This window comes from Nocardioides stalactiti (assembly GCF_014180715.1).
Lineage (GTDB): Bacteria > Actinomycetota > Actinomycetes > Propionibacteriales > Nocardioidaceae > Nocardioides > Nocardioides stalactiti.
Genome location: NZ_JACEFC010000021.1, coordinates 1 through 47,773, shown reverse-complemented (window position 1 = coordinate 47,773; position 47,773 = coordinate 1). Strand labels below are relative to the sequence as shown.

At 71.1% G+C, this 47,773-nt stretch carries 47 protein-coding genes and 1 tRNA gene; 21 read left to right on the top strand and 27 right to left on the bottom strand.

Features of this window, described 5'->3' with window-relative positions; all coding sequences use genetic code 11:
• Positions 1 to 1,191: alpha-(1->3)-arabinofuranosyltransferase domain-containing protein (locus tag H0487_RS06580; RefSeq protein ID WP_183093430.1), on the bottom strand; the 1,191-nt coding region annotated here is incomplete at its 3' end.
• Positions 1,192 to 1,242: 51 nt separating this feature from the next.
• Here H0487_RS06580 and H0487_RS06575 point away from each other — a divergent pair.
• Both H0487_RS06575 and H0487_RS06570 read left to right on the top strand, forming a co-directional pair.
• Positions 1,243 to 2,541: a lipopolysaccharide biosynthesis protein gene (locus H0487_RS06575; protein ID WP_312855848.1), complete on the top strand. Its 1,299-nt coding sequence runs from the start codon at positions 1,243 to 1,245 to the stop codon at positions 2,539 to 2,541.
• Positions 2,538 to 3,443, top strand: a complete 906-nt coding sequence (locus H0487_RS06570; RefSeq protein WP_183093429.1) for an alpha/beta hydrolase — start codon at positions 2,538 to 2,540, stop codon at positions 3,441 to 3,443. Before H0487_RS06575 ends, H0487_RS06570 begins: the two co-directional genes overlap by 4 nt.
• A gap of 55 nt (positions 3,444 to 3,498) precedes the next feature.
• On the opposite strand, the gene polA is transcribed toward H0487_RS06570, so the two are convergent.
• Positions 3,499 to 6,204 carry a DNA polymerase I gene (polA, locus tag H0487_RS06565; RefSeq protein ID WP_183093428.1) on the bottom strand — a complete coding sequence of 902 codons (2,706 nt, stop codon included), beginning with the start codon at positions 6,202 to 6,204 and terminating at the stop codon, positions 3,499 to 3,501.
• A 41-nt stretch (positions 6,205 to 6,245) separates the two neighbouring features.
• Between polA and H0487_RS06560 the strand changes: the two genes are divergently transcribed.
• On the top strand, positions 6,246 to 6,671 hold the full coding sequence (locus H0487_RS06560) for a PaaI family thioesterase (protein WP_183093427.1): 426 nt from the start codon (positions 6,246 to 6,248) through the stop codon (positions 6,669 to 6,671).
• Between the two features lie 9 nt (positions 6,672 to 6,680).
• On the opposite strand, the gene H0487_RS06555 is transcribed toward H0487_RS06560, so the two are convergent.
• Positions 6,681 to 7,262, bottom strand: coding sequence for a GNAT family N-acetyltransferase (locus tag H0487_RS06555; RefSeq protein WP_183093426.1), 582 nt, complete (start codon positions 7,260 to 7,262; stop codon positions 6,681 to 6,683).
• 218 nt (positions 7,263 to 7,480) lie between these two features.
• Here H0487_RS06555 and H0487_RS06550 point away from each other — a divergent pair, with 218 nt between their 5' ends.
• From H0487_RS06550 to H0487_RS06535, 4 genes are read left to right on the top strand one after another with little or no spacing between them, the layout of a single operon-like run.
• Positions 7,481 to 8,854 carry an ABC transporter permease subunit gene (locus tag H0487_RS06550; RefSeq protein WP_183093425.1) on the top strand — a complete coding sequence of 458 codons (1,374 nt, stop codon included), beginning with the start codon at positions 7,481 to 7,483 and terminating at the stop codon, positions 8,852 to 8,854.
• 10 nt (positions 8,855 to 8,864) lie between these two features.
• Positions 8,865 to 9,863 carry a branched-chain amino acid ABC transporter permease gene (locus tag H0487_RS06545; protein WP_183093424.1) on the top strand — a complete coding sequence of 333 codons (999 nt, stop codon included), beginning with the start codon at positions 8,865 to 8,867 and terminating at the stop codon, positions 9,861 to 9,863.
• On the top strand, positions 9,853 to 10,800 hold the full coding sequence (locus H0487_RS06540) for an ABC transporter ATP-binding protein (RefSeq protein ID WP_183093423.1): 948 nt from the start codon (positions 9,853 to 9,855) through the stop codon (positions 10,798 to 10,800). The genes H0487_RS06545 and H0487_RS06540 overlap by 11 nt, the downstream gene beginning before the upstream one ends.
• Complete coding sequence (locus tag H0487_RS06535; RefSeq protein ID WP_183093422.1) at positions 10,793 to 11,569, top strand: ABC transporter ATP-binding protein; 777 nt, start codon at positions 10,793 to 10,795, stop codon at positions 11,567 to 11,569. Before H0487_RS06540 ends, H0487_RS06535 begins: the two co-directional genes overlap by 8 nt.
• Before the next feature lie 84 nt (positions 11,570 to 11,653).
• Here H0487_RS06535 and H0487_RS06530 read toward each other — a convergent pair whose 3' ends face one another.
• Positions 11,654 to 12,919: an ABC transporter substrate-binding protein gene (locus tag H0487_RS06530; RefSeq protein ID WP_312855847.1), complete on the bottom strand. Its 1,266-nt coding sequence runs from the start codon at positions 12,917 to 12,919 to the stop codon at positions 11,654 to 11,656.
• A 173-nt stretch (positions 12,920 to 13,092) separates the two neighbouring features.
• Complete coding sequence (locus H0487_RS06525) at positions 13,093 to 13,695, bottom strand: ANTAR domain-containing response regulator (RefSeq protein ID WP_183093420.1); 603 nt, start codon at positions 13,693 to 13,695, stop codon at positions 13,093 to 13,095.
• Between the two features lie 108 nt (positions 13,696 to 13,803).
• On the opposite strand from H0487_RS06525, the gene H0487_RS06520 reads away from it, so the two are divergent.
• The 3 genes from H0487_RS06520 (at position 13,804) to H0487_RS06510 (ending at position 15,304) form a co-directional block, all read left to right on the top strand.
• Positions 13,804 to 13,876, top strand: a tRNA-Leu gene (locus tag H0487_RS06520).
• A 43-nt stretch (positions 13,877 to 13,919) separates the two neighbouring features.
• Entirely contained in the window at positions 13,920 to 14,519 is a 600-nt protein-coding gene (locus H0487_RS06515; protein ID WP_183093419.1) for a hypothetical protein, read from the top strand.
• Positions 14,520 to 14,536: 17 nt separating this feature from the next.
• Positions 14,537 to 15,304, top strand: coding sequence for a DUF427 domain-containing protein (locus H0487_RS06510; protein WP_183093418.1), 768 nt, complete (start codon positions 14,537 to 14,539; stop codon positions 15,302 to 15,304).
• A 111-nt stretch (positions 15,305 to 15,415) separates the two neighbouring features.
• Here the strand turns inward: H0487_RS06510 and pyk are convergent, their stop codons facing one another.
• The 8 genes from pyk to trpC all read right to left on the bottom strand — a co-directional run bounded on the left by pyk (position 15,416) and on the right by trpC (position 27,611).
• Positions 15,416 to 16,876 carry a pyruvate kinase gene (gene pyk / locus H0487_RS06505; protein WP_183093417.1) on the bottom strand — a complete coding sequence of 487 codons (1,461 nt, stop codon included), beginning with the start codon at positions 16,874 to 16,876 and terminating at the stop codon, positions 15,416 to 15,418.
• 42 nt (positions 16,877 to 16,918) lie between these two features.
• Positions 16,919 to 18,388: a glutamate synthase subunit beta gene (locus tag H0487_RS06500; RefSeq protein ID WP_183093416.1), complete on the bottom strand. Its 1,470-nt coding sequence runs from the start codon at positions 18,386 to 18,388 to the stop codon at positions 16,919 to 16,921.
• 62 nt (positions 18,389 to 18,450) lie between these two features.
• Positions 18,451 to 23,016: a glutamate synthase large subunit gene (gltB, locus tag H0487_RS06495; protein ID WP_183093415.1), complete on the bottom strand. Its 4,566-nt coding sequence runs from the start codon at positions 23,014 to 23,016 to the stop codon at positions 18,451 to 18,453.
• A gap of 135 nt (positions 23,017 to 23,151) precedes the next feature.
• A complete protein-coding gene (gene lgt, locus H0487_RS06490; protein ID WP_183093414.1) occupies positions 23,152 to 24,132 on the bottom strand; it encodes a prolipoprotein diacylglyceryl transferase in 981 nt (326 codons plus the stop codon).
• Between the two features lie 41 nt (positions 24,133 to 24,173).
• Entirely contained in the window at positions 24,174 to 24,788 is a 615-nt protein-coding gene (locus H0487_RS06485) for an SCO family protein (protein ID WP_183093413.1), read from the bottom strand.
• 2 nt (positions 24,789 to 24,790) lie between these two features.
• Positions 24,791 to 25,615: a tryptophan synthase subunit alpha gene (gene trpA, locus H0487_RS06480; RefSeq protein WP_183093412.1), complete on the bottom strand. Its 825-nt coding sequence runs from the start codon at positions 25,613 to 25,615 to the stop codon at positions 24,791 to 24,793.
• A complete protein-coding gene (trpB, locus tag H0487_RS06475; RefSeq protein WP_220793141.1) occupies positions 25,612 to 26,763 on the bottom strand; it encodes a tryptophan synthase subunit beta in 1,152 nt (383 codons plus the stop codon). Before trpB ends, trpA begins: the two co-directional genes overlap by 4 nt.
• A 65-nt stretch (positions 26,764 to 26,828) precedes the next feature.
• A complete protein-coding gene (gene trpC, locus H0487_RS06470) occupies positions 26,829 to 27,611 on the bottom strand; it encodes an indole-3-glycerol phosphate synthase TrpC (RefSeq protein ID WP_183093410.1) in 783 nt (260 codons plus the stop codon).
• A 129-nt stretch (positions 27,612 to 27,740) separates the two neighbouring features.
• On the opposite strand from trpC, the gene H0487_RS06465 reads away from it, so the two are divergent.
• Positions 27,741 to 27,989, top strand: a complete 249-nt coding sequence (locus H0487_RS06465) for a DUF4190 domain-containing protein (RefSeq protein ID WP_183093409.1) — start codon at positions 27,741 to 27,743, stop codon at positions 27,987 to 27,989.
• A 67-nt stretch (positions 27,990 to 28,056) separates the two neighbouring features.
• Positions 28,057 to 28,482 carry a DUF4190 domain-containing protein gene (locus tag H0487_RS24225; protein WP_183093408.1) on the top strand — a complete coding sequence of 142 codons (426 nt, stop codon included), beginning with the start codon at positions 28,057 to 28,059 and terminating at the stop codon, positions 28,480 to 28,482.
• Positions 28,483 to 28,534: 52 nt separating this feature from the next.
• Here the strand turns inward: H0487_RS24225 and H0487_RS06455 are convergent, their stop codons facing one another.
• Genes H0487_RS06455 through hisI form a run of 4 tightly spaced genes read right to left on the bottom strand, consistent with a single transcriptional unit; the run spans position 28,535 to position 30,244 of the window.
• Positions 28,535 to 28,990 carry a DUF2752 domain-containing protein gene (locus H0487_RS06455; protein WP_183093407.1) on the bottom strand — a complete coding sequence of 152 codons (456 nt, stop codon included), beginning with the start codon at positions 28,988 to 28,990 and terminating at the stop codon, positions 28,535 to 28,537.
• Positions 28,991 to 29,001: 11 nt separating this feature from the next.
• Positions 29,002 to 29,202, bottom strand: a complete 201-nt coding sequence (locus H0487_RS06450) for an HGxxPAAW family protein (RefSeq protein WP_183093406.1) — start codon at positions 29,200 to 29,202, stop codon at positions 29,002 to 29,004.
• Positions 29,203 to 29,237: 35 nt separating this feature from the next.
• On the bottom strand, positions 29,238 to 29,909 hold the full coding sequence (locus H0487_RS06445) for a Trp biosynthesis-associated membrane protein (RefSeq protein ID WP_183093405.1): 672 nt from the start codon (positions 29,907 to 29,909) through the stop codon (positions 29,238 to 29,240).
• The gene (gene hisI, locus H0487_RS06440; RefSeq protein ID WP_312855846.1) at positions 29,906 to 30,244 is read right to left on the bottom strand and encodes a phosphoribosyl-AMP cyclohydrolase; all 339 of its coding nucleotides are present in this window, start codon (positions 30,242 to 30,244) and stop codon (positions 29,906 to 29,908) included. The genes H0487_RS06445 and hisI overlap by 4 nt, the downstream gene beginning before the upstream one ends.
• 73 nt (positions 30,245 to 30,317) lie before the next feature.
• On the opposite strand from hisI, the gene H0487_RS06435 reads away from it, so the two are divergent.
• Positions 30,318 to 31,604, top strand: coding sequence for a hypothetical protein (locus H0487_RS06435; RefSeq protein ID WP_183093403.1), 1,287 nt, complete (start codon positions 30,318 to 30,320; stop codon positions 31,602 to 31,604).
• Positions 31,605 to 31,614: 10 nt separating this feature from the next.
• Here H0487_RS06435 and H0487_RS06430 read toward each other — a convergent pair whose 3' ends face one another.
• From H0487_RS06430 to H0487_RS06420, 3 genes are all read right to left on the bottom strand, one after another.
• A complete protein-coding gene (locus H0487_RS06430) occupies positions 31,615 to 33,426 on the bottom strand; it encodes an ABC transporter ATP-binding protein (RefSeq protein ID WP_312855845.1) in 1,812 nt (603 codons plus the stop codon).
• Positions 33,423 to 35,222 (bottom strand): ABC transporter ATP-binding protein, encoded by a 1,800-nt coding sequence (locus H0487_RS06425; protein WP_183093402.1) that lies wholly within the window; start codon positions 35,220 to 35,222, stop codon positions 33,423 to 33,425. Before H0487_RS06425 ends, H0487_RS06430 begins: the two co-directional genes overlap by 4 nt.
• 72 nt (positions 35,223 to 35,294) lie before the next feature.
• Positions 35,295 to 35,639 carry a hypothetical protein gene (locus H0487_RS06420; protein WP_183093401.1) on the bottom strand — a complete coding sequence of 115 codons (345 nt, stop codon included), beginning with the start codon at positions 35,637 to 35,639 and terminating at the stop codon, positions 35,295 to 35,297.
• 43 nt (positions 35,640 to 35,682) lie between these two features.
• Here H0487_RS06420 and H0487_RS06415 point away from each other — a divergent pair, with 43 nt between their 5' ends.
• The 3 genes from H0487_RS06415 (at position 35,683) to H0487_RS06405 (ending at position 37,058) form a co-directional block, all read left to right on the top strand.
• Positions 35,683 to 36,309 (top strand): TIGR03085 family metal-binding protein, encoded by a 627-nt coding sequence (locus H0487_RS06415; RefSeq protein WP_183093400.1) that lies wholly within the window; start codon positions 35,683 to 35,685, stop codon positions 36,307 to 36,309.
• A gap of 120 nt (positions 36,310 to 36,429) precedes the next feature.
• Positions 36,430 to 36,684 carry a hypothetical protein gene (locus H0487_RS06410; protein ID WP_183093399.1) on the top strand — a complete coding sequence of 85 codons (255 nt, stop codon included), beginning with the start codon at positions 36,430 to 36,432 and terminating at the stop codon, positions 36,682 to 36,684.
• Complete coding sequence (locus H0487_RS06405) at positions 36,681 to 37,058, top strand: PIN domain-containing protein (protein ID WP_183093398.1); 378 nt, start codon at positions 36,681 to 36,683, stop codon at positions 37,056 to 37,058. Before H0487_RS06410 ends, H0487_RS06405 begins: the two co-directional genes overlap by 4 nt.
• Positions 37,059 to 37,068: 10 nt before the next feature.
• Here H0487_RS06405 and hisF read toward each other — a convergent pair whose 3' ends face one another.
• The 7 genes from hisF to H0487_RS06370 form a co-directional block, all read right to left on the bottom strand.
• Complete coding sequence (gene hisF, locus H0487_RS06400; RefSeq protein ID WP_183093397.1) at positions 37,069 to 37,830, bottom strand: imidazole glycerol phosphate synthase subunit HisF; 762 nt, start codon at positions 37,828 to 37,830, stop codon at positions 37,069 to 37,071.
• Positions 37,831 to 37,840: 10 nt separating this feature from the next.
• Complete coding sequence (gene priA / locus H0487_RS06395; protein ID WP_183093396.1) at positions 37,841 to 38,578, bottom strand: bifunctional 1-(5-phosphoribosyl)-5-((5-phosphoribosylamino)methylideneamino)imidazole-4-carboxamide isomerase/phosphoribosylanthranilate isomerase PriA; 738 nt, start codon at positions 38,576 to 38,578, stop codon at positions 37,841 to 37,843.
• Complete coding sequence (gene hisH, locus H0487_RS06390) at positions 38,571 to 39,218, bottom strand: imidazole glycerol phosphate synthase subunit HisH (protein ID WP_183093395.1); 648 nt, start codon at positions 39,216 to 39,218, stop codon at positions 38,571 to 38,573. The genes priA and hisH overlap by 8 nt, the downstream gene beginning before the upstream one ends.
• On the bottom strand, positions 39,218 to 39,826 hold the full coding sequence (gene hisB, locus H0487_RS06385; protein ID WP_183093394.1) for an imidazoleglycerol-phosphate dehydratase HisB: 609 nt from the start codon (positions 39,824 to 39,826) through the stop codon (positions 39,218 to 39,220). The genes hisH and hisB overlap by 1 nt, the downstream gene beginning before the upstream one ends.
• Complete coding sequence (locus H0487_RS06380) at positions 39,823 to 40,923, bottom strand: histidinol-phosphate transaminase (RefSeq protein WP_183093393.1); 1,101 nt, start codon at positions 40,921 to 40,923, stop codon at positions 39,823 to 39,825. Before H0487_RS06380 ends, hisB begins: the two co-directional genes overlap by 4 nt.
• Entirely contained in the window at positions 40,920 to 42,257 is a 1,338-nt protein-coding gene (gene hisD, locus H0487_RS06375; protein ID WP_183093392.1) for a histidinol dehydrogenase, read from the bottom strand. The genes H0487_RS06380 and hisD overlap by 4 nt, the downstream gene beginning before the upstream one ends.
• A 100-nt stretch (positions 42,258 to 42,357) precedes the next feature.
• Positions 42,358 to 42,999: a hypothetical protein gene (locus tag H0487_RS06370; RefSeq protein ID WP_183093391.1), complete on the bottom strand. Its 642-nt coding sequence runs from the start codon at positions 42,997 to 42,999 to the stop codon at positions 42,358 to 42,360.
• Between the two features lie 139 nt (positions 43,000 to 43,138).
• Between H0487_RS06370 and H0487_RS23255 the strand changes: the two genes are divergently transcribed.
• The 5 genes from H0487_RS23255 to H0487_RS06345 all read left to right on the top strand — a co-directional run.
• Positions 43,139 to 45,139 carry a sensor histidine kinase gene (locus H0487_RS23255; protein ID WP_183093390.1) on the top strand — a complete coding sequence of 667 codons (2,001 nt, stop codon included), beginning with the start codon at positions 43,139 to 43,141 and terminating at the stop codon, positions 45,137 to 45,139.
• Entirely contained in the window at positions 45,127 to 45,774 is a 648-nt protein-coding gene (locus H0487_RS06360) for a response regulator transcription factor (protein ID WP_183093389.1), read from the top strand. The genes H0487_RS23255 and H0487_RS06360 overlap by 13 nt, the downstream gene beginning before the upstream one ends.
• A gap of 85 nt (positions 45,775 to 45,859) precedes the next feature.
• Positions 45,860 to 46,837 carry an alpha/beta fold hydrolase gene (locus H0487_RS06355; RefSeq protein WP_183093388.1) on the top strand — a complete coding sequence of 326 codons (978 nt, stop codon included), beginning with the start codon at positions 45,860 to 45,862 and terminating at the stop codon, positions 46,835 to 46,837.
• A 28-nt stretch (positions 46,838 to 46,865) separates the two neighbouring features.
• The gene (locus H0487_RS06350; protein ID WP_183093387.1) at positions 46,866 to 47,531 is read left to right on the top strand and encodes an LON peptidase substrate-binding domain-containing protein; all 666 of its coding nucleotides are present in this window, start codon (positions 46,866 to 46,868) and stop codon (positions 47,529 to 47,531) included.
• Between the two features lie 11 nt (positions 47,532 to 47,542).
• On the top strand, positions 47,543 to 47,773 hold a 231-nt coding region (locus H0487_RS06345), incomplete at its 3' end, for a YbaK/EbsC family protein (RefSeq protein WP_512698505.1).

Sequence of the window (47,773 nt, the reverse complement as noted above, 5' to 3'; positions counted from 1 at the left end):
CTCCGCCGTCCGCAGCCGCGGCCGTCGTACGACGAGCGCCTCGACGCCGCGCGCGACGGCGACGCCGAAGCCGACCGCCAGCGGCAGCCGGACGATCGGGTCGATCTTGTGCACGTTGCGGAAGATCTGGAGCGCGCCGTCGAGGAGTCCTCGGACCAGGTCGGCTGTGGGAGCCCCGGCGACCCCGCCGTGGGCGACCGTCAGGCAACCGAGGCCGAGGACGACCGCGAGCATCAGCGGGCGCTTCACGCCGCTGTCGAGGAGGGTGATCCCGACCAGGCCCACGCCGGCGACGACCGCGGCGACCGCGACCAGGACGGGGTCGGTGGCGAGGTGGAACGCCGCCGGCCACCAGGGCTGGTCGGCCGAGACCAGGTAGGCGATCCAGGACGAGTCACCGCGCGCGGCCTCGGACCAGCCGATGAGGGCCGTCGTGTCGCGCGCGCTCTCGACGTAGGAGTAGAACGGCGGCGCGTAGCGGGCGAGGACGAGCAGCGGCAGCGCCCACCAGAGGCAGCCGACGCCGATCGCCGCGAACCAACCCGCGGCAGCGCGGGCGGTGGTCAGGCCGTGCCGCGCCCCCCAGACGACGAGGATCATCGCCAACGGCAGGCAGGCGGCCGTCTCGACCGCGTTCACGCCGCCCATGCACACGACGGCGGCACCGCTGAGGACCGCCGTTCTTCGCGCGGAGAGCCGCCCGCGCAGGTGGAGCACCACTGCCAGCACCAACCACGGCATCACTGCGCCGGGCAGCGACTCCCCCGTCTGGACCGCCACGGTGCCGAGGAGCCTCGGCGAGAACGCGAACACGACACCGGCGAGCAGGGCGGGCAGGTCGGCCAGCCCGATCGCGCGAGCGACACGGCGAGCGCCCTCGCAGGCGACGATGAGCAGCAGTGCCGACCACAGCCGTTGGGTCACCCAGCCGGGAGCGCCGATCGCGTCCCAGAGCACGAACCAGGTGCCCTGCGGGAAGAGGTAGCCGTAGGCCTGGTTCTGGAACTCGCCGAAGTTCGACTCGGGGTGCCAGAGCGTGAAGGCGCTCGCGAGGAAGCCCCCCGGACGTTCCGTCAGCTCGGCCCGGGTGTCGTAGGTCGTCGCGCCGGGTTGCTGGAGGAGCATGAGGAGGACGACGACGGCATAGAGGGACGCAGCGAGCGCGGACCCGGTCCGTTCCGTCTCCCGCATCACACCCCCTCCTGGCCGGGCCAACCATATGCCGCCGTCTACGCTCAGACCGTGACGAGCACCGTCGACCGCACGCAGCCCGGGGGCTCCGGATCCCCGTCCGGCACCGGTCACCGCGTGCTCCGCCTGTTGCGCAGCAGCGCCGGCATCGCGATCGCGATGGCCGTGATGAACGTCGGCACCTACGCGTTCCAGATGGTCGCGGCGCGGCTCCTCGGCCCGAGCCAGTACGGCGCGGTCGCGGGCATGATGGCGCTGCTGATGGTCCTCTCCGTCGTCCAGCTCGGGATCCAGGCCACCGCGGCGCGCCGGATCGCGGCCGCCCCGGAGGACGTCGCCGCGATCGAGGACACGGTGCTGACCGCGACCTGGCGCGCCGCCCTGGTCCTCGGGGCGATCGCCGTCGCCGCGTCGCCGCTGGTGTGGTGGCTGCTGCGGCTCGACGGCCTGCTCCCGGCAGTGCTGCTGGGGCTGTGCGTCGTCCCCGTGACCGTCATGGGTGGTCAGGCCGGGGTGCTCCAGGGCGAGCGGCGCTGGCTGCCGCTCAGCCTCGTCTACCTCTCGGTCGGAGTGCCGCGGGTGCTCATCGGCGGCGCCTGCCTGGCGATCTCCGCGACCGAGGCGAGCGCCATGGCCGGCGTGCTCGTCGCGTCGTGGTTGCCGGTGCTCATCGGCACCTGGGCGCTGCGCGGTCGCCGGACCGACGCCGTCGTGACGGCGCACGACCGCGAGGTGCGCCGCGACGTGCGCCGCGAGACCGCCGGCAGCTCGTTCGCGCTGCTGGCTTTCGTCGCCCTCTCCAACCTCGACGTCGTCGTCGCCCGCAACGTCCTCGACGAGCACCAGGCGGGTCTGTACGCCGGCGGTCTCATCGTCACCAAGGCGGTGCTGTTCCTCCCCCAGTTCGCCGTCGTCATCCTGTTCCCGTCGATGTCCACGGCGGGCGAGAGCCGCGCCGCCGTCCTCCGCGGGCTCGCGTTCCTCACCGGCCTGGGCGCCGCCTGCGTGGGCGGCACCTACCTGCTGAGCTCGCTGGCACTGGTCTTCATCGGCGGCGACGAGTACGGCGAGGTGCAGGACAAGCTGTGGCTGTTCGCCGTCCTCGGCGGACTGCTGTCGGTCCTCCAGCTGCTCGTCTACGCAGGCCTGGCCAAGCGTGGCCGCTGGACCAAGTACCTCGTGAGCGTCGGCGTCCTCGCCCTCGTCGGCGGCGGCTCCCTGGCCGCGACGGTCACCGAGCTCGCCGTCACCGTCGCCGTCGTGGACGTGGTGGTCGTCGCGCTCCTGGTTGCCCTTCAGGTGTTCCGCGGACGCCGCGGCACCGAGACGGTCGCGGTCGAGGCCGCGTGAGGGACGACCGCCGTATCGGTCGCCGCGGGCTCCTGCTCGGCGGGGCGGCCGCGATCGGGTCGGCGTCGGTCGGCGGCTACGCCGTCGAGCGGGACTGGTTGCCCGGGCGCACGTGGGCCTACGAGCACCTCGGTCTCAACGGCGAGGACGGCGCCGTCCCGGACGTCGTGCCGGGCACGGTGTCGACGAGCACCTTCACCAGCCCGAACCTGCCGGGACGCGACGTGGGGTGGGCGTGCCTGCTGCCGCCCGACCTGACCGCGGACGGCTTGCCGGTGGTGATCGCACTGCACGCGTTGGGCGGGGACCACACCTCGGTGATGGACCTCGGTGTCGACCGCTTCCTCGCCGCCGCGGTCGCGGACGGCGTACCACCGTTCGCGGTGGTGAGCGTCGACGGCGGCGACGGCTACTGGCACCCGCACGACGGTGAGGACGCGGGCGCACTCGTCGTCGACGAGCTGCTCCTCGCCGTCACCGGCGACCCCACCTTCACAGGACTCGACACCGGCCGGATCGGCCTCCTCGGCTGGTCGATGGGCGGGTACGGCGCGCTGCGCCTCGGGCCGCTGCTCGGCGCCGACCGGGTGCGCGCCGTCGCCGCCGCCAGCCCCGCCGTCTGGAGCGATCCCGACGACGCGTCACCGACCGGGTTCTCCGACGCCGATGAGTACGAGGCGTACGCGGTGGTCGGACGTCAGGAGGACCTCGACGGCATCGCCGTCCGGATCGACTGCGGCCGCGGTGACCCGTTCTTCCACGACGTCGAGGACTACGTCGACGGCTTCGACGGCTCCGGCGTCGCGGTCACCGCCGAGATCGACGCCGGCGGCCACGACGACGGCTACTGGCGCCGCGTCCTGCCCGCCCAGCTCGGCTTCCTCGGGACGGCGCTGGGCTGAACGGAACGATGGTCCGGGCGGCGAGCACGGTCGGCGACGCGCTCGCGCCAGCCACCTAGTGCGCAGCCTCGTGCCAGCTGGCGCCGGTGCCGACGGAGACGTCGAGTGCGACGGTGAGGTCCGCGGCGCTGCCCATCCGGTCGCGGACCACCTGCTCGAGCGCGTCGCGCTCGCCCTCGGCGACCTCGAACACGAGCTCGTCGTGCACCTGGAGCAGCATCCTCGAGCGAAGGCCCTGGGCGTCGATCTCGCGCTGGGTCTGGAGCATCGCGACCTTGATGAGGTCGGCGGCGGAGCCCTGGATGGGCGCGTTGAGCGCCATCCGCTCGGCCATCTCGCGACGCATCCGGTTGTCGCTGGTGAGGTCCGGCAGGTAGCGGCGACGACCCATGATCGTCTCGGTGAAGCCCGTCCGACGCGCTTCGTCGACGACGGTGCCGAGGTAGTCGCGGATCCCGCCGAACGTCTCGAAGTACTCGTCCATCAGCCCGCTGGCCTCGCCCGGCGTGATGCCGAGCTGCTGGGACAGGCCGAACGCCGACAGGCCGTAGGCGAGGCCGTAGTTCATCGCCTTGATCTTTGCCCGCATCTCCGAGGTCACCTCGTCGGCGGGGACGTCGAACACGCGGGCGGCGGTGATCGAGTGGAAGTCCTGGCCCGACCGGAACGCCTCGATGAGGAGCTTGTCCTCCGAGAGGTGCGCCATGATCCTCATCTCGATCTGGCTGTAGTCCGCGGTCATCAGCGACTCGTAGCCGGCGCCGACCACGAAGCCCTCCCGGATCCGGCGGCCCTCCTCGGTCCGGACCGGGATGTTCTGGAGGTTCGGCTCGGTGCTGGAGAGCCGCCCGGTCGCCGCGATCATCTGGTTGAACGTCGTGTGGATACGGCCGTCGGGCTGGACGGTCTTGAGCAGCCCCTCGATCGTCTGGCGCAGCCGGCTCACGTCGCGGTGGCGCAGGAGGTGGAGCAGGAACGGGTGCTCGGTCTTGACGTAGAGCCCTTGGAGCGCGTCGGCGTCGGTCGTGTAGCCGGTCTTGGTGCGCTTGGTCTTGGGCATGCCGAGCTCGTCGAAGAGGACGACCTGGAGCTGCTTCGGCGAGCCGAGGTTGATCTCCTTGCCGATGACCGAGAACGCCTCCTCGGCGGCGTTGCGGACCTCGTCGGCGAAGTGCCGCTCCAGGGCGGTGAGGTGGTCGAGGTCGACCGCGATGCCGGTCTGCTCCATGTGCGCCAGCAGGTGCACCAGCGGCAGCTCGACGTCGGTGAGCAGCCGCGAGCCCCCGGCCCGCTCCAGCTCGCCCTCGAGCGCGGCCGACAGGTCGACCACGGCGCGCGCGTAGAGCATCGCCGTCGACGCGACGTCGGCGGCACCTGCACCCAGGTCCGAGTCCGTGAAGAGCGCGCCCTGGTCGGCGTCGGCCTCGCCCTTGAGCTCGCGACGGAGGTAGCGCAGCGTGAGGTCGGCGAGGTCGTAGGAGCGCTGGTCGGGGCGGGCGAGGTACGCCGTCAGGGCGGTGTCGCTGACGACCCCGCCCAACGCCCACCCGTGGGCGGACAGCGCCAGCTCGGGGCCCTTGGCGTCGTGGAGGATCTTGGGCCGCGCCGCGTCGGCGAGCCATCCGGCGAGGGCCGCCTCGTCGTCGGCCCCGAGCGCGGCGACGTCGACGTAGGCGGCCTGGCCGTCGGCCACGGCGAAGCCGATGCCGTCGACCGCACCGGACCCGGCCGCCCAGCTGCCGCGGACGTGGAGGCCGACGACCTGGTCGCCCAGGGTCTCGAGGAACTCCCCCACCTCGCCCTCGCCGAGGGTGCGGCCGGCCAGCTCGAAGCCGCCCTCCTCCATCGGCTCCTCGCCGGCGAGGGTCTCGATGGTGCGGGTGCGGAGCTCGCCGCGGAACTCGAGCTCGTCGAACAGCTCCAGCGCGGCCTGCCGGTCCCACGGCTGGAGCGCCATCTCGGAGGGCCGGACGCCGAGGTCGAGGTCCGTGACGAGCGCGTTGAGCCGGCGGTTGCGGATCACGTCGCCGAGGTGCTCGCGCAGCGCCTCACCCTTCTTGCCGGTGATCTCGTCAGCGTGGGCGATGACGTTGTCGAGCCCGTCGTAGGTGTTCAGCCACTTCGCGGCGAACCCCTGGCCGACGCCGGGGACTCCCGGCAGGTTGTCGGAGGTCTCCCCCACGATCGCCGCGAGCTCCGGATAGCGCTGCGGCGGGACGCCGTACTTCTCCTCCACGGCGGCGGGGGTCATCCGCGCCAGGTCGGACACCCCGCGCATCGGGTAGAGGACCGTCGACCGCTCCGTCACCAGCTGCAGCGAGTCGCGGTCGCCGGTGAGGATGAGGACCTCGAAGCCGTCGGGTCCCACGTCCTCGGCGGCGAGGGCCTGGGTGACCAGCGTCGCGATGATGTCGTCGGCCTCGTAGCCCTCGGCCGTGAGGTGCGGGATCGCGAACGTGTCGAGCACCCGCTGGATCAGGGGCAGCTGGCTGCTGAACTCGGTGGGCGTCTTGTTGCGCTTGGCCTTGTACTCGGAGTACTCGGCCAGCCGGAACGTCTGGCGCGAGAGGTCGAACGCGACGGCGACGTGGGTCGGCTGCTCGTCGCGGAGCACGTTGACGAGCATCGAGGTGAACCCGTAGACCGCGTTGGTGTTCTGGCCCGAGGCCGTGGAGAAGTTCTCGACCGGGAGCGCGAAGAACGCGCGGTACGCCAAGGAGTGGCCGTCGAGCAGGAGCAGGCGGGGGCGGGACTCAGGCACCCGCCGACTCTATCCATCGCCGCCGACAGCAGAATGTCCCCATGACCGACGCGAAGACCACGATCGACGAGTTCCTGGCGGTGCTGCCCGACGGCATGGGCGCCCTCAACGAGAAGCTCGGCATCGAGCTGGTCGAGATCTCGCCCGAGCGCGTGGTCGCGACGATGCCGGTCGAGGGCAACACCCAGCCGTTCCGGCTCCTCCACGGTGGCGCCTCGGTCGCGCTCGCGGAGACCCTCGGCTCGATCGGTTCGGGCCTGCACGCGGGCCAGTTCGGCAAGGTGTCGGTGGGCGTCGACATCAACGCCACCCACCACCGCTCCGCGACGAGCGGCGTCGTGACCGGTACGGCGACCGCGATCCACCTCGGCCGCACCAGCGCGGCCTACGACATCGTCATCACCGACGAGCGCGGCAAGCGGGTCTGCACCTCGCGCATCACCTGCGCTCTCGTCGACCCCCGCTGACGGGCGGGATCAGTCCGGGAACGGAACCGTCACGCGCGTCGCCCGCACCCGGCGCTGGTTGCGCCGCGCGGCGAGCACGCGGGGGGCTGCCCGTCCGGATCCCGGAGGAGCGGCCGGCGTGATCCGGCTGCGTACCAGCGAGGTCGGCGCGAGCCGGACGGTCGCGACCGGCGCGAGCGCGAGCCGGGCCATGAAGCGGTTCGACTCGCGGACCGTCGCCGGCACGGCGGTCGACACGTGCGGCACGCCGTTCTCCTCGGCGAAGACGACCGCCGCCTCCATCAGCGCACGCCCGACGCCACGGCGCCGGTACTGGTCGAAGACCCGCGGCTGGATCGACTGGACGCACGTCTCGAGGTTGAGCGGCGACACCGTCGTCAGCCGGAGGAACACGGCTCCGGCGAGCTGACCGTCGAAGTCGATGACCACGAACCGTTGTTCCGGCGAGGCGGCCGCGCCCTTGATGACGAGCTCGAGGTCGGCGACCTGCTCGGCGCGGTCGGCGCGCCGCAGCACGTCCGACCAGAGCTCGGCGAGCGCCGGGGCGTCCTCACGCCGGGCGATCCTCGGGGTCAGGCTCGATCGGCTCATGCACTCCCCCGCTCGTCGACGTTGTGGTGAGAGGACACCTTACGCCGGTCCGTGCCACGGGCGACAGGGCGTGGCATGCTGACGGGCGTCCGGACGGGCACGGAGAACTGTTCCCGTGTCGTTATCCGCAGGGGGTGCCCTCAGACCGGATCACTCATAAAGTTCGGCTGTTGGTTCCGAGAAGATCAGCTGCCGGAGCCCGGCACGACAGGAGATCCATGGCCATCGCCCTACGGAGGGGCGCCACCGCGACGACCGCGCTGGTCCTCCTCGGTGCCGTGCTCGCGGCGCTGCTCACCGTCATGGCGGGCTCGCCCGCCCACGCGGCCGAAACGAGGTGTGCTCTCGTCAAGCCGACGGACGACGACACGATCTCGATCCTGGGCCGGATCTGCGACCGCCGCGAGAAGCCGCCCGTCGCCGTCCCCGGCGTCCGGGTGACCGTCGAGGACGAGGCCGGCGAGGAACTCGGCGAAGCCACGTCCAGCGAGGACGGGACGTTCGTCATCGACCTGCCCGGCACGTCGATCGAGCACCTCGGCAAGTCCTACACGGTCGTGCTGGACGAATCGACGTTGCCGGAGGGGACCAAGCCCGAGATCACCAGCCGCACGATCGACATCAACCTGGACAACGACCAGACCGTGATCTTCCCGATCGGCGACGCGGGACCGGCCAAGCCGAGCAAGTTCACCGAGGCGCTCCAGCTGATGGTGGGCGGCCTCGTCTTCTCGGTCCTGCTGGCGATGGCAGCGCTGGGGCTCTCGATGATCTTCGGCACCACCGGCCTGACGAACTTCGCCCACGGCGAGCTGATCACCTTCGGTGCCCTCGTGGCCTTCTTCATCGACCGCTTGCCCGGTCGGATCGAGGTCGGCGGCACCGAGATCACCGTGATCGTGGGCGTCCTCGGGGCGTTCCTCGTGGGCGGTGTCTTCGGTTGGTTGAACGACACGGCGCTGTGGCGCCCCTTGCGGCGTCGCGGGACCGGACTGGTCGCGATGATGATCGTGAGCATCGGCCTGTCGCTCTTCCTCCGCAACATCTACCAGTACTTCGCGGGCGCCCAGACCCGGAACTACTCGCAGTACGGCGCCGTGGAGCCGTGGGAGATCGGCGACATCCTGCTGACGCCCAAGGAGCTGACGGTGATCCTGCTCGGCGTCGCCGTCCTGGTCCTCACCACCAGCCTGTTGCAGTTCACCCGGCTCGGGAAGGCCACCCGGGCTGTCGCCGACAACCCCGGCCTGGCTTCCGCGACCGGCATCAACGTCGAACGAGTGATCGGCACCGTGTGGATCGGGGGCGCCGCTCTCGCGGCGCTCGCCGGTGCGTTGCTCGGCGTCACCCAGGGCTTCGACTTCCAGCTGGGTTTCCGCATCCTGCTGCTGGTCTTCGCCGCGACCGTCCTCGGCGGCCTGGGCACGATCTGGGGCGCCATCGTCGGCGCGTTCGTGATCGGGCTGTTCACCGAGCTGTCGACGCTCTTCGTCGATCCCGAGTTCAAGTTCGTGGGCGCACTGCTCCTGCTCATCGTCATCCTGCTGATCAGGCCGCAAGGCCTGTTGGGCAAAGCGCAGAGAATCGGCTGAGGAGACCACCATGGACTTCAACGAGTTGCTCACCGGTTCGCTCCAGCAGGCGCTGGGTCCGACCGCCGTGGTGTACTGCCTGGCCGCGATCGGCCTCAACATCCACTTCGGCTACACCGGCCTGCTGAACTTCGGGCAGGCCGGGTTCATGATGGTGGCCGGTTACGCGATGGTCACCATGTCGACGATCTGGGGGCAGAGCCTGTGGCTCGGTGTCCTGGTCGGCGTGATCCTCACCGTCATCCTGGCGTTGATGCTCGGCGTCCCGACCCTGAGGCTCCGCGCCGACTACCTGGCGATCGTGACGATCGCCGCGGCGGAGATCATCCGCCAGGTCATCAGCGCCGCGAAGTTCTCCGACGACCTCGGCGGCCAGGACGGACTCACCGGCTTCATCAAGCCCTTCCGCAAGATGAACCCGTTCGACGAGCCCGTCGGCATCGACGGGGTGGTGATGTGGAGCCCCAACGACTTCTGGGTCATGACGGTGGGCTGGCTGCTGGTCGTCGCCGCCTGCCTGATCACCTGGCTGCTCATGCGCAGCCCCTGGGGCCGGGTGCTCAAGTCGATCCGTGAGGACGAGGACGCCGTGCGTTCGCTCGGCAAGAACGTCTACGCCTACAAGATGCAGTCGCTCATCATCGGCGGCCTCTTCGGAGCGCTGGCCGGGTTCGTGGTGGCGCTGCGCTCAGCCACCGTCGGGCCATCGTTCTTCGCCACGGACGTGACGTTCTTCGCCTACACGGTGCTGCTCATCGGCGGCGCGGCACGTGTGCTCGGCCCGGTGGCAGGGGCCGTCATCTTCTGGTTCCTGATCACCGTGCTCGACATCGCGTTCGGTCAGATGACGGCCGGCGCGGACCCGATCATCCCGGCCTCGATCATGGACAGCACCCAGGCGAGCCTGATGCGTCTGATCTTCATGGGGCTCGGCCTGATGCTGTTGATGATCTATCGACCACAAGGGATCTTCGGCGACCGAAGGGAGCTGGCAATCGATGGACGCTGAGCAGGAAGTCACGGGCCGGACGCCGGGCGTCGACGTCGAGGCGTCCCGACGCGCTCTGGCGGGCATCGAACCGACGCCCGGGGTCGCCAAGCCCGACCCGATCCTCGTCGCCGACAGCGTCACCCGCACCTTCGGCGGGCTGACCGCCGTCGACGTCGCCCACCTCGAGGTGCAGCGGGGGGTGATCACCGCCCTGATCGGGCCGAACGGCGCCGGCAAGACGACACTGTTCAACCTCCTCACGGGCTTCGACCGCCCGGACACCGGCACCTGGTCCTTCAATGGCACGTCCTTGGGTCGCAAGCCTGCCTACAAGGTCGCCCGGATGGGCATGGTCCGCACCTTCCAGCTGACCAAGGTCCTCTCGAAGCTGACGGTGATCGAGAACATGCGCGTCGGTGCCACCGCGCAGCGGGGCGAGAGCCTGCTCGCCGCGATGGTGGCGCCGTTGTGGCGGAGCCAGGAGAAGGCCAACACCGACCGGGCCGACAACCTGCTCGAACGGTTCCTGCTCGCCGAGAAGCGGGAGGACTTCGCTGGTTCCCTGTCCGGCGGCCAGCGCAAGCTCCTCGAGATGGCGCGGTCGTTGATGACCGACCCCGAGCTGGTGATGCTCGACGAGCCGATGGCGGGCGTGAACCCCGCCCTCAAGCAGTCACTGCTGGGCCACGTGAAGTCGCTGCGCGACGAGGGCCGGACGGTGCTGTTCGTCGAGCACGACATGGACATGGTGCGCGACATCTCCGACTGGGTGGTGGTGATGGCGCAGGGCAAGGTCGTCGCCGAAGGTCCGCCGGACACGGTGATGGCCGACCCGGCCGTGGTCGACGCCTACCTCGGTGCCCACCACGACGCTGAGCTCACCTTCGAGGAGGAGGAGAAGATCCTCGCGGAGGCCGAGGCAGAGATCCAGAAGGAGGCCCAGGGCCATGAATGACGGAGCCACCCTCACCCCCGAGCGGGAGGCACACCTCGCCGCGGCCGACGGCGCGGTGCTCCGCGCCGACGGTCTGATCGCCGGCTACCTGCCCGGCGTCAACATCCTCAACGGGGCCGACCTGTACTGCCAGGAGGGCGAGCTGGTCGGCATCATCGGGCCCAACGGTGCCGGCAAGTCCACCCTGCTCAAGGCACTCTTCGGCCTGGTCAAGATCAACGAGGGCACGGTGCAGCTGAAGGGTGAGGACATCACCAACCAGCGCGCCGACAAGCTGGTGACGGCCGGCATCGGTTTCGTGCCCCAGACCAACAACGTGTTCCCGTCGCTGACCATCCAGGAGAACCTGGAGATGGGTTGCTACCAGCGTCCCACCAGCTTCCGGAAGCGCTTCGAGTTCGTCGGTGAGCTGTTCCCGGCCCTCCTGGACCGGCGCAGTCAGCGTGCAGGATCACTGTCCGGCGGCGAGCGGCAGATGGTGGCCATGGGGCGCGCCCTCATGATGGAGCCATCAGTGCTCCTCCTGGACGAGCCGTCCGCAGGCCTCTCCCCCGTCCTGCAGGACGAGGTCTTCGTGCAGACCCGCCGGATCAACCGGGCCGGCGTCTCGGTCGTGATGGTGGAGCAGAACGCCCGGCGCTGCCTGCAGATCTGCGACCGCGGCTACGTTCTCGACCACGGCCGCAACGCCTACACCGGCACCGGCAAGGACCTCTCCAAGGACCCCAAGGTCATCGAGCTCTACCTCGGGACGCTCGGCGGTCACTGACCGTCCCCGAGCAGCAGTCGCAGGACAGATAAGCGAAAGGGCCCGGCCGAAGCCGGGCCCTTCCGTCTTGCTGCTACTGCTCGATCACTCGCCCTGCGGAACGACGCCGGAGACGGTGTCGATCTGCTCGTAGGCGTTGCCGTCGCCGTACTCGTACACGCCGTACGTGCCGGCCGCCAGGCTGCCGGTGTCGGTCATGTCAGCCGGACCGCTCTTGCCGTCGTAGTCGATGTCCTCGCCCTCCTCGAGCAAGGCCTTGCAGTCCGCGAAGGTGGTGCACTTGGTGCCCTCACGGCTGATGTCGACGATGTTGGCACCGATCGCCTCACCCGAGTCGTCGCCGGCCGCAATGGCAGCGAGCGCGCTCATGATGACGGCGTCGTAGCTCTCCGGGCCGTAGAGAACCGCGTCGTCCGGACCCATCGGCGGGGTCTCGAACAGGCGAGCCTCGAACTCCGCGTCCGGCGTCGCCGAGGTCGGCGCCGTGCCCTTCACACCGGTGAGGTCGAAGTCCTCGTCCGGGTAGTTGGACAGGTTGCCGTCCACGAAGTACAGCTGCACGTCCTGCGGGCCGAGGCCCTTGGCGATCAGCTGCGGGATGATCGTGGTGGTCTCCGCGAACGACACCAGGACGATGGCCTCCGGCTCAGCGGCGGCCAGCTTGTTGATCTCGGCGGTGAAGCCGGTCGCGTCCTTGTTGTAGAGGATGAACTCCCCGACGGTGGCGCCCTTCTCCTCGAGCACGTCGCGGGTGCGCTCGGCGAGGCCCTCGCCGTAGAAGTCCTGGCGCCCCATGATCGCGACGTTGTCGAAGCCGTCCTTGATGACCTCGTTGGCGAGGACCTCGCCCTGGAGATAGTCGGACGGTGCGGTACGGAAGTACAGACGGTTCGGGTCGATCTCGTCGGTGTCGAAGCCTGCCGCCGTGTTGGCCGGCGAGAACTGGACCGCACCCGCACCGGTGATCTTGTCGATGACCGTGATCGAGACACCGGAAGAAGCCGCGCCGACGATGACGTCGGAGCTGGCGGCGAGCAGCTTGTCCACCTGCGCGCCGGCGATGTCGGGAGTGCCGTCGCCGGAGTCACCCTTGACCTCGACGACGTCCTTGCCGAGGACGCCTCCGGCCTCGTTGATGTCCTGGACCGCCAGCGTGACGCCCGCGAACTCGGGGGGCCCGAGGAACGCGAGGTCACCGGTCGCCGGCAGCAAGGTGCCGAAGGTCAGGGTGCCGTCGCCCTTGGGCTCGGCGGAGGGCGACGTGTCGCTGCCGCCCGCGTTGTCCGTGTCGTCCTTGTCGTCACCGTCGTCACCACAGGCACTGAGGACGAGAACGGATGCTGCAAGCACCGCCGCAACGCGGCGGGCGGGTGTTTGGCGGATCATGAGACCTCCGGCTCGCTAGGAACTCCGGACAGCGTCCGGAATCAAAACTGCAGGTGCAACCTAACGCCGAACGAGGGTGTTGTGAGCGCCGATACGAAGGATCCTCCGCGTCGTTGCTGATTCGTGACCTTCGGCGGTCAGCCCGGACCGGCGATTCCCGTGCCGTGCTCGACCACGCCGACCGCTACGTCCTTCATCGACAGCCGAAGGTCCATGGCTGTCTTCTGGATCCAGCGGAACGCCTCGGGCTCGGTCAGCTGGAGCTGCTCCATGAGGATTCCCTTCGCCCGGTCGATGGCCTTGCGCGTCTCGAGCCGGTCCTGGAGGTCCTCGACCTCGGCCTCGAGCTGGCGGATCTCGGCGAACCGACTCACCGCCATCTCGATCGCTGGGACCAGCTCGGACTGGGTGAACGGCTTGACGAGGTACGACATCGCCCCGGCGTCGCGGGCACGCTCCACGAGGTCGCGCTGCGAGAACGCGGTGAGCATGACCACCGGAGCGATCCGCTTCCCGGCGATGGCCTCCGCCGCGGCGATGCCGTCGAGGACGGGCATCTTGACGTCGAGGATCACCAGGTCCGGGCGCAGCTCCTCGGCGAGCTCGATGGCCTTCGCGCCGTCGCCGGCCTGGCCGACGACGTCGTACCCCTCCTCGGCCAGCATCTCGGCGAGGTCCATCCGGATCAGGGTCTCGTCCTCAGCGATGACGACGGTGCGGGGCGCGGGCGTCTCGGTCACAAGGGAAGGTTATCGGGACCGCCATTACGGGCGGATGTCGCGGGGCGCCGCAGCGCGGACCTCCCTGCGGTCCGACGATGCTGGGTCCGTTACGGTTTCCCTGCGTTCGCCCCGGTAGTCCAACGGCAGAGACAATGGTCTCAAACACCATCCAGTGTGGGTTCGAATCCCACCCGGGGCACAACCGCAGTGGTGTTGTCGGGAGCCCGTCGTAGATTGGGCGTGTGCGACAGCGCCGACGTGTGGCCGGAGTCGTGGCGCTGGTGGTGCTCGCGGCCGGGTGCAGCGCGTTCCAGGAGTCCGACGACGAGGGCGACACCGTCACCGGCGTCGACGACACCTCGGGCGAGGGCGTGCTGGCGCAGTGCGTGGTGGCGGACCCGACGGGTGCGGTGATCATGCAGCCGGGCTCGCTGACGGTCGACGCCCGGACCCGGCTGCTCACCGTGTCGCTCGACGACGCGGTCAACCTCGAGGTCGTCGAGGACGTCGTCGCTCCCTACCGGGGGCCCGACGACCTGCAGGGAGTGGTCGCGGACTATCCCCCGGGAGCGAGCACGAGCTTCATCGAGGGGCTCACCGACTGGAACAGCAGGCGGACGCTCACCGGGCTGACCCTGCACCCCGACGACGGGAAGCAGGCGGTCCTCGTCGCCGTGCGGCTGACGGAACCGGACCGTCCCGCCCACGTCCGTGGCGTCACCATCAGCGCGGACACCCCCGCCGGACCGCGGCTGTACGGGTGGGAGCAGCTCGTGCTGGTGCTCCCCGACGGGAAGTGCTCGGATGAGGTCGTCGCCGAGACCACCGCGTGGACGGGCTGAGGACTACCGTGCGTGAGATGCGCACAGAACCGTCGGACAGGTGGGTCAGGGGCTACGTCGGCGACGAGGTCGTCGTCGACAGCAAGGACGCCCTGTTGTTCTGGGAGGACCGGTTCCCGGTGCCCGGCTACGCGTTCCCACGAGACGACGTCCGGACCGACCTCCTCCGACCGTCCGACGCCCGCTCGCACGTTCCGTTCTTCGGCCCGAAGGGACCGGTGAGCGAGTCGTACGACGTGGTGGTCGGCGACCGCGTGCTCGAGGGTGCGGCCTGGGTGCGCGACGATCCGGCGATCAGCGACCGGATCGTGCTCACCTGGCAGCCCGGCGTCCTCGACCGGTGGCTCGAGGAGGACGAGGAGGTGTTCGCGCACCCGCGCGACCCCTACAAGCGGGTCGACGCGATGCCGAGCTCCCGCCATGTCCAGGTCGCGATCGGCGGGACGGTGGTCGCCGACAGCCGTTCCCCGGTACTCCTGTTCGAGACGCACCTTCCGACGCGCTACTACCTCCCCCGCGAGGACGTCCGGCTCGACCTCCTGGAACCGAGCGGCAACCGGAGCGACTGTCCCTACAAAGGACATGCCGAGGAGTACTGGAGCCTGCCCGGGGTGCGTGACGCGGACAACGTCGCCTGGTCCTATGCCGACCCGGTCCGCGCCGTCGCGCCGATCACCGGCCGGATCGCTTTCTACAACGAGCTCGTCGACCTCACCGTCGACGGCGTCCCGCAGGCGCGGCCGGAGTCGATCTTCAGCAAGCGGGGCAACCGCCCCGTCGAGTGACCTGAGGGACGTCCGCGGCGCGCAGTGGCCAGGCGGAGGAGGGAGGCGGCCTCACAGCGAAGCGGGCCGTCGACCGATGACAACACAGCCAATGCGCGTCGCGGGCGTTCCTCAGCGGCGGCGGTAGGCGGGGGCGACCTCATTGATGGCGTCGCCCATCCGGTGGATGCGCAGGGCGTTGGTCGAGCCGGGGATGCCGGGCGGGCTGCCGGCGACGATCACGACGAGGTCGCCCTCGTGGACGCGGCCGATGCGCAGCAGCTCCTCGTCGACCTGGCGGACCATCTCGTCGGTGTGCTCGACGGTCTTGGTCTGGAACGCCTCGACGCCCCACTGCATCGACAGCTGGGACCGGGCCCGGGCCTCCGGGGTGAACGCCAGGACCGGGATGCTGCTGCGGAGCCGAGCCAGACGCCGCGCCGAGTCCCCTGACTGCGTGAACGCGACGACGTACTTGGCGCCGACCCGCTGCGCGACCTCTTCGGCCGCCTTGGTGATGATGCCGGAGCGTGTGTGCGGGTCCCAGTCGATGCGGCCGAAGCGGCTGAACGTGTCGTCGCTGAGCGCGTGGTCCTCGGTGGCCGAGATGATCCGCGCCATCGTCTCGACGGTGTGGATGGGGTGCTCCCCCACACTGGTCTCGCCGGACAGCATGAGCGCGTCGGCGCCGTCGAGGACGGCGTTGGCGACGTCGCTCGCCTCGGCGCGGGTCGGCGCCGGGTTGGTGACCATCGACTCGAGCATCTGGGTCGCGACGATGACCGGCTTGGCGTTGCGGCGAGCCGCGACGATGACCTTCTTCTGGAGGAACGGCACCTCCTCGAGCGGGCACTCCACGCCGAGGTCGCCGCGCGCCACCATGAAGCCGTCGAACGCCTTGACGACCTCGTCGAGGTTGTCGATGGCCTGCGGCTTCTCGATCTTGGCGATGATCGGGAGCAGGACTCCCTCCTCGCGCATGATCACGCGGACGTCCTCCGCGTCGGAGGCGTTGCGGACGAAGCTCAGCGCGATGTAGTCGACCCCGAGCCGCAGCGCGAAGCGCAGGTCCTGGGTGTCCTTGTCCGAGAGCGCCGGCACGGACACGGCGACGCCCGGCAGGTTGATGCCCTTGTTGTTGCTGACCTGGCCGCCGACGAGCACCTCGGTCTCGACGTCGGTGTCGGTCGCCGAGACCACCCGCAACCGGATCTTGCCGTCGTCGATGAGCAGCGGGTCGCCGGGCTTCACGTCACCAGGCAGCCCCTTGTACGTCGTCCCGCAGATCGTCTCGTCGCCGAGGACGTCGCGCGTGGTGATCGTCCACCGCTGGCTCCGGCGCAGCTTGACCGGGCCGTCCGCGAACCGCTCGAGGCGGATCTTGGGGCCCTGGAGGTCGGCCAGGATCGCGACGCCGCGACCGCTCGCGTCCGAGGCCTCCCGCACCAGGCGGTAGACCTCGGCGTGGTCGGCGTGGGCGCCGTGGCTCATGTTGAGCCGGGCGACGTCCATCCCTGCATAGACCAGCTCCCGGATCCGGCGCTCGGTGTTGGTGGCCGGGCCCAGGGTGCACACGATCTTGGCTCTCCGCACGGGAGAACCCTATCGGTCCTTTGGAACGTTAAGAGAGCAGGATCAGACGACGAGGGGGCGAGCCGTCGGCGGGATCGGCGCGGGCAGCGTCGTGGAGCCGGTGAGGTAGGCGTCGACCGCAGCAGCGGCGGCACGTCCCTCAGCGATGGCCCACACGATGAGCGACTGGCCGCGACCGGCGTCGCCGGCCACGAACACACCCGGGACCGACGACATGTAGGACTTGTCGCGGACCACGTTGCTGCGCGGGTCGAGCTCGACGCCGAGCTGCTCGACGAGGCCCGGGCCCTCGGGACCGAGGAAGCCCATCGCGAACAGGACCAGGTCGGCCGGGATCTCGCGCTCGGTGCCCTCGATCTCGACGAGCTTGCCGTCCTCGAACCGCACGTCGACCAGCTCCAGCGCCCGCACGTTGCCGTCGGCGTCGCCGAGGAACTGCTTGGTGGACACCGAGTAGACCCGGTCGCCGCCCTCCTCGTGGGCCGAGGAGACGCGGAAGATCATCGGGTACGTCGGCCACGGCTGCCCTGCGGGGCGACCCTCGGGGGGCTCCGGCATGATCTCGAGCTGCGTGATGGACGCGGCGCCCTGACGGGTCGACGTGCCGAGGCAGTCGGCACCCGTGTCGCCGCCGCCGATGATGACGACGTGCTTGCCGTCGGCGCGGATCTGGCCCTCGACGGTCTCGCCGAGCGCGACCCGGTTGGCCTGCGGGAGGAACTCCATCGCCTGGTGGATGCCGCCCAGCTCACGGCCCGGCACCGGCAGGTCGCGCGGGACGGTCGCCCCGATCGCGAGCACGACGGCGTCGTAGCGGTCCTTGAGCGCGGCTCCGGTCAGGTCGCCGGCGCCGACCTCGACGCCGGAGCGGAAGACGGTGCCCTCGCGCTTCATCTGGTCGATCCGGCGGTCGACCTGCTGCTTCTCCATCTTGAACTCGGGGATGCCGTAGCGGAGCAGGCCGCCCGGCTTGTCCTCGCGCTCGTAGACCGCGACCGTGTGGCCGGCGCGGGTCAGCTGCTGGGCGACCGCGAGGCCCGCGGGACCCGAGCCGACGACGGCGACGGTCTTGCCCGACAGCCACTCGGGCGGCTGGGGCGTCACGTAGCCGGAGTCCCAGGCCTTGTCGATGATCGAGACCTCGACGTTCTTGATGGTCACGGCCGGCTGGTTGATGCCGAGCACGCACGCCGTCTCGCACGGAGCCGGGCAGAGGCGACCGGTGAACTCCGGGAAGTTGTTGGTCGCGTGCAGGCGCTCGATCGCAGCCTGCCAGTCGTCACGCCAGACCAGGTCGTTCCACTCGGGGATGATGTTGCCGAGCGGGCAGCCCTGGTGGCAGAACGGGATGCCGCAGTCCATGCAGCGTCCGGCCTGCTCGACGATGATCGGCAGCAGGGCACGGCCCGGTCCACCGGGGTAGACCTCGTTCCAGTCCTGGACGCGCTCGTCGACCGGGCGACGCTCCGCGACCTCGCGGGTCGCCTTCAGGAATCCACGTGGGTCAGCCATTCTGTGCCCCATTCTCGATGGCCTGACGGCCCGTGCTGGAAGAAAAACGGTTGCACACGCCGTCATCCATAGAGGACCTCCATCACCTTGTTGGCGGCCTGGTCGGCGTCGAGGCCCTCGGCCTCCGCCTCGGCCTGGACCGCCAGGACCTTCGCGTAGTCGCGCGGCATGACCTCGGTGAACCGCGGCAGCGCGGCCTCCCAGTCGGCCAGCAGCGCCTCGGCGACCTCGGACCCGGTCTCCTCGAAGTGCTGGCGCACGAGCTCCGCGAGCTCACCGCCGAACTCGTCGCTGACGGGTCGCAGGTCCACGAGCTCGGGGTTCACCCGGTGCTCCTTGAGGTCGAGCACCCAGGCGATACCGCCCGACATGCCTGCTGCGAAGTTGCGGCCGGTCTTGCCGAGGACGACCACGCGGCCGCCCGTCATGTACTCGCAGCCGTGGTCGCCGACGCCCTCGTTGACGATGCTCGCGCCCGAGTTGCGCACGCAGCAGCGCTCGCCCACACCGCCGCGGATGAAGATCTGACCCGAGGTGGCGCCGTAGGCGATCGTGTTGCCGGCGATGATGTGCTCGTCGGCCTTGAACGACGCCGCCCGGTCGGGCCGGATCGCGATCCGGCCACCGGAGAGGCCCTTGCCGACGTAGTCGTTGGCGTCACCCTCGAGGCGCAGCGTGATGCCCGAGGGCACGAACGCACCGAACGACTGGCCCGCCGAGCCCACGAAGGTGAGGTCGATGGTGCCGTCGGGCAGGCCCGCGCCGCCGTACTTCTTGGTGACCTCATGGCCGAGGATCGTGCCGACCGTGCGGTGGACGTTGCGGATCGCGAACTGGCCGCGGACCGGGTCGCCGGACTCGAGCGCCGCGGCCGCCGCCGGGACCAGCTCGGTGACGTCGAGCGACTTCTCCAGGCCGTGGTCCTGACCGCCGGTGTTGCGGACCGCCTGCTCCGGGAAGTGGGTGTCCTCCACCCGGACCCGGTGCAGGATCGGAGCCAGGTCGAGGCCCGATGCCTTCCAGTGCTGCTCGGCGTCGACCGTGTCGAGCGCCTGCACCTGGCCGACGGCCTCGTCGATCGAGCGGAAGCCCAGGGAGGCCAGCAGCTCGCGGACCTCCTCGGCGATGAACTCGAAGAAGTTCACGACGTACTCGGCCTTGCCGGAGTAGCGCGAGCGGAGCACGGGGTTCTGCGTCGCGACGCCCACGGGGCAGGTGTCGAGGTGGCACACGCGCATCAGGATGCAGCCCGAGACCACCAGCGGAGCGGTGGCGAAGCCGAACTCCTCCGCGCCCAGGAGCGCGGCCACGACGACGTCGCGACCGGTCTTGAGCTGGCCGTCGGTCTGGACGACGATCCGGTCGCGCAGGCCGTTGAGCAGCAGCGTCTGCTGGGTCTCGGCGAGGCCGAGCTCCCAGGGACCGCCGGCGTGCTTGAGCGACGTCAGCGGGGACGCGCCCGTGCCACCGTCGTGACCCGAGATGAGGACCACGTCGGCGTGCGCCTTGGAGACACCGGCCGCGACCGTGCCGACGCCGACCTCGGAGACCAGCTTCACGTGGACGCGAGCCGCCGGGTTGGCGTTCTTGAGGTCGTGGATCAGCTGAGCCAGGTCCTCGATCGAGTAGATGTCGTGGTGCGGCGGTGGGCTGATGAGCCCCACGCCGGGCGTGCTGTGCCGGGTCTTGGCCACCCACGGGTAGACCTTGTTGCCGGGCAGCTGGCCGCCCTCGCCGGGCTTCGCGCCCTGCGCCATCTTGATCTGGATGTCGTCGGCGTTGGTGAGGTACTCCGAGGTGACACCGAAGCGACCCGACGCGACCTGCTTGATCGAGCTGCGGCGCTCGGGGTCGTAGAGACGGTCGGGGTCCTCGCCGCCCTCACCGGTGTTGGACTTGGCGCCCAGCCGGTTCATGGCGATCGCGAGGGTCTCGTGCGCCTCCTTGGAGATGGAGCCGTAGGACATCGCACCGGTCGAGAACCGCTTGACGATCTCGGAGACCGACTCGACCTCGTCGATGGAGATCGGCGCCCGGCCGAAGTCCGCCGCGTCCTTGAACTTGAAGAGCCCGCGGAGGGTCATCAGCTTCTCGGACTGGTCGTCGACGGCCTGCGTGTACTGCTTGAAGATGTCGTAGCGACCCGTGCGGGTGGCGTGCTGGAGGCGGAACACCGTCTCCGGGTTGAAGAGGTGCGGCTCGCCCTCGCGGCGCCACTGGTACTCGCCGCCGATCTCGAGCTCGCGGTGGGCCGGCGAGATGCCGCCCCGGGGGTACGCCGTGGCGTGCCGCTTGGCGACCTCCTCGGCGATGGTCTCGAGCTCGATGCCGCCGAGCTTGGACGTCGTGCCGGTGAAGTACTTGTCCACGACCGCCTGCGAGAGACCGACGCACTCGAAGATCTGGGCACCCGTGTAGGACGCCACGGTGCTGACGCCGATCTTGGACATGACCTTCAGAACGCCCTTGCCGAGCGCCTTGACGAGGTTCTCGACGGCCTTCTCGGGGTCGGTCTTGACGTAGTAGCCCTCGCGCGCGAGGTCCTCGACGGACTCCATGGCCAGGTAGGGGTTGACCGCGGCCGCACCGTAGCCGACGAGGAGCGCCACGTGGTGCACCTCGCGGACGTCGCCGGCCTCGATGAGGAGGCCGACCTGGGTCCGGGTCTTCTCCCGCACCAGGTGGTGGTGGACCGCACCGGTCAGCAGCAGGGACGGGATCGGCGCCAGGTCGGCGGTCGAGTGACGGTCGGAGAGCACGATGATCCGCGCCCCGTCGGCGATCGCCGTGCTGACCTCCCGGCAGATCTCCTCGATCCGCTGGGCCATGGCCGCTCCCCCGCCGTCGACGGCGTAGAGGCCGCGCGAGACGTGGGTGATGAAGCCGGGCATGTCGCCGTCACGGTTGATGTGACGGATCTTCGCCAGGTCGTCGTTGGAGATGACCGGGAAGGGCAGCACGACCTGGCGGCACGACGCGGGCGACGGCTCGAGCAGGTTGGCCTCGGGGCCGATCGTGCCGTTCAGGCTGGTGACGAGCTCCTCGCGGATCGCGTCCAACGGCGGGTTGGTGACCTGCGCGAACAGCTGGCTGAAGTAGTCGAAGAGCAGCCGCGGCTTGTCGCTGAGCGCCGCGATGGGCGTGTCGGTGCCCATCGAGCCGAGGGCCTCGCCACCGGTGTTGGCCATCGGCGTGAGGAGGATGCGGAGCTCCTCCTCGGTGTAGCCGAAGACCTGCTGGCGGCGGGTGACCGACGCGTGCGTGTGCACGATGTGCTCGCGGTCCGGGATGTCGTCGAGCTGGATCAGGCCGGCGTGCAGCCACTCGCCGTACGGGTGTTCCGCGGCGAGCTCGGCCTTGATCTCCTCGTCCTCGATGATCCTGTGCTCGTCGGTGTCGACGAGGAACATCTTGCCGGGCTGGAGCCGGCCCTTGCGCACGACCGTGGCGGGGTCGAGGTCGAGCACGCCGACCTCGGAGGCCAGGACGACGAGACCGTCGTCGGTCACCCAGAAGCGCGACGGACGCAGGCCGTTGCGGTCGAGGACGGCACCGATCTGCGAGCCGTCGGTGAACACGACACACGCCGGGCCGTCCCACGGCTCCATGAGCGCGGAGTGGAAGCGGTAGAAGTCGCGCCGCCTCTCGTCCATCTCGGCGTGGTTCTCCCACGCCTCGGGGATCATCATCAGCACCGAGTGGGGCAGGCTGCGGCCACCCATGTGGAGCAGCTCGAGGACCTCGTCGAACGACGCCGAGTCCGACGCCTCCGCGGTGCAGATCGGGTAGAGCCGGTCGAGGTCACCGGGGATGACGTCGCTCTGGAGCAGCGCCTCACGCGCCCGCATCCAGTTGCGGTTGCCCATGACGGTGTTGATCTCGCCGTTGTGCGCGATGAAGCGGAACGGGTGCGACAGCGGCCAGCTCGGGAAGGTGTTGGTCGAGAACCGCGAGTGGACGACGGCGAGCGCGGACGCGACCCGCTCGTCGACCAGGTCGGGGAAGAAGTCGCCGAGCTGGTCGGTCGTCAGCATGCCCTTGTAGATGAGGGTGCGCGACGACAGCGACGGGAAGTAGACCTCGGTCTCCCGCTCCGCGCGCTTGCGCAGGCAGAACGCGCGACGCTCGAGGGCCATGCCGGTGAGCCGCTGACCGGCGCCCTGGACGAAGACCTGGGAGAACGTCGGCATGACGCTCGCGGCCATGGTGCCGAGGATGTCGGGGTTGACGGGGACCTCACGCCAGCCGACGACGGTCAGGCCCTCCTCGGCGGCGATCTCCTCGATCCGCTGACGGGTCTTGGCGACGTTCTCCTCGTCGCCGGGCAGGAACGCGGTGCCGACGGCGTAGCAGGAGCGCTCGGGGAGCTCGAACCCGGCGTCGCGGGTGACCTCGCGGAGGAAGGCGTCCGGGACCTGAAGGAGGATGCCGGCACCGTCACCCGAGTTGACCTCGGCGCCGGCCGCACCGCGGTGGTCGAGGTTGCGCAGCGCGGTGAGGGCCTTCACGACGATGTCGTGGCTGGCCTCTCCGGTCATGGTCGCGACGAAGGCGACGCCACAGGCGTCCTTCTCGTGGCGCGGGTCGTAGAGACCCTCGGGCGGCGGGAACGCGTGCGAGTAGGGCACCAGAGTTCTCCCGTCGGCTACGTCTGAGGCTTCCTGCACGGAGCAGGGTCCCCAGAAGGTGGGGCGCAAGGGACGTCACTGGCCCACGCGGCGGAAGCGTCAGGTTACCACCGTGTGAAGGACCGACGTCACTCGTCAGTCCTCCTTGGACACCTCTGCAGGCGTGTCCTGCGCCTCATCCTCAGGCTCGACGGACGCCTCACCAGCACCACCGGCCTCAGGAGTCGGGTCCTCCGCGACAGGGGCGACGCGGTAGACGCTCTCCTCCTGCCCGGGGTGCCGTCGCGAGCTGATGACGAAGTAGATCGCTGCCGCGATGAAGAGCACGATCGAGGTCCACACGTTGAAGCGCAGGCCCAGGACGTTCTCGAGCTGGACGTCGTCGATGCGCAGGTACTCGATCCAGCCGCGGCCCAGCGTGTAGGCCATCACGTACACCGCCATGACCCGGCCGTAGCCGAGGCGGTACCGGCGCTCGAGCCAGATCACGACGGCGAACGCCGCGAGGTTCCAGAGGCACTCGTAGAGGAACGTCGGGTGGAACGTCGTACCGGTCTCGAAGATGCAGGTGCCGGAGCCCTCGGGGTAGTCACAGCTGGAGGGCCAGTGGCTGCGGTCGATCTCCAGGCCCCAGGGCAGGTCGGTCGGGCGCCCGTAGAGCTCCTGGTTGAACCAGTTGCCCCACCGGCCGATCGCCTGGGCGACGAGGACACCGGGGGCGAGCGCATCGGCGAGCGGCAGGAACTTGATGCCCTTGGACCGGCAACCCAGGTAGGCACCGACGGCGCCGAGGGCCACGCCGCCCCAGATGCCGAGCCCGCCGCGCCACACGTACAGCGCCGTCACGGGGTTCTCCCCGTCACCGAAGTAGCGCTCCCAGTCGGTGGCGACGTGGTAGAGCCGGGCGCCGACGATGCCGAACGGCACCGCCCAGATCGCGATGTCCTGGACGTCGCCGGGCTGTCCGCCCTTCGCGACCCACCGACGCTCGCCGATCCAGATCGCGGCGACGATGCCGAGGATGATGCAGAGGGCATAACCCCGCAGCGGCACCGGGCCGATGTTCCAGACCCCGTCGGACGGGCTCGGGATCGTGAGGATCAGGTCAGGAAGCACGTGTCAGTCCCTCAGTCGTTCCGGCAGTTCGTTCCGGTGGGTCATTCCGTCAGCAGCAGGTGGATGTCGGTCGCGTACTCGGCGGCCGAGGTCTCCTGGTTCCAGACGACCACGGCCTCGTCGTTGTCGTCGATGCCGAGCACGAACGTCGAGTGCCCGCCGAGATCGTAGCCACCCGTCGGCAGCATCTCGCCGTCGTTCACGTAGAGGTGCAGCGGGTCGCCCGCCGCGACGATGTCGTCGAGGTCGCCGGTCAGGCCGATGAAGTCCTCGCCGTAGCCGTCGAGGTAGTCGCGCAGCGCAGCCTCGTCGTCGCGCTCCGGGTCGGTGGTCACGAAGACCATGTCGACGTCGTCGCGGTCCTCGTCGTCGAGCCGGTTGAGGCCCGCGGCGATGTTGTTCATGACCAAGGGGCACAGGTCCGGGCAGTGGGTGTAGCCGAAGAACACGATCGTCAGCGGCTTGTCGGTGTCCTCTGCCAGGGAGTACGGCTCCCCGTCGGTGTCGGTCAGCACCACCGTCGGGGCGGTATAGGGCTGGTCGAGCCGGGCGCCGGTGAACGTCTCCGGGTCCGGCCCGCTGCAGGCAGCCAGGACGCAGGCGAGGCCGGCGAGGGCTGCGCCGACGGTCAGGACGGGGGTCGTGGTGCGCCGCACGGTCAGGCTCGTACGCCTTGGGCGAGGTCCTCGGTCAGCGCGGTCAGCGCCCGCCGGCCGGCCGGCAGGTCGCCGGGGTGGTCGAGCAGGGCCCGCACGAAGGCCGACCCGACGATGACGCCATCGGCGTAGGACGCGACCTCGGCGGCCTGGGCGCCGTTGCTGACCCCGATGCCGACACCCACCGGGAGACCCGGTGCACTGGACTCGATCGCCCGCTTGGTGCGGGCGACCAACGGCCCGGCCAGGTCGCTCGTCGCGGCCCGGGCGCCGGTGACGCCCATGACGGCGGTGGCGTAGACGAACCCGCGGCACGCCGCGGTGGTCATCGCGATCCGCTCGTCGGTCGACGAGGGCGCCACCAGGAACACCTTGTCGAGGCCCCGGGCGTCGGCGGCCTCGACCCACTCCGGCGCGAAGTCGGGCGTGAGGTCGGGCGTGATGAGGCCGGCGCCGCCGGCGTCGTACAGGGCCTGCGCGAAGCGATCGACACCGAAGCGCTCGACCGGGTTCCAGTAGGTCATGATCAGCGTCGGCGTACCGGTGGCCGCCACCGCCTCGACGGTGCGGAGCACGTCGGTGGTGCGGATCCCGCCGTCGAGCGCCTGCTGCGCAGCGGCCTGGATCGTCGGACCGTCCATGACCGGGTCGCTGTAGGGCAGACCGATCTCGATGACGTCGCAGCCCGCGTCGACCATCGCCTTGAGGGCGTCGATGCCGCCCTCGACGGTCGGGAAGCCGGCCGGCAGGTAGCCGACCAGCGCCGCGCGGCCGTCGGCGCGCGCCTTCTCGTAGGCGATCCCGACACCGTTGACGCTGGTGCTCACTGCTTCTCCCCCGTCGCCGTCCCCAGGCCGAAGTACTCGAGGGCGGTGCCCATGTCCTTGTCGCCGCGGCCGGACAGGTTGATCAAGATCGTCTCGCCCTGCCGCTCCTGGGCGACCTTGACCACTCCGGCGATGGCGTGGGCCGACTCGATCGCGGGAATGATCCCCTCGGTCCGGGCCAGCAGCGCCATCGCGTCCATCGCCTCGGCGTCGGTCACCGGGAGGTACGACGCCCGCCCGCTCGCCGCGAGGGCCGCGTGCTGCGGACCGACACCCGGGTAGTCGAGGCCGGCCGAGATCGAGTGGGACTCGACCGTCTGACCGTCCTCGTCCTGGAGGACGTAGGTGCGCGCACCGTGGAGGACCCCGACGCTGCCCGCGTGGATCGTCGAGGCGTGGCGGCCGGTCTCGACGCCGTCGCCGCCGGCCTCGAAGCCGTAGATGGCCACCTCGGGGTCGTCGAGGAAGCCCGCGAACAGGCCGATCGCGTTGGACCCGCCGCCGACGCACGCCGCGATCGCGTCGGGCAGCCGGCCGTCGAGGTCGAGACACTGCCGGCGCGCCTCGTCACCGATGCCGCGCACGAAGCTGAGCACCAGGCTCGGGAACGGGTGCGGTCCGGCGGCCGTGCCGAACAGGTAGGCGGTGTGGTCGACGCTCGCGACCCAGTCGCGCAAGGCCTCGTTGATGGCGTCCTTGAGGGTCCGCGAACCGCTCCGGACCGGGATCACCTCGGCGCCGAGCAGCTGCATGCGGGCGACGTTGAGCGCCTGGCGCTCCGTGTCGACCTCGCCCATGTAGACGGTGCAGTCGAGACCGAGGTAGGCCGCCGCGGTCGCGGAGGCGACACCGTGCTGGCCGGCGCCGGTCTCGGCGATGACCCGTGTCTTGCCCATCCGCTTGGTGAGCAGGGCCTGGCCGAGGACGTTGCGGATCTTGTGGGCGCCGGTGTGGTTGAGGTCCTCGCGCTTGAGGAGGATCCGCGCCCCGACGTGGTCACTGAGCCGGTGTGCCTCGTAGAGCATGCTCGGCACGCCCGCGTAGTTCTGGAGCAGCGACTCGAACTCGTGCAGGAACGTCGGGTCGAGCATGGCCTTCTGCCAGGCGACCTCGAGCTCGTCGAGCGCAGCGATGAGCGCCTCCGGCATGAAGCGGCCGCCGAAGCCGCCGGCGCCGCCGTACCACCCGTGCTCGTCGGCGTCGTACCCCTGACTCACGCCTCTACCCCTGTCATCGCGGCGACCGCCTCGCGCGGCGCACCGTCCTTCACCAGTGCCTCGCCGACGAGCACGACCCGCGCACCCTCGGCCACGAACCGCTTGACGTCGGTCGGTCCGCTGATGCCGGACTCGGCGACGAGCACCCGGTCGGCCGGGACGAGCGGCGCCAGCCGGCCGAACGTGTCGTTGTCGACCTCGAGGGTCTTGAGGTTGCGTGCGTTGACGCCGACGAGCTCGGCACCGATCGCGACGACGCGCTCGGTCTCGACCTCGTCGTGGACCTCGACCAGCGGGGTGAGGCCGAGCTCACGCGCCTCCTCGTGGAGGCGGCGCAGGTCGTCGTCACCGAGGACGGAGGCCATCAGCAGGACCAGGTCTGCTCCGGCCGCCCGGGCCTCGAGGAGCTGGTAGCTGCCGACGATGAAGTCCTTGCGCAGGACCGGCACGTCGACCGCCGCGCGGACCGCACGCAGGTCGTCGAGGCTCCCGCCGAAGCGACGCTCCTCGGTCAGCACGCTGATCGCACCGGCACCGCCCGCCGCGTAGGCGCTCGCGAGCGCGGCCGGGTCGGGGATGTCGGCGAGGTCGCCCTTGCTGGGACTGCGGCGCTTGACCTCGGCGATGACGCTCGAGCCGGGCGCACGGAAGTGGGGCATCGGGTCGAGCGGGGCGGCGACGTCGGCCAGCCGGGCACGGAGCTCGGCCAGCGACACGGCGGCCTCCCGCCGGGCGAGGTCCTCGCGGACGCCGGCGACGATGTCGTCCAGCACCGACATTTCCCCTCCGTAAATCCTGTGGAACCGCCTTGATTGCATTCGATCGGCGGGTTTCCAGTGTCCCACGGGGTGGATATCGTCTCGACACTGCCCGGGATCCGGCCGGGGCCTCTCGAAAGGACGACTCTCATGGGCGAGCACCCCAAGGGTCAGACCATCCTCATCCTCGGCATCCTGAGCCTCGTCTGCTGCGGCTTCTGGACAGGCGTCCCAGCGATCATCATGGGCAACAAGGCCGCGGCCGAGATCGCGGCCGGCCAGTACGCCGAGACGAGCACCGTCAAGATCGGGCGACTCCTCGGCATCATCGGAACGGTCCTGTCCGCGCTCGGCTTCGTCTTCTACCTGCTCTTCTTCGTCCTCCTCGCGTCGAGCTGAGCGCAGGTCGGGCTAGAGTCGCTGCCTCCGCCCGGAACCTGCCGGGCCTCCACCGAAGGGCCGATGCGTGAGCTACGAACCGCCCAGCTATGGCAGTCCTCCGCCCCCGCCGGGAGGCGGCTACGGCGCACCCCCGCCGCCGCCGGGCGGTGGCTACGGAGCACCTCCGGGTGGCTACGGCGGCTACGGCGCACCGCCGCCGGGTTATGGCGGCCAGCCCACCTCGACCTCCACCTTGGGCATCGTCTCCCTCGTCGCCGGCATCCTGTCGATCGTCTGCTGTTTCTGCTACGGCATCGGGATCGTCCCCGGCATCGCCGCTGTCATCACCGGTGTGATGAGCCGCAAGGAGATCGCCCAGTCCGGTGGCGCGAAGACCGGCTCGGGCCTTGCGCTCGGCGGCCTCATCACCGGTGGGGCCGGTATCGCCCTGAGCGTGATCGGCTGGATCATCGTGCTCGTCTTCGGGGCGATCGACTACACGACCTACTGATCCATCCCGCGGCCCACCACCGGGTCGCACTCACAGCACCACCGCGGTGGGGTCAGGGCGCGAGCCAGGACCCCACCGGCGTGTTCCGGAGGACGGTGAAGGCGAACAGGCCGACGAGGAGCACCGCGACCGAGATGTTCATCGACCGGTCCGACGGGCTCCACGACCGCCCGGACCACCGGCCCCAGACCCAGCGGCCGAAGATGTAGGCCAGGAACGGGATCGACGCGACGAACAGCAGGTTGCTCGACGCCGCGTCGAGCACCTGGAAGTGGGTGAGGTCGTTGACGGCGCGCAGGCCGCCGCAGCCGGGGCACTCGATGCCGACGAACGCCTTCGTCGGGCAGGCTCCCCAGGAGCCCTGCTCGTGCGGGTCGCGCAGGTACAGCGCAACCGTGGCCGCTCCCAGCGTGCCGAGGACGGCGCCCGGCAGCAACAGCCGGGACCAGCGGTGCGCGCCGCGCTCAGCCACCCGGTCACCCGGGGGGATCGGGGGCGCGGCGGTCACGGCAGCCTCGATCAGTGGCTGGTCTCGTGGAGGCCGGCCTTGTCCATCGCGACGAAGACGACGCCGGCCGCGAGCACGATCGCGACGCCGACCCAGAAGATGCCCATCTTGACCGGGTCGAACATGAGGCCGGCGCCACCGACGCAGAAGCCGAGCAGCGCCACGATGACGGCGGTCCAGGCCGCAGGGGTGTTGCCGTGGTTGTCAGACATGCAGGCGCTCCTCGTTTCGGGGTGACGACGAGATTCTAGGGGGACGACTCGTCGGTCGGGTCCTCGCCCTCGTCCATCGACTTCCAGAGGTCGAGGCTGGTGCGCTCCTCCGGGGGCGTGTCAGCCACCTGGGGGGCGCGGGCGGTCGGCGCGTCGTACCGGCTGCCCATCTCGGGCCACTCCGGCGCGAGCATCAGCGCAGCGACCGCCGCCATCACCGAGCCGACGGACGCGACGAGGGCGAGCCAGAGCCACCCGGTGGCCTCGACGGGCAGCTGGTCGCCGAGGGCCGACAGGCCGAGGCGTTCAGCCAGGCTCTCGGCGGCCTGGTCGCGCTGGACGAAGCCGGCGACGACGATCGTCGCGAAGGATCCGCCGGCCGCGAGGGCGGCGATCGCGCACATGGCCTGGCGGACCTTCCCCCGGACGACCAGGAGGACCCCCCAGGCGGCCAGCGCGACGAGCGCGCACGCGCCGACGAGCTCCATCCTGACCTCGCCGACGGTCGCGGTCGAGAGCAGCCGCTGCTGGTCCTCGGGGACGGTGAGGTGCGGCTTGTAGCCGGCGAGGGCGAGCAACGCCGTCGAGCCGAGCCCCGCCGCGACGACCGGGGCGAAGGTGCCCCGTCGACCAGCCGTGATCTTCGCCCCGGGGGTCTTCGCCTCGGGGGTCTTCGCCTCGGGCGCCCGGTCCTCGGGGGCGCTCACGCGAGCAACCCGTCGTCGAAGCAGGTGCGGGTGCCGGTGTGGCAGGCCGGACCGACCTGGTCGACCTTGACCAGCAGCGTGTCTCCGTCGCAGTCCATGCGGATCTCCTTCACGTGCTGGGCGTGCCCGGAGGTCTCGCCCTTCACCCAGTACTCCTGGCGGGAGCGGCTCCAGTAGGTCGCACGGCCGGTGGTCAGGCTGCGGTGCAGCGCCTCGTCGTCCATCCACGCCAGCATCAGCACCTCACCGGTGTCGTGCTGCTGGACGACCGCCGGGACGAGGCCCGCGTCGGTGCGCGAGAGCCGGTCGGCGATGACGGGATCGAGGGAGCTCACCGGACCAGTATCCCAAAGGAAAATTCGTCCGAGGCCCTCCCTCCCACCCGGCCACCGGGTCCAGGCTTCCCTCATGACCGGGAACGACTCCCTCGCCCAGGACGCGGTGGCCCCGCGTCGCGGAATCCTCAGGTACGCCGCCGCCGGCGCCCTCGGGGTCGGGACCGCCGTGGCGGCCGCCGCTCCCGCACGGGCAGCCAACAACGACCCCGTCCTGCTGGGCAACAACAGCGCGAGCACGAACACGGCGACCGTCACGACTCGGATCACCCACACGTTCGACTCCCCCAACGCCGCGTTCCTCGTCGACCGCAACGCCACGACGAACAGCGGAGCCAGCGTCTTCGCCCGCAACAAGGGTTCCGGGGCCGGGCTCATCGCCCAGAGCGTTGGCGGGACCGGCCTGGTCGCGTTCTCGGACAAGGCCGGGACCGAGGCGTCTCCGGCGATCGGCGTGGACGCCAAGGGCGGCACCGGCCCGGGCAGCATCGGCGTCCGCACCCGCAGCACCAACGGCACCGGGCTCGACGCCAGGTCCGAGAACGGCGACGGGGTGCGCACCGAGTCCGAGTTCGGGGTGGCGCTGTGCGCGCGGTCGTTCAACGGGACCGGGCGGGCCATCCTCGCCACGGCGCACAGCACCAGCGCGGCTGTCCTCGTGAGCAACACCAGCACCGGCGGCGGCATCGAGACGAAGGCGGCGACCGACGTCGTCGTCGCGGAGACGACCGCCTTCGGAACGGTCGAGGAGCCCACCAACGCGGTGGTCGCGGTGGCCAACCTCGGAGTGGCCCGCGCGGTCCTCGCGGTCGCGACGGGATCGGCGGGGGTGGGAGTGGAGGCCCGCGGCGGGTCGGTCGACCTGCACGCCAACGGGTCCGGCCTGATCCGCCGCAAGGCCTTCGCCTCCTCCCTCCCCCCGACCACGGGCGACTTCCTGGCCGGGGACCTCCTCACCCGCGGCGGCGAGTCCTGGGTCTGCATCGAGGGCGGCGACCCCGGGGTGTGGCGGATGCTCGCCGGGCCGGCGTCGGCGGGCGCGTTCCACCCGAAGGACGCCCGGGTCTTCACCAGCCCGGCGCCGGTGGGCACCACGATCGTCGAGGTCGACCTGAGCAGCGCCGTCCCGGAGGGGACGACGGCCGTCGTCCTCAACGTCACGGCCGTCGCACCCGCAGCGGGCGGGACGATCCGCGTCTTCCGGCAGGGCCTGACCTCGTCGCTGCCGTCCCTGAACTTCCACTCCGGCGGCAACCAGAGCAACCAGCGGACGACGGCGATCTCGGCTACCCGCAGGGTCGCGGTCACCGCCACGACGCCGACGAACGTGATCCTCGACCTGCAGGGGTTCTATCGCTGAGCAGACGCCCTCAGCCGTGCTGGGCGACCCACGAGGCGTGCAGACCGGCATAGACCGAGCCCGCCTGCTCGACCAGCACGCCGTGCGGGCCGCGCTGCACGACCCGGCCACGGTCGACCACGACCACCTCGTCGGCGGCCTCGGCCGTGGAGAGCCGGTGGGCGATCGTCACCGACGTACGGCCGCTCATGAGGCGGTCGAGGGCGCGGCCGATGCGCGTCTCGAGCTCGGGGTCGACCGCGCTGGTCGCCTCGTCGAGCACCAGCAGGTCGGGGTCGGCGAGCTGGGCTCGCAGCAGTGCCACGAGCTGGCGCTCCCCTGCCGACAGCGACTCGCCGCGCTGGCCGACGCGGGTGGCGAGACCGTCGGGCAGGCCGGCGAGCCAGTCACCGAGCCCGAGCTCGGCCGCGGCGTCGGCGATCTCGGCGTCGCTCGCGGCGAGCCGTCCGTAGCGGGCGTTGGCCGCGAGCGTGTCGTCGAAGAGGAAGCCCTCCTGCGGCACCAGCACCACGCTCGAGCGGAGCGAGGTCTCGGTGATGTCGCGCAGGTCGACGCCGTCCAGCAGCACCCGGCCCTCGGTCGGGTCCATCAACCGGGTCAGCAGCTTGGCGAGCGTGGACTTGCCGGACCCCGTCTCGCCGACGACCGCGACCCGGCGGCCGGCCGGGATGTCGAGGTCGATGTCCCGCAGGACCGGCGGCCCCCCGGGGTAGGCGAAGCCCACCCCCTCGAAGACGACGTCGAGCGCGCCCGGAGGCAGCACCGTGCCGTCCGGGCCCGGGTCGACCAGGTCGGCCGGGGTGTCCAGGATGCCGATGACCCGCCGCCAGCCGGCGATCGCGTTCTGGGCGTCGGTGAGCACCTGGGTGCCGAATTGGACGGGCCCCACGAACAGGGTCACCAGGAAGGCGAACGCCAGCACCTCCCCCGCGCTGATGTCGTGCGCCCAGAGCCGGCCCTGGCCCAGCCAGATCCCGACGACCAGGACGCCCGCGTTGGCCAGGCCCGCGGAGATGCCGCCGAGGGAGAACGAGAAGGCCGTGAAGCCCTGCGCCCGGGTCGAGGCCGCCTGGTGCCGCGACACCGCCTCGTCGATCCGCTCCTGGGTCCGGGCCTCGACGGCGTACGACCGGACCACGGCGGCACCGACGACCGGCTCGGAGATCGCCGACAGCAGCGCCCCGACCTGGCTCCGCACGGTCGCGTAGGCGACGGACAGCTTGCGCTGGAAGTAGCGCAGGCTGAGGAACAGCGGGGCGAAGCAGATCCACACCACGAGCGCGAGCTGCCAGCTGTAGAACACCATCACCACGGTCGCGACCAGGATCTGGCCGATGCTGACGACGAAGAGCAGGCCGCCGAACACCAGGAACTGGCTGACCTGGTCGACGTCGCTGGTCACCCGGGAGACGAGGGCGCCGCGGCGCTCGGTGTTCTGCGTGAGCAGCGGGAGGTCGTGGACGTGGCGGAACGCCTTGACCCGCAGGGTGGCGAGGCCGCGCTCGGAGCTGGCGAACAGCCGGGCCGTCATCGCGTACGACGCCCAGCTCGTCACCAGGATCGCGGCCGCTGCCACGACCGCCATCCAGGTGGTGAACGTCGCGTCGGGGCCGCCGTCACCACGCAGGCCGCGGTCGATCGTCTGCTGCACGGCGATGGGGACGACGACCTGGCCGACCGAGGCGAGCACGGCCAGCACCAGCGTCGTCCGGATGCCCTCGGTCAGCTCGGGCGAGTGGCCGATGCCGCGACGGATCGTCTCCCAGCCGCCGATGTCCTCGCCCGTCTCCATCCGGGTCCCCGCGGGTGCGGTGGTCGTCACGGCGCGCCCACCTCCTCGGCGACGTGGTCCTTCTGCTCGTAGGCGTTGACGAGGCGGGCGTAGTCGTCGTTGCGCGCCACCAGGTCGGTGTGCGGCCCGCGGTCGACGATCGCTCCGTCGGCGAGGAAGAGCACCTCGTCGGCCAGGCCGATGGTGGCCTTGCGATAGGCGACGACGACCAGGGACGCGTCGCGGTCGCCGCTCTTGAGGGCCGCGAGGATCCGCGCCTCGACCTCGGGGTCGACCGCCGAGGTGGCGTCGTCGAGGACGAGCAGGCGCGGCCGTCGGACCAGGGCACGGGCCAGGGAGATGCGTTGGCGCTGCCCGCCCGACAGCGAGGTGCCGCGCTCCCCCAGCCGCGTGTCGAGTCCGGCAGGCAGGGCGGCGACGAAGCCGTCGGCCTGCGCCGTACGGAGGGCTGCCCACACGTCCTCGTCCGGCACGTCGGCGCCGAGGGTGACGTTGCCACGCACGGTGTCGTCGAAGAGGAACGCCGTCTGCGGGACGACGGCGAGGACCTCGGCGAGCTCGCCGCGGGCGAGGTCGCGCAGCTCGACGCCGTCGAGGCGGATGCTGCCGGCGTCGGCGTCGATCAGGCGGGTCAGCAGCGTGGTCAGCGTGCTCTTGCCGGAGGCGGTGGCACCGACCAGGGCGACGGTGCGCCCCGGCTCGACGGCGAACGAGAGGTCGCGCAGCAGCGGCCGGTCGGACTGGTAGCCGTAACGGAGCCCGTCCACCTCGAGCCGGGCGCCGCCCGGGCCCTCGGGGGCGCGCTCCGCGCCGTACGACATCGCACCCTTGGCCCGCAGCACCGCCTCGACCCGGCGGTAGCCGACGACGCTGCGCGGGAACTCCCCCAGCAACCAGCCGATGGAGCGGATCGGGAAGGACACCACGGTCAGCAGGTAGGCGACCGTCACGACGTCCCCGGCGACGGCGGCCCCCGAGAGCACCCGGTGGACACCGATCACCAGGACCACGAGCACCGCGATGCTGGGCAGGGCGGCCAGGGTCGGGTCGAAGGCGGCGCGGATCCGCCCGACCTTGATGTTGGTCTCGCGCAGCGCGAACGCCTTGGCCTGGAAGCGTGCGGTCTCCTCCGGCTCGCGGCCGAGCGTCTTGACCACCATCGCCCCGTCGAAGGACTCGTGCGCGATCTCGCTCAGCTCCGCCCTGAGCTCCTGGGCACGGGTCGCCCAGCCCTGGGCGAGGTTCTGGTAGACGACGTTGGTCGCGATCACGAGCGGGAAGACCAGCAGGCCGACGATCGCGAGCACCACGTCGGCGAACAGCATCTGGATGACGGCGATGACCATCATCGCGACGGTGCCGACCGCCATGGGCAGCGGCGCGATCGGGCTCCACGCGGCCTCGACGTCGGAGTTGGCGTTGGAGAGCAGCTCACCGGTCGGGTGGCGCTGGTGCCACGACATCGGGAGCGAGAGGTACTGCCGGGTGACCGCTCGGCGGGTGCGGGCCTGCATCCGGTACTGCATGACACCGGCTCCGAGCCGACGCGCGACGATGCCGACGGCCCGCAGGATCGCGACCCCGAGGAACAGCCCGAGGACCGCCCAGAGCATCCCCGAGCCGATCTCGCCGTCACGGAACGCGGGCAGCACCACGTGGTCGGTCGACCAGCCGAGGACCCACGCGTCGGCCACGGTGAGCGCGCCGAAGAGGAGGCTGCCGATCGTGGAGACGGCGAAGACCCACGGCTCCCGCTTGATGGCGATCCAGAGGACGGCGAAGCCGGCGCTCGTCGTCGCGGCGCCGTGGTCGGGCTCGTCCGTCACTTCGGTCCTGCTCCTGTCCGTCGCCGGTCGCAACCGGGTCGGAGGGGCAGCGTATTCCCGCTCCGGCAGAAGTCAGGCGTCCCCGACGTGCTGGACCACCCGCACGCTCATGTGGAACATGCTCATCGCGCCCTGGATCACGACGAGGAACCCGTCCGGTCCGTCGCGGAAGACCTGGCGTCCCTGGGGAGCGAACGGGTCGGGCGGCTGGAAGCCGAACGCCTCCTGGTGGGCGGCGCGCAGCGCCCCCTCGCGGCTCTCGTGCCGGTGGCCGCGCACCAGCACGACGGTCGGGGGCTTCGCCTGACCGTCGTTGGCGTACTCGACGGCGACGTGCCATGGCCGCTCGTCACTGCCGGCGTCCGCCGCGGTCCCCGCGTCGCCGGGTCCCCGATAGACCTCGTAGCTCTCCGTCACGCCCAGCGTCCCTCTCTCCTCGTGGTCGTGCCATCCTGCCCCCATGACGTCCTTCGCACGGGCAGAGCGCGCCCGACTCTGCGACCTCGCGCTCGCGACCGGCCCGGACGCGCCGACGCTGTGCGGCGACTGGAAGGTGCGCGACCTCGTCGCCCACCTGGTGGTCCGCGAGCACAGCCCGCTGTCGGCCGGCATCGTGATCGCGCCGCTGGCGGGGGTCACCGAGAAAGCCACCGAGCGGGCCGCGGCCAAGGACTTCGAGAAGCAGGTCGCGAAGGTACGGCGCGCGCGCAACCCGATGGGCGCGGTCGCCGCCGTCGACAAGGCCCTCAACACCGCCGAGTACTTCGTGCACCACGAGGACATCCGCCGTGCCGGTCCCACGTGGGAGCCCCGCGTCCTCACGGCCGAGGAGCAGGACTCCCTCTGGAAGATCCTGCGGATGTCCGGCAAGGGTCTGGTCCGCCCCGCCGGTGTGCCGGTCGTCGCCCGCCGGGCCGACACCGGCCAGGAGACCACGCTCAAGCCGGGCGCGGACCCGGCGGTCGTCGTCGGCCTGCCGTCCGAGCTGGTGCTCTTCGTCTACGGCCGGCGCCAGACGCACGGCCTGGAGTTCTCCGGCCCCGAGGCCACCGTCGCGCGGCTGCGCGAGGCCAAGCTCGGCATCTGAGGCGCTGACACAGGCGCTCGGACCGCACCTGTGGATAAGCGGAGGCGCTGATCGACGGGAAGGCGCAGACTCGCCCTCGATCGCCGGAAACGGTAGGAGAGGAGTAGTAGTGTATTGACCATGCCTCGTGGCAACCCGTCCCCCAAGCTCGCCATCAGCGTGCCCTCCGAGATCGCGGAGGCGATCCGCGCCGCCGCCACCCGCGATGAGGTGAGCATCTCGCACTGGATCACCGAGGCTGTGCGCTACCGGCTCCGGATCGAGGACGGCCTGGCTGCCGTCGCCGAGTACGAGGCCGAGTACGGCGCGTTCACGGCCGAGGAGATGGCCGAGTCGCACCGGCGAGTAGCGGAACAGATGGGCTGGGACGAATGAGCGTCGTCTACGACGCCGGCGCGCTGATCGCCGCGGATCGCGCCGATCCGATGTTCTGGCGCGAGCACCGTGCTCGGTTGGAGCGGAGAATCCTCCCGATCGTGCCGGCGCCGGTCGTCGCCCAGGTCAGCCGCGCCCCGCACCAAGCTCCCCTGCGCCTCCTGCTCCGGGGGTGCGAGGTCGTCCCGCTGACCGAGGAGGCCGCCCACGCGAGCGGAGCGCTGCTCGCAGCGAGCGGAACCAGCGACGTGGTCGACGCCCACGTCGCACTCACTGCCATCCGCCGGCACGCACTGGTCCTCACCACCGACCCCGACGACATCAGCCGATTGGTCGCGGACGAGGAGGACCCGCCGCGCGTCGTGGGAATCTGACGCCCCGACGTCAGCGGACGGGGTGGCCGGCGCCGGCCAGGCCCTGCTTGACCTCGGCGATCCGCAGGGTGCCGAAGTGGAACACCGTCGCCGCCAGGACCGCGTCCGCGCCCGCCTCGACCGCCGGCGGGAAGTGCTCGACCGCGCCGGCGCCACCGGAGGCGATGACGGGGATCGACACCTCCCGGCGCACGGCGCGGATCAGCTCCAGGTCGAAGCCTGACGTCGTACCGTCGGCGTCCATGGCGTTGAGGAGGATCTCCCCCGCGCCCAGCTCGGCGGCCTTGACCGCCCAGGCGATCGCGTCGAGGCCGGCCGACTTCCGGCCGCCGTGCGTGGTGACCTCGAAGCCGGAGTCCGTGCCGGCCGCGCGACGCGCGTCGACCGACAGGACCAGCACCTGGTTGCCGAACCGGTCGGCGATCTCGGCCACCAGCTCGGGGCGGTCGATCGCGGCGGTGTTGACGGCGATCTTGTCCGCGCCCGCACGAAGCATCGTGTCGACGTCGCCGACGCTGCGGATGCCGCCCCCGACCGTGAGCGGGATGAAGACCTGCTCGGCGGTGGCCGACACCATCTCCAGCGTCGTCGCCCGCCCCTCGTGGGAGGCGGAGATGTCGAGGAAGGTCAGCTCGTCGGCGCCCTCTGCGTCGTAGGTCCGGGCCAGCTCCACCGGGTCACCGGCGTCGCGGAGCTCCTTGAAGTTGATGCCCTTGACCACGCGCCCCGCATCGACGTCGAGGCACGGGATGACCCGGACCGCGAGGCTCATCGTCCGGTCCTCATCGGCCGGCCGGGAGCGTCAGCGCGAGCGCGTCCTCGAGGGTGAACTGACCCGTGTAGAGGGCGGTCCCGGCGATCGCGCCCTCGACGCCGAGCGACACGAGCTCCATGAGCGCGCGGATGTCGTCGAGCGTGGTGACGCCGCCCGACGCGACGATCGGCCGGTCGGTGGCCTCGCACACGTCGCGGAGCAGCTGGAGGTTCGGGCCCTGGAGCATCCCGTCCTTGTTGACGTCGGTCACGACATAACGGGCGCACCCCTCCGCGTCGAGCCGGGCCAACGTCTCGTAGAGGTCGCCGCCCTCCTGGGTCCACCCGCGGGCGGCCAGGGTGCGGCCGCGGACGTCGAGGCCGCCGGCGCCCCGGCCGCCGTACGTCGCGATCGCCTGGGCGCACCACTCGGGCTGCTCGAGCGCTGCCGTGCCGATGTTGACCCGGCGGCAGCCGGTCGCCATCGCGGCCTCCAGCGACTCGTCGTCCCGGATGCCGCCGCTCATCTCGACCTTGATGTCGAGCCTGCCGACGATCTCGGCCTGGAGCGCCCGGTTCTGGCCCACGCCGAACGCGGCGTCCAGGTCGACCAGGTGCAGCCACTCGGCGCCGGCCTCCTGCCAGCGCAGGGCGGCCTCGATCGGGTCGCCGAAGACCTTCTCGGACCCGTCGACGCCCTGGACCAGCTGGACGGCCTGGCCGCCCTTGATGTCGACGGCGGGGAGGAGCTCGAGGTAGTCAGACAAGGGAGGTCACCCAATTCTTCAGCAGCTGTGCTCCGGCGTCGCCGGACTTCTCGGGGTGGAACTGGGTCGCGCTGAGCGGCCCGTTCTCGACGGCGGCGACGAAGCGGTCGCCCCCGTGCTCGGCCCAGACCACCCGCGGTTGGTAGGCGTCGGGGGTCCGGTCGTTGGTTTCCAGCGTCCAGGCGCGCACGCCGTAGGAGTGCACGAAGTAGAACCGCTCGTCCTCGATGCCGTCGAACAGTTGGGTCCCGGCGGGCACGTCGACGGTGTTCCAGCCCATGTGCGGGACGATCGGCGCCTGGATCCGCTCGACGACGCCCGGCCACTCGCCGCAGCCCTCGGTCTCGACACCGTGCTCGATGCCGCGCTCGAAGAGGATCTGCATGCCGACGCAGATGCCGAGGACCGGGCGCCCGCCGGAGAGCCGGCGCGCGATGACCCGCTCGCCCCGGATCGCGCGCAGGCCCTGCATGCACGCGGCGTAGGCGCCGACGCCGGGCACCAGCAGGCCGTCGGCGTCCATGGCCTGGTCGAGGTCGGCGGTGAGCGTCACCGACGCCCCCGCCCGCTCGACCGCGCGCACGGCGGAGCGCAGGTTGCCCGACCCGTAGTCGAGGACAACCACCGAGGGTTGGGCCACTAGAGAGCGCCCTTCGTCGACGGGATGCCCGTCTCGCGCGGGTCGATCGCGATCGCGTCACGGAACGCCCGTGCGAACGCCTTGAACTGCGTCTCGACGATGTGGTGCGGCTCGCGGCCGGCCAGGACCCGCACGTGCAGGGCGATGTGGGCGTGGAACGCGATCGTCTCGAAGACGTGCTTCGTCAACGAGCCGAGGTAGGAGACGCCGGACCCTCCGAGCTGGACGTACTGCTGCCCCTCGGGCTCGCCGATGTGCACGCAGTACGGACGACCGGACACGTCGACGACGGCCTGGACCAGCGCCTCGTCGAGCGGGACGGTCGCATCGCCGAACCGACGGACGCCGGCCTTGTCGCCGAGCGCCTCGCGCAGCGCCTGGCCGAGCACGATCGCGGTGTCCTCGACGGTGTGGTGGGCGTCGATGTGGGTGTCACCGGAGGTCTGGACGGTCAGGTCCACCAGGGAGTGGCGGGAGAAGGAGATGAGCATGTGGTCGTAGAAGCCGACCCCGGTGGACACGTCGTGCCGACCGGTGCCGTCGAGGTCGACCTCGACGACGACCTTCGACTCGCTCGTCTGCCGCTCGATCCGTGCGGTCCTGCTCATCCCGTGACCTCCATCAGTGCCTTCTGGAAGGCAATCATCTCGTCCGCCGTGCCGACGGAGACCCGCAGCCAGCCGTCGGGACCGGTCTCGCGGATCAGGACCCCCCGGTCGAGGAGCCCCTGCCAGACAGCATGACGGTCGTCGAACTGCCCGAACAACACGAAATTCGCGTCGCTGTCGGCCGCGGTGAAGCCCTGGTCGCGTAGCCACGCCACCGTCCGGTCCCGCTCGGCGCGCAGCTCGTCGACCTTGCCCAGCAGCTCCGGCGCGTGCCGGACCCCCGCCAACGCGGCCGCCTGGGTGACGGCCGACAGGTGGTACGGCAGCCGGACCACGCGGATCGCGTCGCAGATCGCGGGGTCGGCGGCGAGGTAGCCGAGCCGGAGGCCGGCCCCCGCGAACGCCTTGCTCATCGTCCGGGTGACGACCAGGTTCCGGTGGCTGGACAGCAGCTCCAGCGCGCTCGGGACGCCGGTGCGCCGGAACTCGCCGTACGCCTCGTCGACCACGACCACCCCCCGCTGGCCGACCGCCTCGCACAGCACCGTGATCGCCTCGGGCGGCAGAGCCGTCCCGGTGGGGTTGTTGGGGCTCGGCAGCAGCACGACCTCCGGCTGCTCCGCCTCCACCAGCGCGCGGGCACTGTCGAGGTCGAGGGAGAAGTCATCCTCACGGTGCCCCGCGAGCCACCGGGTGTGGGTGTCGCGGGCGTACTCCGGATACATCGAGTACGTCGGCGCGAAGCTGAGCGCCGTGCGGCCCGGGCCACCGAACGCCTGCAGCACCTGGAGCATGACCTCGTTGGAGCCGTTGGCCGCCCACACCTGGGCGGGGGTGATCTCGCCCGCCACGTCGCGCGAGAGGTACGACGCCAGCGCGGTGCGCAGCGCGACGAACTCACGGTCCGGGTAGCGGTTCAGCGTGCGCGCGGCGTCCGTGACCGAGGCGGCGATGTCGGCCAGGCAGGCGTCCGAGGGCCCGTAGGGGTTCTCGTTGACGTTGAGCTGGACGGGGACCCTGTCGCTGGGGAGCTGGGGCGCGCCGTACGGCTCGATGCCTCGCAGCTCCTCGCGGATCGGCGGGAACGTGTCGCTCACTCCGAGAACCTGACGCTCACGGCGGCGCCGTGACCGGGCAGGTCCTCGGCACCCGCGAGGGTGACGACGTGGTCGGCGACATCGGCCAGCCCCTCGCGCGAGTAGTCGACGACGTGCACCGACTTGGTGAACGCGCGCACGGACAGTCCCGACGAGTGGCAGGCGCAGCCCGCGGTGGGCAGCACGTGGTTGGAGCCGGCGCAGTAGTCGCCCAGGCTGACCGGCGCGTAGGGGCCGACGAAGATCGCGCCGGCGTTGCGCACGCGGGCGGCCCAGGACGAGGCGTCCTCGGTGTGGATCTCGAGGTGCTCCGCCGCGTAGGCGTCGACGACGGCGAGGCCCTGCTCGAGGTCGCGGACGAAGACGATGCCGGACTGGGGACCGCCCAGCGACGTCCGGATCCGCTCGACGTGCTTGGTCGCGGCGACCTGCTTCTCGATCTCGGCGTCCACGTCGTCGGCCAGGGTCTCCGAGGTCGTGACGAGCACCGCCGCGGCGAGCGGGTCGTGCTCGGCCTGGCTGATCAGGTCGGCGGCGACGAACGCGGCGTCCGCGGTGTCGTCGGCCAGGATCGCGATCTCGGTCGGACCGGCCTCGGAGTCGATGCCGACCTGCCCCTTGAGCAGGCGCTTGGCGGTGACGGTGTAGATGTTGCCGGGGCCGGTGACGAGGTCGACCTTGTCGACCTTCACGGTGTCGTCCTCGACGCCGTAGGCGAACATCGCGATCGCCTGGGCACCGCCGACGGCGTACACCTCCTCGACGCCGAGCAGCGCGCAGGCGGCGAGGATCGTCGGGTGGACGGCGCCGCCGAACTCCTTCTGCGGCGGGCTGGACAGCGCGATCGACTCGACGCCGGCGATCTGGGCGGGCACGACGTTCATCAGCACGCTCGACACCAGCGGTGCGAGGCCGCCCGGGACGTAGAGACCGACCCGGCCGACCGGCACCTTGCGGTGGGTCACCCGGGCACCCGGCCCGAGGTCGGTGACCGCATCGGTCTCGAGCTCGTTGGCGCAGGTCGCCCGCAGCCTACGGATCGACTCCTCCAGGCCGGCGCGGATCTTCGGGTCCAGCTGCTCGAGCGCGGTCGTCAGGGCCTCGGGAGCCACCCGGATGTCGTCGACCCGGACGCCGTCGAAGCGCTCACCGAGCTCCCGGATCGCCTCGACGCCCCGGACCCGCACGTCCTCGCAGATCGCATGCACCGCCGGCACCGCGGCTTCGACGTCGAAGTCGGCGCGGGGCACGGCTGCGCGGTAGTCGGCCGCTGACAACGGTGCGTCAGCGGCATCGACGACCGGGCGCAGGTCGATGCGACGGATGAGGGCCATGAGGCGATTCTACGGTTCGGACGTCTCTCCGCCGCACACGGCAACGTCCTGCGGACGGAGCGCACGTGCACCCCGCCCGCAGGACGCGACCGGTCCCCACCTACCGGTCGGTTCGCACCGTCAGCGCGACCGCCACGGCCCAGATCGGGAGCAGCAGGGCGCCGACGAAGCCGAGCGGCCCGAGCGGAGCGATCGCGCCGATGACGATCGACGGCACGGCGAGCCACTTGGGCAGGCTGCCCGAGGACAGGCCGGCGAGGCCCGACCCCACGTAGATGGCGATCATGCTGGCCATCAGCGGCAGGAACGAGACGTCGCCGAGGACGAGCAGCGCCCGCACCGCGGACTCGTCGCCGTACTCGACGGCGCGCCAGAGTGCGGCGTCGATCACGCCCCAGGAGGCGAACGTGGCGGCGAGCGCCCCGAAGCCGAGCAGGACGACGTCGGCGGTCCAGGTCGCCCCGGATCGGCGGAGCGCGTTGCGCAGCCCGGCACCGAAGAAGAGCACCAGCGCGACGAGCACCATGCCGGCGTACGAGCCGATCTGGCTGGCGCGCTCGCTGATCCCGCCGAAGTGGTCGGTGACGTCGGCGAGCTTCGCGTCGTGCTCGAAGTCGCCGCCGCTGGCCATCATCGCGCCGTAGAGGACGAGGAAGCCGACGGCGACACCGACGAGGGTGCGCCGGCGGAAGCCGGGCGCGGAGCGGGAGGGGGTCTCGGTGGGGGCGGTGAGCTGGGTCATGACGGTTCCTTTCGGGGAGCGATTTGCAGGACCCCAATCTCCGCCGCCGACCCCGGCCGCCGCGTCGGAGCGCCCACCCGTCCTCGTTTAGGTGTGAACCCTGACGCCGACCGGCCCGGACGCTGCCACCATGAAGGGCATGGGGATGTCCAGGCGCTCCGCCACGGCACTGGCCGGAGGCGTGCTCGCCGCCGAGGTCACCGCGGTCGTGGTGATGCTGCTGCTCGACCTGCGCCTGGAGCGCGACGGGTACGGCGAGCACGTCGACTCCCTGCTGGACCCGTGGGTGTGGCTCTTCGTCCTCGCGGCGTTCGGTCCGGCTGCCGTCGGACTCGTCATCGCGCGCAGCCACCCGCGGCACCCGGTCGGCTGGCTGTTCCTCGGCCTCTCGGTGTCGGTCCTGGCCGCCGGCGTGGTCGAGGAATGGTTCATCCATGCCGCGATCGTCGACCCGCCCGAGATCGGCGGCGCCGAGGCCGCGGCGGTGGTCGCCGACAAGATCTTCCTGCCCTGGTGGACGCTGCTCACCCTGATCCTGCTGCTCACCCCCACCGGCACCTATCTCTCGGACCGCTGGCGACGGGTCGGCGCCGTCACGATCGTGGCCTCGGCGGTCTTCCTCGCGCTGTCGGTGATCAGCGACCAACCCTTGAGCTCGCCCTACGACCGCGTCGGCAACCCCTGGGCGATCCCGTCGATCGCGCCGTACCCGACGATCGGATCCCGGTTGGCGTTCGGCGTCGTGGCTGTCGGCCTCCTCCTGGGTGGCGCGTCCCTCGTCGTCCGCTGGCGCCGGGCCACGGGCGACGAACGGCAACGGCTGCTGTGGCTGGTGCTCGCGGTCGTCCCCCTCCCTGCGGTCATCCCCGTCCACCTCTATGCGGTCACGACCGACAACGGCGCGTTCATCGTCGGCACGCTCGCCCTGTTCCTGGTGCTGATCCCCGCGGTCGCCGGGATGTCCGTGCTCCGTTACCGCCTGTACGACGTCGAGCGTGTCGTGGCGACCACCCTCACCTACTCGTTGGTGTCGGCCGTCCTCGTCGCCATCTATGCCTGCGTGGTGTGGCTCGGCGCCCACGTCGGGGCGGCCTGGTCACCGTCACCGGTCGCGACCGCCACGACGGGCGCGGTCGCGGCCGCCCTCGCCGCGGGGCCGCTCCGCCGAGGCCTCCAGGACGCCATCGACCGCCGCTTCAACCGCCGCGGGTACGAGGCCGCGCAGGTGGTCCGTGGCGCCGTGGCCGAGGCGCGCGCCGGGCTCGACCCGGAGGCGCTGCTGCAGCGCGCGCTCGGGGACCCGACGCTCACCGTCGCCTACCCGGGGCCCGGCGGCTGGGTGGGAGGAGCCGGTGAGCCGACGGTCACGCCCGCGGAGCACGTCGAGGTCACCCGCAGCGAACGGGTGGTCGCGCGCATCGGCTACGACCCCCGCGCCTGTGACCGGGCCACGGTCGCGCAGGTCGGTCGGATCGCCGCCGCCGAGCTCGACAACACCCGGCTCCGCGCCGAGCTCGGTCGTCGGCTCGTCGAGATCGCCGCCTCGCGGCGTCGCCTGTCCCAGGCCCAGCGCGAGGAACGTCGGCGGATCGAGCGCGACCTGCACGACGGCGCGCAACAGAGCCTGCTGGCGCTCGCCTTCGAGCTCCAGGCGGCGCAGCTGGGCGGGGACCCCGGCACGATGCGCGACGCACTGGTCCACGGCGCCGAGGAGGCCAGACGAGCCGCCCAGGAGCTGCGCGACCTGGCCAACGGCCTCCACCCGGCGGCGCTCGTGGACGGTGGGCTCGCCGGGGTGGTCGACGACCTGGCCCGTCGCTCCCCCGTGCCGATCGAGGTCGACGTCGACGCCGCCCGCTTCGACCCGGCCGCGGAGTTCACCGCCTGGCTGGTGGTCGCCGAGGCCGTCACCAACGCCCACAAGCACGCGAACGCGAGCCGGATCCAGGTCCTGGGCACGCGGGGCGGCGACGGGGTGCTGCGGCTCCGGGTCTCCGACGACGGCCTCGGCGGCGCCGACCCGACCGGCTCGGGTCTGCGCGGTCTCCACGACCGGGTCGAGTCGGCCGGCGGCACCCTCCAGGTCCGTTCGGACGACGACGGGACGACGGTGGAGGTGACGCTGCCGTGCGGGTCGTGATCGCCGACGACTCGGGCCTGCTCCGGCAGGGGCTCACCAGCCTGCTCACCCAGGCCGGTGTCGAGGTCGTGGGAACCGCACCCGACGCCGACGCCCTGCTGACCCTCGTGGACGAGGTGGCGCCCGACATCGCGGTCGTCGACATCCGGATGCCACCGACGTTCACCCACGAGGGCGCCCGGGCCGCCGCGGACCTCCGCGCCCGCCATCCCGGGCTCGGCATCCTGCTGCTGTCGCAGTCCCTCGAGAGCCGCTACGTCGCCGACCTCGCACGGGACGCGCCGCGCGGGTTCGGCTACCTCCTCAAGGACCGCGTCGTCGACGTCTCCGTCCTTGTCGGCGCGCTGGAGACCGTCGCCGGCGGCGGCACCGTCATGGACCCCGACGTCATCGCGCACCTGCTCGGCCGCCAGTCCCTGGCGATCCGGCTGAGCCGGCTGAGCGAGCGGGAGCGCACCGTCCTCGAGCTGATGGCGCAGGGCTGCTCCAACGCCGGCATCGGCGAGCGGCTGGTCATCGAGACCAAGACCGTCGAGAGCCACGTCGCCCGGATCATGGCGAAGCTCGACCTCCACCAGACCCCCGACGAGCACCGCCGAGTCCGAGCGGTCCTCGCCTGGCTGCGCGAGGGATGACCCGACCTACCCTGCGGCCCGCGCGTAACGAGGGTCACGTCGCAGCCCCGTTGCCCGGGCGGGCGCCGCGGAGGAACGTGGTCCCATGGCACGACGCAGCTCCCCCGTCGTCGCACTCGGGTTCGCGACCGCACTCCTGATGACCGGCTGCTCCGGCTCCGCGGACAGCCAGGACGCCGGCGCCGACCGGCAGCCGAGCACCGAGCCCAGCACCGAGCCCAGCACCGCCGACCCGTCCTCCGCGCCCGGTTCGGTGGCCGACGTGAACGAGTACGTCGACGCCGGCGACTACGACGTGTACGTCCGCTGCTGGGGCGACAAGGTCGACGACGAGCCGACGGTGCTGCTGGTCTCCGGCGCGACCCTCACGATCGAGTCCTGGTGGCCGATGGCGCTCGACCTCGCCCGCGAGGGACACCACGTCTGCGGCTACGACCGGGCCGGCGTCGGGAACAGCTATCCACCGGTCGCCGAGGAGCGCGACCTCGAGGACCAGGTCGGCGAGCTCGAAGCGGTGCTCGACGGGTCCGACCTCAACGAGCCGGTCGTCCTGGCCGGCCACTCGGCCGGTGTCTTCCCGATCATCGGTGCCGCCGGAGCCTACGCCGACCGGATCGCGGGCATCGTGCTCGTCGACGCCCAACCGCCACGGCTCAACACTGCCCAGATCGCGGCGCTGCCGCCCGAACGACCGGGTGAGAGCCAGGCGCTCCAGGACGAACGGGTGTTCCTGGGCGAGGTCATCACCCACCCGGAGCACAACCCGGAGCGACTCGTCGAGATCCGACGTGACGAACAGGCGATCGCGCTGCTCGACCAACCAGGTCCCCTCTTCGGCGACCTCCCGGTGGTGGTCCTGCAGGCTCCGCTGCCGACGCGTCCCGAGGGACTGCCGGACAGCTACCACGAGGCCACCGTTGCGGCGATCAACGCCTCGCACGAGGAGCTGGCCGCCGAGTCGTCGAACGGCGAGCTGATCTTCGTGAAGGACACCGGCCACTCCATCCAACAGGACCGGCCCGAGGTCGTCATGCGCGCGATCCGCGACGTGCTTGCCCGGTAGCCGCCGCCCGGGCCGCTAAGTTGGCGGTGTGAGCGACCGGATCCCGATGTTCCCGCTGAACAGCGTGGTGTTCCCGGGTGTCACGGTGCCGCTGCGCGTCTTCGAGGACCGCTACCGGGCCCTCATGCACCACCTGCTGCGGATCGAGGACCCGGCCGAGCGCATCTTCGGGTCGGTCGCGATCCGGGAGGGCTACGAGGTCGGCGACCACGGCGCCCAGTCCCTGTTCCGCGTCGGGGTCCGGCTCCAGCTCACCGAGGCGGAGGCCCACCCGGACGGGACGTTCGACATCGTCGCCGTGGGTCGCGACCGGATCCGCCTCGACAAGCTCGACAAGGGCGACCTGTTCCCGCTCGGCGAGGTCGAGGAGCTGCCCGAGCCGACCGTCCCGGTCCCCGACGAGCTGCTCAACCGGGCGCGCGCCACGTTCACCGCCTACCGGATGGCTCTCAGCGAGATCTCGGCCGACCCCTACCGCGGCGCGCTGCCGACCGACCCGACGTACCTCTCCTGGGTGCTGGCGGCCTGTGCCCCGTTGCCCATGGCCGAGCGCCAACAGCTGCTCGAGGCCTCGGACGCCGAGGAGCGGCTGGTGCTCGTGACCGAGCTCCTCCGGACCGAGCTGCGGGCGATGAACGTCATCACCTCGCTGCCGGCGACCGAGGTCGCCCGGACGCGCTGGTCCCCCAACTAGGCGGCCCCACAGTGGCGAAGAAGCAGCGCGCCGGGACGCCGGCGACGACCGCGCTCGCCGCGGCCGGGGTCGCTTTCACCGTCCACGAGTACGACCACGACCCGCGGTCGGACTCCTACGGGGAGGAGGCCGCGGCGGCCCTCGGCATCGAACCGGCGCGGGTGTTCAAGACGCTCCTCGCCGACGTCGACGGCACCCTGACCGTCGCCGTCGTCCCGGTCTCCGGGCAGCTCGACCTCAAG

Coding starts and splice junctions, on each gene's coding strand:
- H0487_RS06500 (WP_183093416.1), bottom strand. CDS start 18,388: ATGGCTGACCCACGTGGATTCCTGAAGGCGACCCGCGAGGTCGCGGAG.
- H0487_RS06355 (WP_183093388.1), top strand. CDS start 45,860: ATGGCACGACGCAGCTCCCCCGTCGTCGCACTCGGGTTCGCGACCGCA.
- H0487_RS06560 (WP_183093427.1), top strand. CDS start 6,246: ATGACCGACGCGAAGACCACGATCGACGAGTTCCTGGCGGTGCTGCCC.
- trpC (WP_183093410.1), bottom strand. CDS start 27,611: ATGTCGGTGCTGGACGACATCGTCGCCGGCGTCCGCGAGGACCTCGCC.
- H0487_RS06465 (WP_183093409.1), top strand. CDS start 27,741: ATGGGCGAGCACCCCAAGGGTCAGACCATCCTCATCCTCGGCATCCTG.
- H0487_RS06540 (WP_183093423.1), top strand. CDS start 9,853: ATGGACGCTGAGCAGGAAGTCACGGGCCGGACGCCGGGCGTCGACGTC.
- H0487_RS06555 (WP_183093426.1), bottom strand. CDS start 7,262: ATGAGCCGATCGAGCCTGACCCCGAGGATCGCCCGGCGTGAGGACGCC.
- H0487_RS23255 (WP_183093390.1), top strand. CDS start 43,139: ATGGGGATGTCCAGGCGCTCCGCCACGGCACTGGCCGGAGGCGTGCTC.
- H0487_RS06535 (WP_183093422.1), top strand. CDS start 10,793: ATGAATGACGGAGCCACCCTCACCCCCGAGCGGGAGGCACACCTCGCC.
- H0487_RS06410 (WP_183093399.1), top strand. CDS start 36,430: ATGCCTCGTGGCAACCCGTCCCCCAAGCTCGCCATCAGCGTGCCCTCC.
- trpB (WP_220793141.1), bottom strand. CDS start 26,763: ATGCCGGAGGCGCTCATCGCTGCGCTCGACGAGCTCGAGGTCGCCTGG.
- H0487_RS06545 (WP_183093424.1), top strand. CDS start 8,865: ATGGACTTCAACGAGTTGCTCACCGGTTCGCTCCAGCAGGCGCTGGGT.
- H0487_RS06370 (WP_183093391.1), bottom strand. CDS start 42,999: ATGACCCAGCTCACCGCCCCCACCGAGACCCCCTCCCGCTCCGCGCCC.
- H0487_RS06415 (WP_183093400.1), top strand. CDS start 35,683: ATGACGTCCTTCGCACGGGCAGAGCGCGCCCGACTCTGCGACCTCGCG.
- H0487_RS06550 (WP_183093425.1), top strand. CDS start 7,481: ATGGCCATCGCCCTACGGAGGGGCGCCACCGCGACGACCGCGCTGGTC.
- hisD (WP_183093392.1), bottom strand. CDS start 42,257: ATGGCCCTCATCCGTCGCATCGACCTGCGCCCGGTCGTCGATGCCGCT.
- H0487_RS06435 (WP_183093403.1), top strand. CDS start 30,318: ATGACCGGGAACGACTCCCTCGCCCAGGACGCGGTGGCCCCGCGTCGC.
- H0487_RS06405 (WP_183093398.1), top strand. CDS start 36,681: ATGAGCGTCGTCTACGACGCCGGCGCGCTGATCGCCGCGGATCGCGCC.
- H0487_RS06510 (WP_183093418.1), top strand. CDS start 14,537: ATGCGCACAGAACCGTCGGACAGGTGGGTCAGGGGCTACGTCGGCGAC.
- hisB (WP_183093394.1), bottom strand. CDS start 39,826: ATGAGCAGGACCGCACGGATCGAGCGGCAGACGAGCGAGTCGAAGGTC.
- H0487_RS06450 (WP_183093406.1), bottom strand. CDS start 29,202: ATGTCTGACAACCACGGCAACACCCCTGCGGCCTGGACCGCCGTCATC.
- hisF (WP_183093397.1), bottom strand. CDS start 37,830: ATGAGCCTCGCGGTCCGGGTCATCCCGTGCCTCGACGTCGATGCGGGG.